Origin of the sequence: Spirosoma radiotolerans (genome assembly GCF_000974425.1) — a bacterium.
GTDB classification, from domain to species: domain Bacteria; phylum Bacteroidota; class Bacteroidia; order Cytophagales; family Spirosomataceae; genus Spirosoma; species Spirosoma radiotolerans.
This window is the reverse complement of record NZ_CP010429.1, coordinates 5,897,843-5,955,513: the sequence shown is the minus strand read 5'-3', so window position 1 is coordinate 5,955,513 and position 57,671 is coordinate 5,897,843. Positions and strand designations below refer to the sequence as shown.

The following is a 57,671-nucleotide window of genomic DNA, read 5'->3' as shown; positions in this document are numbered from 1 at the left end:
TGCCCTGGGCGTCACGCAAGGTTACGGTGCCTACCTGGTGGGTGTAGTTACCGCTAATCGTGAACCCGCGCCCTAATCCATATTCCGAGCCTATGCCCCAGCCGTCTACGAAAATCTCATTATAATTATTGAAGTTGATTTGCAGCGTCCGATAGGCATTCGTCGAAAAGTCAGCGATTTGGCCATTGGTAGGCTGGTAAAAGCTTTGTGCGGCAATAAAGTCGGTGTATTTGCTATGGAAGTAAAAGGCGTCGACATAAAACTTATTCTGAATCAGGGTCTTATAGCCAACTTCCCAGGTCTTTATTTTCTCTGTTGTGAAGTTGGCCGGGTTGTAGGCCCGGCTGCGGAGCTGTGCTTCGGTAATACGTCCGGCCGTGAAATCCTTCACGTCGCTATCTACATAAGCTGGGTTGGTAAATAGGCCGGCTGATTGAGCGGCAAGTTGTGAGCCACCCACATCGCCCCCCTTGCCAGCCGCCGGAACGGCAAACAATTGGCCCGGTGACGGGTTTCGGAAGGCTGATTGCCACGATCCCCGGAAGTTGTGCGGCCCAACAATGACAACCGCCGATGCGCGGGGAGTGACCCCACCTTTGAAGTACTGGTTCTTATCGTAGCGAACGGCTACGGTTGGTTTCACCGTTAGTCGTGTGCTTACTTTTACTTCTTTGGCGGCCTGAACATAGGCTCCATATTCATTGATGGTGTATTCCGAGCCATCGGCCTTCAGGGTAATGGCTGTACCGCCGGTATTGATACCATAATGGCGAAGGCTGCCCCCCGCCAGCAGCTCAACCGTATTGTTTAGCAGTTTTGTGAAGTTGTACATACCTTCGTAATGCCACAGGGATGAATTATCCCGGAAACGGGTTCCCTTGGCGGTAGTTAAGCCGGGAATAAAGTCAGTGTTGTATGTGTTCGCATAAGCATCCCGGACGGCATTGAACTGGTCGGAGCCGGGCAGGTAGCGGCCACGGTCGGCTGTGGCGCGGGATTCACTGATACCAAATTTATTATCGATGTAGACCTGCCCAAACTCGGCGGCCCACTGGTTCAACGATTTCCAGCTATTGTTGATCGCGGTAGCCGTTTGACCAATGTTCCAGCCTTCCGCCTGCTGCTGGGTAGTATAGGCCCGTAGAAAAAAATTATCGCCCCGCAGCTCGGCTTTAAACTGATGCCGTTTGTAGTCGGGGAAATATTCGCGGAAACCAGCAGTGCGGATAAAGTTGCCATTGCCGTAATACCAGCCAAGTGAGGCTTCTACATTGCCCGGTAATTTATAATGTAAGGAAACATTGGCCCGGTTGTTAAACACTTTACCCTGATTGCCCAATACATCCAACTCCGTATAGCCCGTACGGGTTACCAACTTACCCTGCAAGAGGACGTTTGCGTAATCCTTGGGGAAGGTGTAAGCGCCACCAGCGTTGATATCGTCGCCATAAATATTGACGCCATCATACTCGAAGTTTGTATTTGGATTGTTATTCGGCACATAGCCAATACCCGTCGCAATACCGCCCTGACTAGGGTCAATTGTGAAGAAATTAGTCCGCGCCCGCGTTGATCGGTCACTGTAATCATCGGCAATGAAATCAGTACCGCTAAGACGCTGGAAATTTACTTTGAAAGCAAACCGTGTTCCCAGTTGTTTGGCGTATCGAATGGCAATATCGCCATACCCTTTCGGGCCGAAATCGCCTTTCCCAACATTGTTGGCACCTACTTTTACCTGGGCACTCAGCCCCTGATAGGTAAAAGGATTCTTACTGGAGGTCAGCATGAGACCTTGTAGCGCATCCGGGCCGTAGAGGGCCGATGAAGCCCCCGGAATCAATTCAATACTTTCGACATCTAGATCTGAGATACCGGCAACATTGCCAAAACCAAACCCTAGGCCTGGTGAGCGGTTATCCATGCCATCGGTAAGTTGCAGAAAGCGGTTATTGTTGTTGGCTCCGAATCCGCGCAGGTTTACCGATTTGAAGGTCAGGCTCTGGGTCAGCATATCGACCCCTTTCACGTTCTGAAGCGCATCGAACGGGCTTGCCGCTGGTGACTGCTGAAACTGCCGGGCGCCAAGCTTTTCGACTGTTACAGCTGCTTTCTGAATATCTTCCGGCACACGACTAGCCGACACCACAACTTCATCGGTCATAATGGCTTCTTCACTCAGCTTGACCGTGACACTTCGAAAATTATTTCCCCGAACGGCAACATCTTCCCGTCTGTAGCCGATAAACGACACACTAAGAGTAAGGGGAAGTGATTCATTGGTTTGCAAAGAAAATTGCCCGTTGGCCTGCGTAATGGTTCCCGTATTGGTGCCTCGGATGATAACGGTCACGCCCGCCATGGGTTGATTACGTTCATCGGTGACAATTCCTGCAATATTGGTTTGCGCCCAGGCCTGCGTGCTGCCAGATAGCAAAAAAAGTAAAAGCAGAGAAAAGAGATGTTTCATAGGTTCGTTGTGCATAATAGTTGGATGTAAACAGGCCAAAACAGTAAAAGCTGTTTACGTTAAATGAAATTAACGTAAACAGCTTTTACTATGTCAATAACTTACAATCTGGTACTGATTCTAGTAGACCTTCCAGCAACAATTAAAATGTGTAGCGCATCGTCAGGCCGTACGTTCTGGGATCACCGACAATGCCGGCATAATGTCCTGCACTGCCTGGAGCTGCCAGTAACTGCTCGTAATAGTTTGTGTTGAAAAGATTTCGGCTCCAGATGAAAATCGTGATTCCTGTGGAAGATCTAAAGCCTAACCGGCTGTTTGCCAGCGAGTAGCCATCAATATTCAAATATTGGGATGGTGATGGACTCGACGAAAATGATGAGCGGTAGAAGGCATCCAAACCGAAGAAGTAATTGCCTTTCAAACTGATGAGATTTCCTCTGGCGGTTACTTCGCCCCCCACAGAACCTGACCATTTTGAGATGCCAGGCAAGACGCCACCCGAAATATCTTTGAATGCTTGTTCGCCACCCGTTTCTTCAAGCGGCACTGGCGCATTTTTAAAGGACACGTACTTGCCATCCGTATAGGCAACGGCTGCGTTGAGGGTTAGTCGATTGGCTACCCGCACATTTCCGTCTACTTCAACACCCATTACCCGCACCTTCTCGGCGTTGGCTAGATAACCTCTGTTAACGCCCGGCTCAGGCGTTTGTACTTGTGTCTGAAAGTCTCTGATTTCTGTATTATAAGCGACCACATTCAGGGTAGAGTTAGGCGATGGTTTTGTTTTCAAGCCAAATTCGATGTGGTTTACATGTTCGGGCTTCACCCTAGCCAGGTCAAGTAATGTCTGCCCATTGGCCGTTGGTAATCCACCAATATTAATCCCGACGGGTTTGTAGCTGATAGCATACGTACCGAAGGCATTGATTGCCCGCCCGGCTCTGTATTGCAGCGTAACCTGTCCTGAGAAATTACCCTCTGATACGTCCGTATCGAACGCCTGATTCGTATAAACTGTATTCTTTAACGCCAGCAAAGCTGGATCGGTCGTTTGCAGACCACCGTAGGTTTCCCGTTTGTAGTTGGCTACCTTCTTGTCGTAATTGTACCGGATACCTGGTAGCACGTGGAAATTGTTGGTTACGGCCCAGTCGAGTTGACCGAAGGCCGCTAAACCTGTACTTTGGATTCTGTTGGTGGTGCGAATACCAAAGTTATCAAACAGACCCGGTGTTTTCCAGAGGGGACTGGTGGAACTTTGCGCAAAACGCCATTGAGCAGAACCCGCTTCTTCGGTCTGAACAGGGTCGGATTTTAAATCTTGCCACAGCCCGAATAAGCCAACGACACCGCTCAATCGGGGTGAAATTTTACCGGAGTACCTTATTTCCTGCGACCACTGATCATGAACCGAGTTTCCTGACGAAATGGTAAAGACGGGCAAACCGATGTAATCACGGTCATTCAGGGGAGTCCACTGCCAGTGACGCCAGGCTGTTGTAGAGGTTAACGTACCATTGCCTATTTTGATGTCCGCATTCAACGACACGCCACCCAGGTTGTTATCCGCTTTGGAAGGCGTATCCAGATCAACGATCCGTTCAAACGCGCTTGAATACGGGAGTTTATAATTTAAATCGGCAATGATGGCGTTGAATTGACGATAGGCGGCTCGTTTGGTAGGAACAACACCGGCCACGGGCCAACCGTATCCATTTGGTTTCTGCTGGGAAACATCGCCAATCAAGGTAATTCTTACGTTGTCATTTGGCGTATACAGGAGTTGCACCCGCCCCCCAATGTTGTTGATGTCGTTGATCGGCAACTGGGTGTGTACGTTGAAAAAGGTACCGTTCCGTTGCGTACCGGTAAACGATACCCTGGCGGCAAGCTTTTTACTCAGTGGCCCTGTGAGTGATCCCTTGGCCTGGATATAGCCGTAATTACCATAGCTAAGTTCGAACGTTCCACTTGGGGTAAAACCGGCAGGACGCGTTGTAATATTAAACGCGCCAGCGGTTGTGTTTTTGCCATATAACGTTCCTTGAGGACCTCTTAATACTTCCACCTGTTCAATGTCGATGAAATCGAGCGCCGTAGCTGCCGGACGAGCGTAGTAAACGCCGTCTACATAAAATCCGACGCCTGGATCAATACCATCGTTCGTTAACCCGAAAGTAGAGCCTAAGCCACGGATATTGAGCGTTGTATTTCGGGCATTGGAGGCATATAACTGAACGGTTGGTACCAATTCTTTCAAGCGGTTCACGTTGAACGCGCCCGCATCTTCGGCACGGTTACCACTGACAACGGAGATTGGAATAGGAACGTCCTGTGCCGACTCTTGCCGACGCCGGGACGTAATCACGACATCGGCTAGTTGATTGGCTCCTTCTTCAAGCTGAATATCTATGTTGTTATCACTTATACTAATTTCTTTGGTCTGATAACCGACAAACGAAACGACAACAACGAAGGGGAGTTTCTGGCCAGTAAGCAGATTGAACTGGCCGTTTATATCGGTAACGCTACCGTTTGTTGTGCCTTTAATGGTGACGGTAGCACCAATCAGGAATTCTTTCGTGTGAGCGTCAATAACTTTTCCAGATACCGTTGAATTGATTACGGGCGGGTTTTGCGCTACTGCAAATAAGGGTAGAAGAAGTACGCCTATGAAAAAAGTTGAATTTAAAAATTGTCTCATGCTACTTGTAATCGTGGTCATTGTGGTTGGTGGCAACTGCTTAGTGCGTCAGGAAGTAAGGCTCTGTTCCGGCCTGTTCAAGCTGCGTTGCGATATACTAGGTATTGATTTTTGATATACTCCCTATTCTCCCGGTTGTAGGTAGACTATTAGTACTTATAGTCTATTGAACTAATAGGTTATGCAAAACAGTAAGTTATTGATGGGACTTCCAAATAATAAATTGTCAACTGGTCTTCTTCTGTTAATATTCTTTTTTTAGTAATAAACTATATAGCAATAAGATAAAATGAGCCTAAACTCATCCATGATGAAAGTAGCTTTTACTACTCTATAGAGACGATATGCTATAGGGATATTATACCTAAAAGGCTGATAAATAAGGGATTTATTAGAATAGGGCTGCTCTTAAGCTGGCTATGGACTGTGTTAGACAGGTGCCTATGAAAAAAGCCGGTTGGATACAAAAGTATCCAACCGGCCTGAAAGACAATGTTACTGTTAAGCGTTAAGCAGCTCGACTGCTTTGTGGACGGCGTAATACCGCTGAGCGTAGCGGTTGTGTAGCATTACGAGATTCTTCAATAACCTGTTCCGATACCATACCCAAATGATTAGCCCGTTTCAGGACATAATCGAAGGGAAGGTTGAAATAATTGGCTACTTCACTGCGGAAACTATCGGGAAAACGCGACAAACGCAGACCGAAAAACTTACGCACTTCGGCTTCGGGCAACATGGCGGCTAGCGCAACGCGTTCTGCTTCGGCCAGTAAGTCCTTCCGAACAGGGTAGAGGTATTCGAGTCCGATGGAAGCGGCCAGAATATTCAGGAACAGATTTTTGTACATGGCCGACAATTCAGCCGGTAAGATAATCCAGCCCTGCTCCCGAAACTTGGCGGAGAAACCTGTTAACCCTTTTTCGCCACGAATTTCACCCGCAATGAGCTCAGCTGGGAAGCGCAGGCGACTTTCTTCAGCCTCCAGGTCGGCTTTTTGCAGCCGGAAAACGATGGCTTCAATTGGGCTTTTGGTAAACAACAGGTCAGCGGGCATCGCGCGCGTATTTTCCCACTGGTCCGTCATCCGCATAAACAGACTTTCGTTGACGGGTAGGTTTTCTGAATTACCAAGACTGATCAGCATTTGGCGGAAAGCCGCCAGAAAATCAATTTGGAGTTGATTCGGATTTGAGCGTCCTTTTTTCATGCAGATTGAGTTGCCAGGCGGTGATTTTGATGCCAAAACCCAGCTCATTAGTACAGTTGTTGTTGTAAATTGGGGGAGTAAATATACACAATAACCCACTGACAACAAAGGACTAACGCGAACAAAATCAGAAGCCGACAACCAGTCTCAATCCGGGATACACTTTCTTGAAAAAACCAGTCATATAAATCTCTGGCTGTACTTTAAATAGACCATTATGATACGCCGTACCGCCCAAACGAAAGGTATTTTTCTCAAAATAAGAACCCCTGCGATGAACCGGCATGCCGACATAAAACGAACCTGCTTCTCGGCCAAAAGCTGTAGTTCGGTTGTCCTTTTTACGACCATAGATCGTGACACCTACGCTCAGAAAATCATTCCTGAATGCCTGGAAGCTCCCATCAGTCGTTGATTGGCTAAAAAAGAAAGTCGACGTGTACCCAATGCCATAGCCCAATCGATGAAATCGGCTGGGTATTAAGCTAAGGAATAAGTTGAACGACGGGACCCACTGGTTGCGAATCAGGCCCACACCAATGCTCGGCTGTATATTCAGGAACGGACTCCCGATCAGACCTGGCTGCACAATGCTACTTTTACCATCTTCTCCCTGGAGCAGGGTATAGGCCAGTCTGGGACTGGTCAGGTTGTGGCCTTTGTACGCTTGCACGGCTTCGATTGCTTTTTGTAGTTTTTGATTGATACCACCCTCACGAAGCAATCGCTCAACATCATGCAGATTGTTGATTAATAGATAAATACTAAAATCATTTGGGAGGGCTTGCGCAGTGGCTGACGTCCACACGATCTGGAGCGTATCCTGTTGGGTCTTTACTTCAACAGGCTTGTCGTCGTCCCGGAACCGGAAGTTCGTTGTTGGCTGGGGCGTGTAGCGTAACGCTAGAGCCCGATCGGTTTCGCCAAGCCGAAACAGCGCATGCGTTGCGCGGATAGGACTTTGGGTCGTATCCTCCACCGTCAGGTAATTGGCTACAAAAAGACGTAACACCGAGTCGATATTTTGCCGGTCCTGCACCTGTACGTACCGATTGAACCCCACAAGCAGTGTATTTCGCTGACCTAAGTCTATCTCGATATGGCTAAGGCCAATAAATTTCTGCTTGGCATCTGGTTCGGTTAAGTGAGGAGTGGTTGACTGAGACATAGCAATCCCGACTATGCTCAGCAGGAGCACAGTAATCAGACAAAATAGACGCATGATTATTGGTTTGGTTTATTCGTTAAAGGCATGAGTAAGGTCGGGCGGCTCGCTTCCGGGCTGGGTTCGTTCGTTTGGCCAGTTCCTAACCGGACAAAATGGTCGGGTCGGTAAAGTTTTGGCTGGGCTTCTTCCTCGGCTCGGAGTTCGTTTTCGTGAATAACCTGAAACCGCCGTTTAGGTCTGGCTCCGATTACTTTCTGCCGGGGCACGTCTGGGAGTTTGTCAACAACAGTGGGAGTTTCGACCAGGGTTAATGCGTCGTCGGGTATGGATGAGGGCAAGGCTGCTGAAGTGGCTATGGGGGCCGTGGTTACAGGCTTTGCCCTTACCTGCTGAAGGCTGTGCGTGTGCAGGGCAACACGTGGGCGTTCTGCTTCCAAAACAACACGTTTCGATCTGTTTAGCTCATCTGCCCGAGTTGAGTTGGAATGTTGCTGGGGCAGTAACTGAATGATAGCTGGATGCCTGTGGGCAACGGTGGGTTCGGGAGTCGATTGATAAATTGACCAGAACCAGCCGGAGACCAACGCTGCTACACAAGCTGCTGCCATCCACCACATTAATCTGGTCTGCGGACGAGAAGCAGGTTGAAGTTCAGGGCGTAGTGCCGCCCACAATTGATCCGGATTGAAAGACGAGCCTGGTGGGGGGGCATCGGGCAACTGGTTGAGTGTCTGCCGTATCCACTGGTCAGGAGATTCGTCGGGTTTCTGTTTCATAGCCATGTTTGGTTAGCCAGGTTTGTAACAACGCACGTGCTTTGCTCAATTGTGATTTTGAGGTGTTTTCGGAGATGCGTAACTGGTCGGCAATTTCGCGGTGGGTATAGCCTTCAAGGGCATAGAGGTTGAATACCGTACGATACCCCGTCGGTAGTTCCCGGATGAGGGCGTAGATTCGTTCAGCATCCAGTCCCGCATCGGGCAACGGGTCGGGGTCGGGCTGGTACTCGGTTTCTTCATCGGCCCGGAAAAGCGGCAGGTGTTTGTTGGCGCGCAGGAATTGCAGGGCTTCATTCACCACAATTCGCCGGAGCCACGCTTCCAGACCGTTATCGTCGCGATAGGAGAAATCACCGATGCCTCGAAAGGCTTTCAGAAACCCATTCATCAGCACCTCTTCGGCTTCGGGCTCATGCCGCACGTAGCGCAAACTGACACGAAACAGCCGGTTGGCATACTGATCGAACAGCCGTTTCTGGGCGAAGGCGTTACCCTGCTGGCATTGTTCGATGAGTTGCTTCGACATTGTTTCGACTGGTTTCAGTGACAGAAATGCTGGGTTTGGCAAAAGGGTTGCCCGAGGGTGAAAAAATAGATTAATTGACAGATTGGATAGCTATATACTATTATTCCGCTGGTTGTGATATTACCAATATAATTAATGCTTACTTGTCTGTGTGTATGCTTATTCCTATCAGGAAATACTAATTTTGCCATATAAGTACACTTCCTCATAACTACTATGCCATCACGTATTCGTTTTACGTTGAGCTTGTCTGTCTCAATTTTTTTATGGCTACTCCAGTTGGGCTGGTTATTCCCGGTACAGGCTCAGCCAAAAGCAAAAACGGGGCCTACGTCAAAATTTGAGTTAGTTGAAACGACGATAAGCGATATTCATAAGGCATTCCGAAATGGTTCGCTGACAAGTGAGCAACTGGTGAAAGCATATCTGGAGCGTATTCAAACCTATGACCAGCCAACAAAACTTAACTCAATTATTCTGGTAAACCCGGAAGCCATCGCTACGGCCCGCGCTCTGGATGCTGAGTTTAAGAAAACCGGTAAGCTGCGTCCCTTACACGGCATTCCGGTTATTGTGAAAGACAATTTTAATACAAAAGGCCTGCAAACAACGGGCGGCTCGATTGCGCTGAAAGGGTTTGTGCCAACCGAAGATGCTGATCAGGTTCGGAAGTTGCGGGAAGCAGGCGCAATCGTGCTGGCTAAAGCAAACATGGCCGAATGGGCGTTCACACCTATGCATTCGCAGAGTTCGATGGCAGGCGAAACCCTGAATCCTTACAACCTAGCCTATGTCCCCGCCGGATCGAGCGGGGGAACGGCCGCTGCGGTAGCCGCTAATTTAGGCACGGTGGGTCTGGGATCGGATACGGGCAATTCCATTCGGGGGCCGTCGTCGCACAATGCGCTGGTTGGCTTTCGGATGTCGCTGGGGCTGGTGAGCCGGTACGGTATTATTCCGCTCTATACCCGGAATGACGTGGGTGGACCGATGTGCCGGACGGTAGAAGATGCGGTGCGGCTCCTGGATGTGACGGCGGGGTATGACCCCAAAGATCCGATTACCAAAAATAGTCAGGGAAAGTGCCTAAAAACTACACGCAGTTTTTACGAAAAGATGGCTTGAAAGGCGCACGGATCGGTGTCATGCGTCAGCTTGTCGATAAGAATATTCACCCGGAAATCAAACAACTCTTCGATAAGGCGCTGGCGGACATGACGCGTGCTGGTGCTCAAATCGTAGACGTGACAATCCCCCATTTTGATTCTTTACGCGCCAACCAGTGGTGCTCGGAATTTAAAGCCGATGTAGAAACGTACCTTCGTACGTTTGTGAAGCGGGATACGCTGAAAACGCTGGACGATATTATTCGTGTTGGCGGTTATTCGGACCTTGTTCGGGACCGGCTGGTGAATCAGAATACGCATTCTGGTCGGGCCAATCATCCGGAAATTCCTTGTGGTGATGCGTTTACCGACCCGCTTCGAATTGCTTACCGGAATGCCATTGAAGCCGAAATGAACCGGCTCAACGTTGATGCGCTGGTTTACCCAAGCTGGAACTACCCGCCCGCGCTGGTTGGCGATGCCAAAGGATACAAAGGCGACAACAGCCAATTGATTGCTCCCAGTACGGGCCAGCCTGCGTTTACGATTCCCATGGGCTACACCACCGGCGATCTGCCCGCCGGGATTCAGTTTCTGGGTCGGATATTCGACGAACCAACGCTTATTCGATTAGTGTACGGCTATGAGCAGGAAACCCACCATCGGGCAGCCCCCAAACGGTTCGTTGCCCTTGGCCAGTAGAATTGATTCGTGAACATCGTGCCGGTTTCATTTTTGCCATGCTGACGCAGGAGGCATCCTGAAGGTTAAGCATTAAGATGCTTTCTGCGTCAGCATGACAAAAACACAAATTTAAAAATGAAGTACGCCCCCAATCTCAGACCTTATATTACCAACTTATGCGTCGTTCTGTAGTACTGCCAATTGGCTTTATGCTGAGTTTACTTGTCCTGTTGATTTGTCCCCTACTACAAGCCCAATCGGTCACGAAAGCCGAAATTGCCCGCTGGCAGCAACAGGCCAAACAGATAACGATTACCCGGGACACTTGGGGCGTTCCGCATATTTATGGTAAAACAGACGCTGATGTTGTTTTCGGGCTTCTGTTTACCCAATGCGAAGACGACTTTGAACGGGTGGAGGAAAACTACATTACGTCAATTGGCCGATCGGCTGAAGTGGAAGGCGAATCGGCGCTATACCAGGATTTACGGGCGCGTCTTTTTCTGGACTCGACGCAGGCCATTGCCATCTACAGGAAAAGTCCGCTCTGGATGAAGCAACTGCTGGATGCTTTTGCGGATGGCACCAATTATTATCTCTACACGCATCCGGACGTAAAACCGAAATTGCTTAAACGCTTTCAGCCCTGGATGCCGCTCATGTTCAGCGAAGGCAGTATTGGTGGTAATATCAGCGTCGTATCGACGGAACGGCTGAAAGCATTTTACGAACAGCGAAAATCAACTTCCTGGATCAATCATGTCGATCATTACGAGCGCGAATCTGTCGGGTCGAATGGGTTTGCTATTGCTCCTGCCAAAAGTGCCACGAAGAATGCGCTGCTTTTAATTAATCCGCATACATCGTTCTACTTCCGGTCGGAGGTACACATGATTAGTCAGGCGGGGCTGAACGCCTACGGGGCCGTTACATGGGGGCAGTTTTTCATTTATCAGGGATTCAATGAAAACTGTGGCTGGATGCATACCACCAGTTACGCCGACTCGATGGACGAGTATCTGGAAACGATTGAGAAAAAAGGAAACGCGCTCTTTTACAAACACGGCAGCGACCTGAAGCCAGTGCGTACGCAGAAGGTCAGGATTCCGTACAAGACAGCGTCGGGAATGCAGTACAAGGAGTTTACGATGTACTTCACGCAACACGGCCCCATTGCGGGCGAAAAAGATGGGAAATGGATTGCCATCGACATGATGAATACGCCGTTGAACGCTCTGTCGCAATCATATTTACGCACCAAAGCAACGGGCTACGATAGCTTTAAACAGGTGATGAAACTCAACGGCAATGCCTCTAACAACACCATTTTTGCCGACAAGAACGGGACCATCGCCTACTGGCATGGCAACTTCATGCCCAAACGCGACCCGAAGTTCGACTGGGAGCAGCCCGTCGATGGCAGCAACCCCGAAACCGATTGGAAAGGCCTACATTCGGTCGATGAGATCGTGCAGGTGCGGAACCCGGCTACTGGCTGGATTCAGAACTGCAATGCAACGCCCTTCACCGTGTCGGGCAGCAGCAGCCCCGATAAGGGCAAATACCCGACGTACATGGCGCCCGATGCGCAGAACTACCGGGGTATCAATGCCGCCCGGGTACTGAGCCAGAAGACGATTTTCACGCTCGACACGCTGATTGCAGCCGCTAATGATCCACACTTAACGGCTTTCGATGAGTTGCTTCCAGCTTTGTTGACCGCCTATCAGACGGTTTCGGGCGATGCCAAAAACCAGAGCAAAGATCTGACCGAAGCCATCCAGATGCTGCAAACGTGGGACAAAGCCTACGGAGCCACGTCGATTGGCCAGACGCTCGCGATTTACTGGGGCGAACGAATTCAGCGTCTGGCGCGTAGCCGGGCCGCTGGCGATCAGCGATTTGATAACCTAAGCCTGACGGCGTTCACCATCAGCAGTACCAGTGCGCAGGAAAAAGTAACGGCGTTGGCGGAGGTAATAACCGAACTTACGCGCGACTTCGGTACCTGGAAAACACCCTGGGGCGACATCAATCGGTACCAGCGCCTGACCGGCAAGATTCAGGAAACATACGACGATCAGAAGCCCAGCCTCCCGGTGGCCTTCACGTCCTCGGCCTGGGGTTCACTAGCCGCTTTTGCCGCAAAGACGTATCCCGGCACCAAAAAACGATATGGCAGCGTGGGAAACAGCTTTGTCGCCGTCGTTGAGTTCGGCAAGCGCGTAAAGGCCCGTTCGGTCGTGACAGGTGGGCAGAGCAGCAAACCCGGCATGAAGCACTTCACCGACCAAGCCCCGCTCTACACGGTGGGCAAGTTCAAAGACGTTCTGTTTTACCCCGAAGATGTGAAGCAGCACGTAGAGCGAACGTACCATCCGGGGGAGTAGTGAGTTAATTACAACTTAGTTGCTTCGTTGACGTATAAAGCTGCCGGTTCTAACGGGTAAACAGAACCGGCAGTGATGTAATCTAATTTTACAAAGAATATATACCGTTTAGTCAATTGGCAAAATGGGTGTTAGTAGGTCTCACGGCAAACGGGCTTCTTTGCAACTAGCGGGCATTGATTTGTTTCGTATAGAGACGGCTGCAGAACTATTTTTGGTTGATTATCAGCTAGTTTTAGTTCCGCGACTTTGCGTACAATACTATGTTGGGTGAACCGACCATAAAGTGAGTGCAAGGTGGGTTCCGGGCGACAGGTTGCCCGCCCCAGGGTCAGGTTTTTGGCTCGCTGGTCGGGCTTCGGCTGACACGAGGAACGCCGAGTGAGGAACTCTGACAGGATAGGTGAGCTTTGGTTGACACACAATACTTTTGCGTTTGTCAGGTCAATATGGAAAAGCACAAACCATACGAACAAATATTTGGTCACAAAGAGGACTTCAAAGTGAAGTATCGCTTTTACAGCCTCGAAGAGGGAGGGCGATACATCCTGCCAAATCAAGGAATTCGCTCCAACTTTTGGTATGAAGACCCAGACCATGAGCATAACTGGCTTTTCATGATCTATCCCGAATTTGAAGATGAAAATGGTGATTTAATAGAAGGAATGGTTAACCAAGAAGGTATAGCCCGAATGTGGATTTTGTCGCCTGACAACAGGCCTTACCACCAGCAACGTATCAAAGTTGGTACTATCGGCTATTTTAGAGAAGGCAGTAAATCTACTGGTATTTGTGAGGTTACTGAGTTAATTGGCTTGCATGAAAACCCGGCCGCTTAATTTGGCATCAGGCAAGCTACCGCTGACAAGAAGCACGTCCCGTGGGAGAGTTGGCAGCCCAACTTAATGAGTGTGTAAAGGTGCAGGTACATATATTCAGTCGAGTGACTCGCCCACCATCAACACTCATGGGTGTTGGGTGAAAATACAATAAGTGTTCGTGTGCCAGCGTCTCGGCGACAGGCCACACGTCCCGAAACAGGGCGGTTTTTTACTCGTTGGTCGGCTCCCGTTGACAGGGCAACCACCCCCAATTTGGGCTTTGACAGGTTGGGCAGCTACCTTGCGACAGCGGAAACGCGCTCGTTTTTTGGCTCGGCCAAAGCGGATTCGGTGCGTTTGTTGGGCTTCGCACTTGGTGTACAAGCGGTTGTGTGTGTTGCTCGCTCCGCGTGGGTAGGCTACTTGTGACAGGAAGCGCGTCCCGAAGGAGGCTTAGCAGCCCAACCAAACAGGGGTGTAAAGGTGCAAGTGGTTTGTGTTCAGTAAACTTCCGCCCTCACCATCAACCCCTGTGGGTGGCGGGAACATAATGGGCGTGTAAGGCGGGTTACCTGCGACAGGGGAGCCGCCCCGACAGACAGCTTTTGGGCTCGTTGGGTAGCTTCCGGTCGACAGGCCAGCCGCCCCAGTGGTTTACTTTGACCGGCGTGGTCGGGTTACGGTCGACAAGCCAACCGCCCACAAGGGTGGTTGGGCAAAGCGGATGAGGTGCGTTGATCAGCTTCGCCCGTCGGTATAGAAATCGGATTGTGCGTTGTTGTCCGCTCCGCGTGGGCGGGCTTCCGGCGACAAGATGCACGTCCCGCAGGAGGGTTTGCAACCCAACCAAACAGGGGTGTAAAGGTTCAAGTGGCTTTTGTTGAGGCAAGTCGTCTAATCCCCATCAACCCCTATGGTCGTTGGGTGGCGGGTCCAAGATGGGAGTCAAAGGCGGGTTACCTGCGACAGGTTTCACGTCTCGAGACAAGGCGGTTTTGGTTCGTTGGGCGGCTCCCGTTGACAAGCCAACCGCCCCGACAGTCGAGCTTGGACAGATTGGGCGTGTCGTCTGCGACAGAGGAAACGCCCCGGTTCTTGTAGCCTGACAGAAGCGGATTTCTTTCGTTGTGATGGCTTCGCGTTTCGGAGTAAACAACACGATTCACTTTAACTTTTCAAAAATGTATCGATATGCTTAATGCCGCAATGTCTTATTTTGTGACCTGTAATAGCAAAGAGAAGATATTTTTCAATATTGATATTTTGTATGATCCTAAAGTAACTGATACATCATTATTTTTAAATGAAAGGTTTATTTATATTAGATTAGATGGGTACTGGAGGTTCCAGGATAGGTTAAGAAATGAAATTGACTCTTCTAAAGTTATTTATCTAGATAATAGAAATTCTCGTGATATATCATCAGATAGATATTGGGAACCTGATCCAGATTTTAATACACAAGCGATAGCATTGTCATGGGTAAATTCACTATTCGACAATAAAATAGACGACAAATTCAAAACACTTGGAATTTCAATAAATAGAGAAGAAGCTGTTATACAGTATAATAACAGTCAATTTGGGCAATTATATTTTATTAAATCTATAAACTACGTCTTTCAATGGGAATATATGACGTTAGCTAGAGCTATATATAGCAATAAAACAAAACATAGATATAGGCCAGAACGTCCATTAATATTCGAAAACGAAGAGCGCTATCCAATTTTTCTTGATGAAGAAAGTACTTTAATTAATTACATTGAACGATTTATCAAAAAGAAATATTTCATTGATCTAGAACAAAAAGAAAGAGCTTCTAAGCACAAAAAAACTCGTTCCCGTTCTACAAACTATGATGATTCCGAAGAAGCAGTAATGAGATCATTTCTCAACGATACTTCTGAAAATTTTGGCTTTTAATGTTGAGGACCGAATTAGAGACTATTATGCAGAGCGACCCTGTGTTTGGCTCAAAGAAGGTATAGAATTATTTGCGTAATTAACGCTCCGCGTAGGCAACTATCTGGCGACAGCGAGCGCGTCTCGCAGGAAAGCGGGGCAGCCCAACCAAACGAGGATGTAAAGGTGCAGGTCGTGTGCGTTTAGTCAAGTGACTCGCTTACCATCAGCCCTCTTTGGCGTTGGGTGCATCGCCAAAAAGTAAAGCGTGTTTTCAAGGTTACTTGCGACAAAACATGCGTCTTAGTGGGTAGGCTCTGAGCTTCCATTTTTGGGCTCCGTGCGACACGAGAAACGCCCCGGTTATGCAGGTTTTGGGCTTCTATTTCGGGCCTTCGGCTGACAAAGGAAACGGCCCATTAACGAAAACTTTTTGCAAATGAATGTTGAACACGCCTTAAAAGCCTTTTACAAATTACACGGTTACGGTGAAGAAGGGGGGATTAATAAAAAATGGGACATGATTAAGTTTGGTCCTATTTCTCTTCCCCTGCCCAACTTAGAGTCAAGACGAAGAAACATCTATTTGCACGATATCAACCATCTTGTAACAGGGTACGACACGACTTGGAAAGGTGAAGCTTCAGTTACCAGTTGGGAGATAGCTACCGGCGGATGGGGCAATATCTATTTTGCGTGGTGGTTGACGCTTTGGGGCATGGCTGTAGGAGTAATGTTCTATCCCAAGCACAGTTATGACGCTTTTCAGGCTGGGTTAAGAATGAAGAGCGCCTTTACCAGTGGGTTGACAAAACAAGCAATGTATTCCTTATCGATAGATCAGTTAAGAAGCCGACTCTATCGGACTAAGACGGAAATTAATCACCGGAGTTATTATTTGTGGGCTGGTCTGAGTCTGCTAGTCTGGTTTGCCCCCTTCTTGCTGGGCTTTGTTGTTTTTCGTTTACTGTAGTTTCGCTCTGCGTAGGGTAGCTTTCCGTCGACAGGACGCTCGTCCCGAGGGTAAGCGGGGCAGCCCAACCAAACGAGGGTGTAAAGGTTGATGTTGTGGGTGTTCAGTGGAGTGACTCGCTCACCATCAGCCCTCGCGGGCGTTGGGCGGTTCGTCCATGCAAGTGGCGTGGGCGGGTTGCGGCTGACAGAGCAACGGCTTGACAGTGAGTGTTTTTTGTGGGTTTGCTACGTACCTGTTGACAACTTAGTCAGTGTTCGACAGCGCGTTTTGGTCGGTTTGCCACATACCCGACGACAGTCCCAAATCTGGTGAATAGCACATCGACAAATACGTTCCGGCCGATAACGAAATCAATCAGTGAAATTATGCACGATTCGAAAATACATACCACGTAATTGCTACTAGTAGCTTGAATCAAAAATAACACGTCTATCTTTTGTGAACTCTTCAAATGATTTAAAACCAACTAAAGGAAGTTTTTTAGGAAGAAACACTCTGTAAGGCTTTTTTTGAGATACTAAGAAGTTTTCTACCTTTTCTTTCTCTTCTAAAAAATGGTTTCTAATCTCAGCCATAGAAAATATATTAACCAAAAATATGCTTACTGTAAAATATTCTTTTTTGTTGATTGCTACGATTCTTAAGTTAGAGCCTATAAAATTTCCTTTGCCGGTTGATTGGTTATACGCTGTACATGTGAGCAAAAAATCACCTGATATCCCTTCTATACCTAACTCTTCGATAAGAATTTCAATTTTGAAAGGTCCAGCTTTAGGAGCTGACAGCCTACTTTTAACTATCTTACCTTCATTAAAGAGAAATATATTAGGAAGTGTTAAATAAGGTATTGGGATAAATAATTGTTTATCATTATCAGACCATTTTATAAAATTTTCCAAGATACTATTCATTTCTATCAACATCATTTTAACTAAAGCATCAGCCTTTACGCTTGAGTTAAATGCGAAAAGATTTATGTATTGTATTCCATGCTCTTCGTTTGGGTATGACCCAGTATTTGCTAATAAATTGTTTTGAATAAGCTTTTTAACATCACTTTTTTTTAGTGTCTTTTTTACTTCACAAACAGTAATAACTTCACTCGGCTCAATAATAACAAAATCACCCATTTTATAAATAGGCGCTTTGTTATTGCTTTCATATATAACTATATCTAATTGCTGACTGTGCTTCTGTTCAGCAATGTCGTACACAAACCCTGTACCTATGTTGTATTTCTCTGGTAGAAACTCTTTTAATTGAGCTTTTAAGATATATTCATAGAATTGACCCACAGACGGTTGATGCTTTATGATTCTCTCAAACCAGTCAGTTTCAGCTTTTAGTTTTTTTGCAAATCTATCTGCTTGAAAATAGTTTTCGTTATGTATCCATTCCTGACATACCCCATCTACTTCTGCTATCATCTTGTGAATTGATTTTTCACTTTTTTTATTCACTATTGATTTGTCCTGTTTCATTAATGTATTTTTTATATATTTTTAAAAGTAGTTTAAAAATGCGTGTTTTACTAGACTGATATTTGTGTTTAGATAAACTTAGTTGGTGGAAAATATCAATTGACTGTGGACAATACGTCGACATATGCGTTTTAGCTGAGAGGGAACGTACATGAACGTTCAAACTTGACAGCCTCGGCTAGTTAGTTTCGGCCTCTTGCGGCTTGTTTTGTAGTGTTCGTTGTTGGTTAGCGCTGCTTTGACGTGTTACCTCTGACAGGGGACTCACGGAGTAGGCCAGTGCGGCATCCCAGCGAAGACAAGGGTGCAAAGGTCAAGGCTGTGTATCTTGCGTTCAGTAGCGTTTCGGCCATCAGCCCTTGTTGGCGTTGGGTGAACCGACCAAAATGGGAGTCAAAGGCGGGTTAATTGCGACAGGCTGCACGTCTCGAAGTCAGGCTGTTTGGCGCGTTTGTCGGTTTCGGTCGACACCAGAAACGCCCCGATTGATCAACTTTTAGATTCGTCTGCCGGTTTCGGTCGACGTAAGAACCATCTCATTAAGGCCGATTTTTCAGAATTGGATGTTGATTGTCAAATACATGAGCAGAAAGCGTTTTTTGGTAGCAGGCCTTCTTATCACTGTTTTTTGGGGCTACTCAAAGTTGATGTTGTTGACTCCCGATTATACGGCTGCGATTGCTTTTGTGGGTTTTGTTATCCAATTGTTACTCATTCTGTATTATTACAAAACCGAGAGGTAGTTCTACCGATTTAACGCGTTTTGTTTACTTTCCCCGTCACCGTTCCGGCGACAGGGAGCACGTCCCTTAGGCAAGCGGGTCAGCCCAACCAAACAGGGGTGTAGAGGTTGGAAGTGGCTTGTGTTCAGGGCAGTTTTGCTATCATCCATCAACCCCTGTTGGCGTTGGGTGCATCCCTAAGCTGGAAAGCGTATTTGTGGGCTCCAGTCGACACAAGGCCCGGCTTGAACAGACAGTTTTAAGAGTCTATTTTCAGCTCGTGTGCGACATAATAAACGCCTTGGTTAGGCCACTTTAGGCTACCATTTCGGGCTTGTTTGCGACAGTGCAAACGCCCCGGTCAGGCAAGTCTGTATTGCCAATTCCGACTCTGTGCGAGAGCGCAAAGAAACGCACCAGCCAATGGCTGGGACGTTTCTGCTTTCAAATAAAATACACCAGATTAGGCGATGTAAGGAACAGCTTTAATCAGCCGGATATCGTTGAGTTCAGGCACCGAAATCACATTTTCCGCCGGAACGATGCCCCGGCGAATCCAGTTGGTGACCACGTTGGTACTTTTAACGCCGAAACGTTTAGTGTACTCGGCAATCGTGACCCATTCCCCTAAATCATAGCGAATGCCATTGATGTCCATGAATTTAACGGCCTTTACGATCAGCGCGTCGGTATCAGCCATTAATTCCTCAAAGGTCTGTTTCTTGGTTGTTGCTTGCATGACAGTTTATTGGTTAAGCCGGGGGCTCCTGCCCGGTTAGTAATTTACTCTTTTTCTAAGGCTTCAATGACCTTGCTAAGTAGATTAATTCGGTCAAGTACTCGGTTAATTTCGCTCTCCGTCATGTTATCCGAATTATCGCGTAGGTATTGGCGCAGGGCGGCTCGTTGCATACTGAGGTCAAAAATTTGCTGCTGTTTTTTATCCACCCCTCTTGTGTTTTGTTTTATCAAAGCTAATGCCTGTTCCTTTATGGAACAAATGCTTAGGCAATTGTTTCTCAAAATTTTCGGTTATTTTAGGCATAGAAACGCCCGGCCCAATGCCCCAATCAGTTAGGCAGTTTGTTCGGTGACAGGGAGCACGTCCCGAGGGTAATGTTTGAAGCCCAACCAAACGAGGGTGTAAAGGTTCAAACGGTTCGTGTTTAGGCACGTAGTTTGCCCACCATCAGCACATGGAGGTGTTGGGTGTACAGCAATAAGTCGTGCATGTTTGCCGTCGTCTCGGCGACAGACCGCACGTTCTGGAAGGTAGCGTTTTTATTTTTGTTTCGGGTTGCGGTCGACAAGGCAAACACCCTAATAAGGTACTTTCTCTTAACACTAACTTAGTCACATGAAAAGCCAGAAAATAGAAGAAATGAGCAATGAGGCTTTGCTCAAACACAAAAAAACAACAGAACTCGCAACGGGTATGTTGGCTGGGGCGCTTTCGATACTGCTAGTTATGACCGTGTTTTTGACAATCAAAAAAGGACTTCATGCAACGAGCATCTCTCTGGGCGTAATTCCTTTTGCATTCATGCCAATACTAATTATTAACTGGAACAATTTAAAAGCAATAAAGAAAGAACTCAACTCCAGACAAAACGTGGTTTGAGGAGTAACTTGGTGATTCTGGCCATGCGCTGCGTAAGCGGGTCGCTGAGTCATGTTTAGGCTTGCAGATCGGGCTTCGGTTGGCAATACGAATGTTTGAACAAGTCCATTTAGTATACTTAAGTATTGTTTATGATCGGTAGCTCTCGCCTTTGCCAGGTCGCCAAAATGATCTCAGCCATAGGCCACCCTCTTGTGGTTTTGCCGGTGATATTCAGCAGTTTGGCTTTTCGATATTTACCGGTTGCGAAAGCAGCGATAGCTTCAACAGTACTTATTGGCGCAGTCATTTTGCCCATTACGTGGCATAACTACAGTAAAGTTAAACGAGGACGATACGCAGATTTCGACCTCTCCAACCAAACACAACGGGCTGGCTTCTATCCCATTGTGCTTCTTTTTAGTGGGCTTTTCACCCTATTCCTGATTTCAACTAGCCCTTACCAGCCTTTCAACCGTGGAGCCGTTTGTTTCTTTCTGTTGCTCACGGGTTCGTATGCAATCAACATTTTTCTTAAAGTATCGCTGCACACGGCTGTCAGCTTTTTTCTGGCTTGTGCTTTGTTTGGTTTGGATGAGTATCTGGGTGTGTTAATGGGTCTTTTTTCCGTTCTGATAGCCGTTTCCAGGCTTGTGCTGAAAAGGCACAGTTTACCCGAGATTATAGCCGGTGTTTTGATTGGCCTGGTAGCGGGTGCTAGTTTATAGGGTGAGTTGATTCGTTCCGGATGAGTTAGTGCGCGACAGGTAGCGCGTCCCCGAGCCATCGGGCAGTCCGTTGGGGAACTTCGGCTTACACGCCGAACGCCTGAGTAAGTCAAGTTGGAGTGCTTTCATTTCCGACTCCGTTAGACAAAGGGTACGCCCCCTAATGGGCAGTTCAGGGTAGGCAGCGATTAGACCAAAGCCCATCGCATTTTATGGGGTACATTGTTTAATTATTGATCGACATTATTCTGTTCATAATTTCCATGACGACGAGCTATACATCCATGACGATAAGTAGGATAAACGTATCCGTTCAATCTGATTCAGATGTTGTATCCTGATATTGCACACGAGTTGATCGAACGTCGAGCGTATGACCTTCGCGTTAGGCAGCAACTTATCACAGAAGGAAAGCTGTTTGGTGGATATAACCCGGAAATGGAAACCGTGCATCTCGATAACGCCCGGCGACTTCGGGAAATAATGGCTCAGATTGGTTGGCCAGCTCAGGAACAAGTTGGAGAGGATGCCAGTCAGGCAGCCTGGTTAATTGTCCAACATGCCATCAGTTTACCATCGCTCATGAAAAGCGCTCTTGCGTTAATGAACGAGCAGAAAAAGACAAGGACGATCGACCCTGTTCGTTTGGCATTTCTGTCAGACCGAATTGCCATGTATGAGAATCGTCCCCAATCTTACGGTACTCAGTTTGTCCATGACGATCAGGGCCAACTTATACCTTATTCGATTGCCGATTCAATCGACCACGTGAATCAACGTCGTCGGAAGTTAGGCTTAAACACCATTGAGGAACGGTTAAGCGAATTGACAGCTCAATTGAGCGTTGAACAGAAAAAACAGCCAACGGCAGAGGAAAGGCAACTGGAGCGGGCGGAATATGATGCCTGGCGCAGAAAAGCAGGATGGATTTCCACTTAGCTAAAGACGTATCACGTCGACCGTTTGATAAGTGCAAACGTAGTTGAGCAAGCGAAAGCCCTATTTTAGAGCTAAGTAAGCCAACAGGAGAGACCGAAAGCTCTACCTGCAGATGTCTGGGAATATCCGGGAAGGGGCTGACAAGTAGTTTCACCAAACAGCCAGCGTCAGAAAGTTGGTCATCCGGACTGCTTAAGCTGGCTTGCGTACGTAGCACACAGATAGCCTTGTGCAAACAAGGCTTAAACGAGAATCAAATGGGGTACTTCATTACATGTCTACTTGGCATTGCCTGTCTTCTGGGCTCCCTGTATCTTTTTTCCACATCCATGGACCTGATTAAGACGGGAAACCGTACCATGGCCACCGTTGATGAACTGCAGAAGGAGAGAGGCAAAAAAGGAAGGTACACATACAGGCCCATTTTTAAATTCACTACCGTTACGGGTAAAGAAATCCATTACGAATACAGCATTGCCAGCTCTCCACCTGATTGGGCCGTGGGTGATAAAGCGACGATTATTTACCCGACCAACAATCCGGAAGATGCACTCGTCCTAACCTATTTTGGGGCCTTCCGATGGGCCATCATTTTGTTAGCCATTGCGGCTCCACTGCTTATTATTGGGGGTGGCTATTTTGTGTTTGGCCTTTACGCGAAGCAATATTTAGTATGAGTAGTTGATAGAATTGGCCTGAGGTGGGGTAATTTTCTGGCAATAGACTCTTTCTCTTCAGGATGATGTGTTCAGTTTGGCAGTCAGGAAAGAACAGCAGTTGAGCTTTGAGTAATTAAGCCAACTAGTTAATGACAACGCCATGACAAAATACATACTACCGAAGCCATTCACTTAACTCAAATTGACCAGGAAATAAACGATGAATTGTAAATCTTTACCCATTCTGATTGCCGTACTAGCTGTGTTATGTGGTTGCCAGTCAAAAGAAACGTCGAACCCAATCGTTGGCACCTGGGAACTGGTTTCGGCCACTTCCACAGAAAAAGATACGTCGTTTTCTACCTTCGATCCGACGCACAAAATGATCAAGATTATTAATGCAGATCATTTCTCATTCCTGAATCATAAACTCAGGCCGGGAAACGATTCGTCTTCCAATGAATTCAGCGGAGGGGGCGGCAAGTACACCTTAACGGATAGTGTATATACAGAACACCTGGATTATTTTACCAATAAGCAGTGGGAGGGCAACACCTTCAAATTCGTGGTTAAAGTTGCCAACGATACATTAACTCAAAAAGGCGTTGAAAAGCTTGACAAACTCGGTATCGACCGGGTTATTGTTGAAAAATACAAACGAGTCACTGAGTAATTTTGGTCAATAGAATGACAACGTATAAATCAAAGATAGGCCCTGAATTAGCTATCCCGCTATCCCTGCTTCTGGGCGGAGAAGGTGCCCTCATGATTTATAATAGAAGTTGGCCCGGCTTACTCATTATAATCGTCGTTTCGTTATTTATCGCTCATTTATTTTTGACGACTTATTATCAAATCGACGGAAGAACGCTAACAATACGTAGTGGATTTCTGCTAAATAAGTCGCTTGACATCAGTGCGATCAGGAAAATTGAAGAAACTCGTAATCCTCAAAGTTCACCCGCAATTTCGTTAGATAGACTTGAGATCTGGTACAATAAGTTCGACAGTGTGCTTGTTTCGCCGAAGGATAAAATAGGCTTTATTCGTGAACTGACCGCGCTAAATCCTGCTATTGACGTTCGGCTTAAAAGCCATAATTGGGAAGGTGTTTACCAAAGATAATCCAAGTTGCAAAATACCGGGGCAGTCCCTACAGGACTGTTTCGTAACTGGAATTAATTTCAGTTACGAAACAGTCAAATTTTACAAATTCACCGGCGGGTTTCTACAGTGATATAGGGACCGCTACAACGGTTGTGTCCCAACCCATGTACATCGTGGTCGTTTTGGCGTCTTTCTTTGCAAACTGGATCGAGAAGTTTTCAAGTGGGGTTTCCGCTTTCTGCACGGGCACCGTTACTCGCGCCACATCCAGGGCCGGGTTATAGCTGTAAGCACCCCACTGATCAACGTCGGAGCTGATGATGATCGTCCAGTCTTTTTCGGTTGGGATTGTCAACAGGGCGTAGCTGCCAGCCGGTATTTTTTTGCCCCCGATCGTCACATCCTGGTAAAATTTGATCTCAGGTGCTTCGTTTGCACCCGCCCGCCACACTTTGTCGTAAGGAACCAGTTTGCCAAAAATCTCCCGACCATTTTTTGCCGGCCGGTTGTAGATGATCCGAACCATGGCTTTATCGTTGCCAATTTTGGCGGGAGCAAATTTCCGGTCGTGGGCATAGTCGTCCGGGTAATAGGCCATGTCCATGGGCGTCTTGTCGAGACCTCTGAAGGTTTGGGCGTTCGTTGCGCCAATTGTCAGGCAAAATATGCCGAAAAGGAGAGCTACTTTCTTCACGATATGTTGAAATGAATAATGGATTTGTAAGCTTATTCAACCGTTACGGATTTTGCCAGGTTCCGGGGCTGGTCTACATTGCGTCCGCGCATCACGGCAATGTCGTAGGCCAGTAATTGCAGCGGAACGACCGATACCAGCGGCACAAGAATCTCATGGACTTTAGGGATTTCAATGGTGAAATCGACCATGCCGGGCAGCTGTGTATCGCCTTCAGTGGTGATGGCAATGACGCGGCCTTTGCGCGCTTTCACTTCCTGAATATTCGACACCACTTTTTCGTAGGAGCTGTCTTTCGTGGCAATCACCACCACGGGCATATCTTCGTCGATGAGGGCAATAGGGCCGTGTTTCATTTCGGCGGCTGGATAGCCTTCCGCATGGATGTAGCTGATCTCTTTCAGCTTCAGCGCCCCTTCCAGCGCGACGGGGAAATTCAGGCCCCGACCCAGGTAAATGAAGTTTCGGGCGTAGGTGAAAATATAGGCAATTTCCTTGATCTTATCGGCGGCCTGCAACACTCGCTCAACCTTCGCCGGAATGCTTTCCAGCTCCGCCAGCAACTGTCGGAACAGGGAGTCGGAAATCGTGCCTTTGCGTTTTGCTGCGGCCAGGGCCATGAGCGTGAGCACCGTTACCTGGGCCGTAAACGCCTTTGTACTGGCCACCCCAATCTCGGGTCCGGCATGGGTGAAGGCGCCGGCATGGGTAGCCCGCGCAATGGATGAACCTACGACATTACAAACCCCAAAAATCGTTGCTCCTTTCGACTTGGCCAGTTCAATGGCGGCCAGGGTATCGGCTGTTTCACCCGATTGCGAAATGGCGATCACAATGTCGCCCTCCTTGATGATAGGATTGCGGTACCGAAATTCCGACGCGTATTCCACTTCGACCGGAATGCGGGCCAATTCTTCAAAAATATATTCGGCTACCAGGCCCGCATGCCAGGACGTACCACAGCCAATAATAACGATCCGCTTGGATTTGGCCAGCTTATCCAGGTAATCACGCAAACCACCTAGTTGCAGCGTACCGTCGTCGGCTTTCACGCGACCACGCATGGAATCGGCAATGGAGCGGGGTTGCTCAAAGATTTCCTTGAGCATAAAATGGTCGAAGCCACCTTTTTCGATAGCCTCCAGTTCCAGCTCTACTTTGTGCACATAAGGCGTTGTGGTGGTGTTATCGAGCGTCACAACGGTCAATTCGCCATTTTTGATGACGGCTACTTCGTAATCGTTGAGGTAAATAACATCTTTCGTGTACTCAACGATGGGTGTGGCGTCGGATGCCAGAAAAAACTCGTTCTCGCCAACACCAATAACCAGCGGGGAGCCTTTGCGGGCTGCTATTAGCTGGGTTGGATCGGTTTCGTTCATGATCACGATGGCATAGGCCCCCACAACTTCCTGCAAGGCCAGCCGTACGGCTTCTTCGAGGGTGCCCCCATTGTTTTCCCAGATATCTTCAATAAACTGCCCCAGCACTTCTGTATCGGTTTCGCTACTAAAGGTGTGGCCTTTTTTGAGTAACGCCTGCTTGATGGCGGCATAATTCTCGATAATGCCATTATGGATAATGGCCAGTTTCCGATGGAAAGAAAAGTGCGGGTGGGCGTTCACATCGTTGGGTTCGCCGTGTGTAGCCCAGCGGGTGTGTCCCATGCCGATGCCGGAATGAACGTCTTTGCCCGCTAATTCCTGCTCCAGAGCAGCCACTTTCCCTTTTTTCTTGAACACAGTTAAGCCATGGTCATTCATCAACGCCACGCCTGCGCTGTCGTAGCCCCGATATTCGAGACGTTTGAGCCCTTTTATTACTAATGGACACGCTTCCCGGTATCCTACATAAGCCACAATGCCACACATACCTTGTTTGCCACCGGAACGCCGGTGCGTTTATCTGTTAAAATGGAAAGAAATGAAAAGACGCCAGCAGCTATCTTATTTCGAGGGTAAATTAAACGTAAAAAGCCGGAAATTTCCGGCTTTTTACTGAGTCGTTTGCAGGACTCCATTTTAATAAATTTTAATAAACAGATTCCTTATCAATGTTGGGCAACGGCCTTGTGTGTTAACCCGCTAACTGCGTGTACAGATTGTAATAGCGGTCGGTTACGTCCTCATCATCGACCGTATCGAATTTATGTTCCGGGAAATCCGTCAGGATCGCGTTAAGGCTTTCGCTGGTTTCTTCTTCTGCCCGAACAACGGCGTCGGCGTAGGTCGAACCAATACGAATAAAACCTTCAAAATCAGCCGTTTTTAATTCGGCCAACATCTCATCGTCAATGTCCATCATGCGGGCCTTTTCGATGATGTCGCCTTCAAAACGGTGCTCAAACGAGTTATTATACACGGTAAAAACAGACTTCGTGTCCTTGAACATCGGGTCGTTTTTGTAGGTGGTTTTAAGGTACAGCGGGATCAGGGCTGTCATCCAGTCATTGCAGTGAACAATATCGGGTGCCCATCCTAGTTTCTTAACCGTTTCCAGAACACCTTTGCAGAAGAAAATCGCCCGCTCGTCGTTATCGTCGTAGAATCGGTTTTCTTTGTCATGGAAAACATACTTTCGTTGAAAATAGTCTTCATTATCAATAAAGTACACTTGCAATTTAGCCGTTGGGATTGACGCAACCTTGATAATCAGCGGTTTTTCATCATCACCTACGGCAATGTTAATCCCCGACAACCGTACCACTTCGTGCAACCGGTTTTTACGCTCGTTGATGAGACCGAAGCGAGGCACCAGAATTCTAATCTCCATCCCACGCTCCTGCATGGCCTGCGGCAATTTGCGGACGAAATCAGCGACGTCAGACGTTTTCAGGAAAGGATTGATTTCGCTGGCGACATAGAGGATGCGAAGTTTGCTCATAAATAGGGAAAGCGTGTGTGTTGTCTGAGTGAACCAAAAAACTTGCAAAATTATACAAATTTTTCCCGTATTTCAATACATTTTGTGCAAAAAAGATACAGTTGCCGTATCATTGCAACCCCAAAAAAAACTCGTCAGTTATGCATCGTTTCGACACGGTTTCTGCGCTTCGCCACCACCTGAATTCCCTTCGTTCCGAAAAGACAATTGGCTTTGTGCCAACCATGGGGGCCTTGCATGAAGGGCATATTACGCTCATCGATGCGGCTCGTTCAGCGAACGATGTGGTGGTGAGCAGCATCTTCGTCAATCCGACCCAATTCAATAATCCCGACGATCTGGCTCGCTACCCGCGCACGCTGGAAGAGGATTGCCAGAAGCTGGCAGCCGCCGGTTGTGAGGTTGTTTTTGCCCCCTCGGTAGCCGAAATGTATCCCGAGCCAACTACGCTGCGGCTCAATTTTGGCGATCTGGAAACGGTCATGGAAGGGGCTTTCCGGCCGGGGCATTTTAATGGAGTAGGCACGGTGGTTGCCAAACTCTTCAACATTGTACAGCCCGACAAGGCATACTTCGGCCAGAAAGACCTGCAGCAAGTGGCTGTTATTCGGCGGCTTGTGCGCGATCTGAGTTTTTGCGTCGAGCTGGTTCGGTGCCCAACCGTTCGTGAGAGCGATGGGCTCGCCATGTCATCGCGCAATCGCAATCTTACCGACACGGAGCGGGAGCAGGCTACGGCCTTATTTAAAGCCCTTACGCTGGCCCACGATCTGCTGGTGGAAGGGCACAGCACCGCGCAGGCGAAAGCGGCTGTAACGGGCTTTTTTACGGGTAATTCCCATTTCCGGTTAGAGTACGTCGAAATCGTCAATGCCGATACGCTACAGCTAGCCAGCGAGGTGCTGGCGCCCGGCCAAACGGCCATCTGCCTGGCGGCCCATTTGGGAAAAGTCAGGCTGATCGACAACCTGGTGTTTTGAGCGGGAACCGGCAAACGCTAGGAAAGGTCTGTATGTAGGTCAATTATCCGGGTTTGCTACCCGCCAAGCTGTTTGAAAAACCAGCGTTGCCCGTTTCTGCAAGAGCTCATAGTTGATCTTGTCGGCGGTATAGGAGGGCTGGTGATAATCGGGATGTTCGCCATCTGTGAAAAACAGGACAGGTATACCTATCTTGGCGAAAGCTGGTCAGGGCGGTTTATGATAGACGGGTCGTATTGGTCAATCCACAATCCGAAACACCATCTTCGCTTTTTCTCTCGATAAGGCATTAAAGTGCCACCACTCGAATTCGATGGGACTGAATCCACCCTGTCGCATGGCCGTTCGGAGAATCTGCCGATTGTCGATTTGCTGCTGTGTTAGTTTGCCAGCTTTAAGCAGTTCGTTTTCGCGGGAAGGATACGCCAGTTCACCAAAAAAATCGTACTTGGTACCCATATCGAGCGGCTTGCCGTCCTGATTCGCTACGGTTAGGTCAACCGCGCAGCCGTAATTATGAATGGAGCCTTTTCGAGGGTCGGCTACGTATTTCTGGCGTTCGTTTTCGGGCAAATCGGGGAGAGCGTTCCAAAGCTTCCATTGCGCCGTACGGGGGCGTGCCGCATCGTACACCAGCAGACGGAGGGTGGGGTGGTGAGCCTGTAAGTACTTGCTGGCTTCGGCGAGTTTCTGGGCGGCCATCGGTTGCATGTATGCGCGCGTCAGATCGCCATACACGTCTTTACCAACGAAATTATCCGTTGTCGAATACTTTAAGTCAACCAGAATGGTCGGATCCACTTTCTGCACATCCACGAGGCCCTGTTTGGCCATAGTGGCTTCGAAGGATTGCGACCGGGCGACTAGGTGAACGAGTGAAAAAAGAGCGAATAAAATAGGATTGAGCCGCATTACTTTAGTCGTGCAAAATTGGTTTGAGCCAAATGTTCGTGTAAACTTACAGGATTTATAAACGGATTGGTGCGAACAACCATGTGGTATTTCACGACTTATTCTCATACGCTTTCGCCCGTTCCCTTTCCTGCTCGTTATAACCAATGGCCTTAAATTACATTTGGGTTGCCTTTTTTGTGATTGCTTTTCTGGTGGCGCTAGCCAAACTGATCTTTCTGGGCGATACGGAAATATTTAAACTTATTGTCGAAGGCCTGTTCGATTCCTCAAAGGTGGCGGTCATGGATATTGCTCTGCCCTTGGCGGGCGTAATGACGTTCTTTCTGGGATTACTGAACATTGGCGAGAAAGCAGGAGCCATTAACTTTATGGCCCGGATTATTGGCCCCTTCTTTCACAAGCTTTTTCCGGAAGTACCACGAGATCACCCGGCCAATGGGCAGATGATCATGAATTTTTCGGCCAACATGCTGGGGCTGGATAATGCCGCAACGCCCTTCGGCTTGCGAGCCATGGCCAGTTTGCAGGAACTAAATCCGACCAAAGAAACGGCTTCAAACGCCCAGATTATGTTTCTGGTGCTGCATACATCCGGGCTGACGATTATTCCGCTCAGCATCATGGCCCAACGGGCTATTTTGGGGGCCAAAGATCCGTCAGACATATTCATTCCCTGCCTGATCGCGACGTATGTGGCCACCGTGGTGAGTATGATTGCTGTAGCCGTAAAACAGCGTATCAATCTGATGAATAGTACGGTGTTAGGCTGGTTGGGCGGTATTACCAGCCTGATCGGTTTAGCGTTGTGGTTTCTGTCGACCAAAACAAAAGAAGAAATCGAAGTTATCTCGAAAGTGACGGGCAACCTGATTCTGATGCTTATCGTGGTGTCGTTTCTGCTCGGGGCCATGCGCAAGAAAGTAGACATTTTCGACGCCTTTATTGAAGGCGCTAAAGGGGGCTTCGAAACGTCGGTACGCATTATTCCTTATCTGGTCGGCATGCTGGTGGCCATTGGCGCCTTCCGAAATTCGGGCGCAATGGATTACGTGATCGACGGACTGAAATATGTCTTTAGCCTGACGGGGCTGAACACTGAATTTACCGATGCTTTACCGGTGGCGTTGATGCGCCCGCTGAGTGGTTCGGCATCACGAGCGCTGATGATCGACGCCATGAAACAATTTGGGCCCGATTCGTTTGTTGGCCGGTTGGCCTGTATGTTTCAGGGGGCCGCCGACACGACCTTTTACATTGTTGCCCTGTACTTTGGCTCGGTCGGCATCCGCCATTCGCGTTATGCTATTCCATTTGGGCTATTTGCTGATTTAATGGGCGTCATTGCCGGTATTGCCTTGGGATATTTCTTCTTTCATTGAGCAAAAAACAGGATAAACGTGTTCCTTATTCAGGTAACTAACTCAACAAACGAACCGCTCCGGCGGACTGACGAATGAACATTAACCAGGTACGGGAAAAACTCCATCTGCTGATCGATGAGGTTGACGACATCTATGTGCTGAATGGCTTATACCGCAACTTACTGTCGGATAAACAACAGCGCGAAGCCTACGAAAAAGACCAATTGGAAAAGACCAGAAAGCACGGTCGGTCATCAGGCCAACGCTAGCGTGTCAATCGCTTAAGCGAGGCCACCCACCGTCAGGGCAATAATGATGGCATTGAAACCAAAGGATAGCAACCCATGAGCCAGTGCCGTTCGGCGCATGGATTTTGAACTAATGGAAACGTCGGACACCTGACTGGTCATCCCAATCACAAACGAAAAATAGGCAAAGTCCAGATAGTCCGGTTCTGAATCGTCCGGAAAGTCCAGCCCACCGGGTTTGTTTTTTTGCTTTTTATCATTGCCATAGTATACATGGGCGTAACGGAGTGTAAAAACCGAATGCACCAAAAACCAGGCACTGGCAATAGCCGAAATAGCCAGTAATCGGTTTCGCGGCCATTCCGGACTGTTTTTGTCGGCCGAATCCAGCAGGACGATGACGGCATAGAGACTGGCTATGGCGGCCACGACCACGAAGGCCAGAATCAGGGTTCGGCTCGAATCTTCCAGTTGGGATAGCTTAGGCAAATCGCGCGGGTGAGCAACGCTGATGCTTATCCACATGAGTACTAAAATCGTCATCGCAAACGAGACCCAGGCAAGGGTAAAGTGGGCAGGTAAGGTGAAATTTCCCGGAACCACGAAGTAAGATATTGCCGACATGGCCAGGCCAATCAGTAAGCGATAATGGGAGTCGAGACGAGCAATTGAGTTTATTAGGTTTGTTCTCATTGGTTGGGAAAAGGCCGGGCGAAAAGCGAAGTACGTCCTTCGTAGCATACGCCCCAAATTTTCGGTTGCTGATGGTGCCGATTGTATCTTTACGACATCAACGAACGGAAGCCACTATGTCGTCTTCACCGGCGCAATACCATGTTGTTCGAATAGGTACCGGAACCGAGCCTCTTTCCAAATCGCAGAAAGAATTTAACCGGTTAACCCAAAAAATTGAACAGCTCACAACAGAACTACACGAACTGCGTGGCGTTTCGGACCATATTCAGCAGCGGGTTCAAACCGATTATCACCCGTTGATTGATCAATACAGTCGGCTACAAGCCGATTTGGTGCGGCTGTTCGATCGGGCCTATGCAAGTGAGGAGACGACAAAAACAGAGAGAAAGAAACTTGCCGAATTGATTCGAAGCATGGCCTCTGATCTGATATCAGTGCATGGTATAGACAGCCTCAAGCTCATTTATGACAAGTATAATCTGCCGGAATTCAGTAATGATCAGGAGTTGGCCAACACAGGAGAAGCCTATTCTGGTACGAATGACGACGTTGAGGAGTACATAACGCAGCAGGAGGCTGCCGAAGCCGAACGTCAGCGGCAACGGGCTAACAAACCAAAGTCGGCCAAACAACTGGAACGGGAGGCCAAAAAACGGGCCGATGAGCAGAAAACCACCAAAGCCGTTCGGACGCTATACATGGATCTGGTCAAAGCGTTCCACCCCGACCGCGAACCCGATGAAGCCGAAAAAGTGCGCAAAACCGAAATCATGCATCGTGTGATAGCCGCTTATGAGACGAGCGATTTACTGGCACTTTTCCGTTTGCAACTGGAATTTGAGCGGATCGACCAGGCGCATCTGGAAGCCCTCGCCGAAGATCAGCTAACGTACTATAACAAGATTCTGCGGCAGCAGGCGCACGAACTGGAAGCCGAGTGTCTGGCACTCCGGAAGGAACTGGCGGCCATGACGGGGAAGTCAACGTTTGCTGCCGGGTCACTGGTTGGGTTCGAGTTCAGTCTCAACAGCGACATTGCTCAACTGAAGCGGGACATCAAACAACTCAAACAGGATGTGAAAGCACTGGCCAGCCTGAGTGTTCTGAAACAATGGCTGAAAGGTTACCGGTAATGTGAAAGAGCGTTTAGGGCTAATTTTAACTCGGTTAGATAAGACGTGAATGCGTCAACTACTTTCTTTCGTGTTACTGAAGTGATAAACGGGCCTATAAAGACAGCCTCAATAGTAGCTAAATCCGAAGGTGTGAGTTCATAAGGGGTTAAGTAACCGTTTTTGGCAACAGTTATTATAAAGCTAGTTTCTGCAATATTCCCTGAAAAAGCTGTCTTCTCCAATGATTATACAGGGCAGGGCAATTTTTTCAAAATTTTCAACAATCTTGCTATATTATTTGGCCGTCTTGTAGCCTGAAGCCGCTTTTGTTGAGAATCATGAAAGAGTATATCCGACCCATTCACCGTTTGCTTGTCGCTAACCGGGGCGAAATAGCCATTCGCATTATGCGGGCTGCCACCGAGTTGGGCATCACGACCGTTGCCGTTTACACTTACGAAGATCGGTATTCGCTCCACCGCTATAAGGCCGATGAAGCGTACCAGATCGGGCGCGATGAGGACCCATTGAAACCGTATCTGGATGTTGAAGGCATTATTCTACTGGCTAAACGGCATAAAATCGATGCCATCCACCCTGGATATGGCTTTTTATCAGAAAATGTAAAACTGGCAACACGGTGTCGTGAAGAGGGAATAATTTTCATCGGTCCTTCACCCGAAGCCATGGACGCGCTGGGCGATAAAGTGCGGGCGAAAAATCTGGCAACCAAAGCAGGCGTACCGCTCATTCCGGATTCGCGCGAAGAAAACATGTCGCCCGAGTTCGCCCTGACGGAGGCTCAGCGAATTGGTTTTCCGATCATGGTTAAAGCGGCTGCCGGTGGTGGTGGTCGGGGTATGCGCGTGGTGCGGCAGGCCGAAGAGTTTGAAAAGGCTTTTGCCGAAGCCAAAAACGAAGCCCGAAATGCCTTTGGCGACGATACGATTTTCCTGGAAAAATTCATCGAAGAGCCTAAGCACATTGAAGTGCAGCTACTGGGCGATCAGCACGGAAATATCGTTCACCTCTATGAGCGCGACTGCTCGGTACAACGGCGGTTTCAGAAGGTTGTTGAAGTGGCGCCGTCGTTTGGACTCCGGCAGGACACTAAGGATAAACTCTACGCATATGCGCTGCAGCTAGGCCGGGCTGTTAATTACTCCAACGCCGGAACGGTAGAGTTTCTGGTCGATAAAGCCGAGAATATTTATTTCATCGAGGTGAATCCCCGGATTCAGGTCGAGCATACGATTACGGAGGAAATAACTGGTATCGACATCGTCAGAACGCAGATTCTGATTGCGATGGGGTATCAGCTTTCCGACAATGGAATTTACATCAATCATCAGGATGATGTGCCCCTCAATGGATACGCCATCCAGTGTCGGATTACAACCGAAGACCCTGCCAATGGGTTTAAGCCTGACTTTGGGACCATAACCGCGTACCGCAATGCAGCCGGATTTGGCATCCGGCTTGACGAAGGAAGTAGCTACGCGGGCATGAAAATCTCGCCCTACTTCGATTCGATGATCGTAAAGGTTTCGGCACGGGGGCGTACGCTGAAAGGGGCGACCCAACGGCTGACACGAGCACTGGTCGAGTTCCGGATTCGGGGCGTTAAAACCAACATCGGCTTCCTGCTGAACGTAATCAGCAACCCGGTTTTTCAACGGGGCGAAGCGCGGGTGTCGTTTATTGAAACCCACCCCGAACTGTTCGATTTTCGCAAGCCACAGGACCGCTCGACACGGGTACTCAACTACCTGGCCGACGTGATTGTAAATGGTAATCCAGAGGTTAAGAAAAAAGACGATAGCAAAGTATTCAGAACGCCCATTGTGCCGTCGTTCGATGTTTACGGCCAGTATCCGTCGGGCAATCGCGACCGGTTGAAGGAACTGGGGCGGGAGAACTTCACGAAGTGGGTAACCGACCAGAAGTCCGTTCTGTATACCGATACGACGTTCCGCGATGGTCACCAGTCGTTGCTGGCAACGCGCGTCCGGACGCAGGATTTACAGAAAGTGGCCGAAGGATTCGCTAAAAATCACCCGGAGCTTTTCTCGATGGAAGTCTGGGGCGGAGCAACCTTCGATGTGGCCATGCGCTTCCTATATGAAAGCCCCTGGAAACGTCTGGAGGCTCTGCGCGAAGCCATGCCGAACATGCTGCTGCAAATGCTGTTCCGTGGGTCCAATGCTGTGGGCTACTCGGCTTATCCGGATAACCTGATCGAGAAATTCGTTGAGAAGTCGTGGGAAACGGGCATCGACGTGTTCCGGATTTTTGACTCGCTCAACTGGGTTGAAGCCATGAAGGTGAGCATGCGGGCGGTGCGCGAACGGACGGATGCACTCTGCGAAGCCGCCATCTGCTACACGGGAGATATGCTGGCCCCAAATCAGAAAAAATACACGCTCCAGTATTACCTGGATATGGCCCGTCAGCTAGAAGACGAAGGCGCCCATCTGCTGGCCATTAAGGACATGGCTGGTTTGCTGAAGCCCCTGTCGGCCGAAGTGCTGGTGCGGGAGTTGAAGCAGGCGGTGAGCATTCCAATTCACTTGCACACGCACGACACACCAGGCATACAGGCCGCTAGCTATTTAAAAGCCATCGACGCTGGTGTCGATATTGTCGATTGTGCCCTCGGGGCCTTGTCGGGCCTGACATCGCAGCCGAATTTTAACTCAGTCGTTGCCATGATGCAGGGACACGAGCGGGAGTGCAAAACGAATTTAGCGTCGCTGAATGCTTATTCGAACTATTGGGAAGATGTTCGGGAATACTATTATCCTTTCGAGTCGGGTATGAAGGCGGGAAGTGCCGAAGTATACGATAATGAGATTCCGGGTGGTCAGTATTCGAACCTGAAACCGCAGGCCATCGCTACAGGATTGGGCGATAAGTTTGAAACCCTGAAAAAGAATTACTCAGTTGCCAATCAGCTCTTTGGCGACATTGTGAAAGTAACACCTTCGTCAAAAGTAGTGGGCGATATGGCTATTTTCATGACAGCCAATAACCTTACCGCCAATGATGTCCTGACGCGTGGTGAGTCGCTGTCCTTTCCTGAATCGGTAAAAGATTTGATGAAAGGTATCCTGGGCCAGCCGGTTGGTGGTTTTCCGGAAGACATTCAACACGTCGTTCTGAAAGGAGAACAGCCAATTACTGGCCGCCCGAATGAGCATCTGAAACCCATTGACTTTGATGCTGATTTTAAGGCCTTCCAGGAGAAATATCCGCAGTGCGATGGCTTCTTGGATTATCTGTCCTACCAGATGTATCCGAAAGTGTACGATGATTATTACAAAGCCAATGTGCAATATGGCAATGTCAGCATCATTCCAACGCCCGCCTTTTTCTATGGCCTGAAAGAAAATGAGGAGATTTTGATCAACATCGAGGAGGGGAAAAATATCCTTGTCCGGTTGTTATTCAAATCGGAACCAGATGAGTTTGGGATGCGAACGATTACCTTCGAACTGAACGGCCAGAGCCGGCAGGTACAGGTCCGGGACCGGGCTTCGAAGGTGGAAAAAGCCATGAACGCCAAGGTAAGCAAAGCCGGTGATGTGGGTGCACCTTTGCAGGGTCGGCTAACGCGGATACTGGTTAAAGAAGGGGATGTTGTGAAGAAAAACCAGCCGCTCTTCGTCATTGAAGCCATGAAAATGGAAAGCATCGTGGCCGCTTCCAAAGAAGGGAAAGTAGCAAAAGTTGTACTGAAGGAAGCAACAACTGTTGAGCAGGACGACTGCGTGATTGAGCTAGCTTAATTCTGTCAGTAATATCCTGGATCAATGTGTATAAAACAGCCTCCGGCTGTTTGTGGGTAGGCGACTATAATATGGCCCTTATCCACAAACAGCCGGAGGCTGTTTTATACAACAGGTGTTCTACATTTGCTTATTCCCGATGAACGTCTTTAAAGCGTAACATGTCGCCCAGCCGTAATTCCTTCTCTTCATCAAACCCGCAGGTTGAGCGGAATTCCGTCGCCCTGGCCACCCGATTTCAGGTAATAACCTCGTATTACGCCTTGCTCAATAAAATAAATTCGGTCAGAGATCTGGCCCGGCTGTAAGAGCCAGTGTCTGCGGGGCAGGGCTTCTCGATGAAGGATCTTTTGTAATGTAGTTTTTAGATCTGCTGACGCCGGCCAAAACGCGTCAATGACTGCTATAAGTTGTTCCATTTGTGTTGAATTCTTCTTGTAACGTTGTAACAATCATACTTTTATCGCAATTTACTGTTCTAACTAAACCGCCTTTTTAGTATAGAAAATCGGCCGCCAATACCACCCGTATCAGCTGCTCCTATACCCTTGAGTGAGTCGGATGCCCGCCTGTGGGCTATGCTTGCGCATCTGAGTGCCATACCCGGCTCTTTTGTGTTGATTGGTAGTGTGATTGCCCCGCTCGTTATCTGGCAGATTCAAAAAGAACGGTCGGCTTTTGTCGATTATCACGGTAAAGAAGCCGTTAATTTTCAAATTACGATGGCCATTGCTGCGGCTGTATCGTTTCTGCTTATGATTCTCGTGGTTGGGGTATTCCTGCTCTTTATTGTCGGTGTGGTCTGGCTCGTTTTCACTATTATTGCGGCTGTAAAAGCTAACAACGGCGAGTATTACCGGTATCCATTGACGTTCCGATTTATAGGGTAACTCCCGTTCCGGCGAATATCCGCTATTGATAACTCGTTTTCATATGACTCCTCCCCAACAAAACCCTGAAGGCGCAATTGATGTTGAACTGAGCGAAGAGATCGCCGAGGGTGTTTATGCCAACCTGGCCATGATTGCTCACTCGAACAGCGAATTTATTCTTGATTTTATTCGCCTGATGCCCGGCGTTCCCAAAGCTAAAGTAAAAGCCCGTATCATTCTGACGCCGGAACACGCCAAGCGTCTGCTGGAAGCGCTGCGCGAAAATATAAGCCGTTTCGAAGAAGCCTACGGCGGTATCAATGAGCCCAATGAGTTCCGGTTTCCAACGGGTGGCTTTGGTGGCCCGGTGGGGCAGGCGTAGTGGTTTGTCGTTTACGGTTAGCTGACGTATATCAACGCACATGGGTAGCCTGTGAGGACACAGTCTACGGATACAAAAACTACACACCACAAACTACTAGCCACAAACGAAAAACCCTTTGGCTTTCAAACAGTTTTCCGTATCTTTGCACCTCAAAATTCGGGAGGACTGTTTTTTCGTAAACTAAATTTAGAATGCCTACTATACAACAACTCGTGCGTAAGGGCCGCGAAAAGCTGATCGACAAGTCAAAGTCGCCTGCTTTGGACTCTTGCCCACAACGTCGGGGCGTGTGTACGCGTGTGTACACAACGACGCCGAAGAAGCCGAACTCGGCGCTTCGGAAAGTTGCCCGGGTTCGTTTGACGAACCAAAAAGAAGTTAACGCCTACATTCCGGGTGAAGGTCACAACTTGCAGGAGCACTCAATCGTATTGATTCGCGGTGGTCGTGTGAAAGATCTTCCAGGTGTTCGTTACCACATCGTTCGTGGTGCGCTGGACACGGCTGGCGTAAGCGGTCGCCTGCAAAGCCGGTCGAAATATGGTGCCAAACGGCCGAAACCAGGTCAGGCTCCAGTAAAAGGTGGCAAAGGTGCACCACCAGCAAAAAAGAAGAAGTAAGAGGGATGTATGATATAAGATATATGATGTATGTGCAAAGGCATATACTATACATCTGACATCATACATCATAATTGACTGGGCGTTGGAAGGACTGCGTCCAGAGTAAGATCAAAAATCTGAAGAAATCATGAGAAAGGCGAAACCGCCCAAGCGTTATGTGTTACCCGACCCAAAATACAAAGAGGTCCTTGTAACGAAATTTGTAAACAACCTGATGTACGAAGGCAAGAAGAGCCTGGCGTACTCCATCTTCTACGACGCCCTTGATGTGGTTGCCAAACGCACCAGCGAAAGTGGCTTAGATACATGGAAAAAGGCATTGAACAACGTCATGCCATCAGTTGAAGTAAAAAGCCGTCGTGTCGGTGGAGCTACCTTCCAGGTGCCAACCGAAGTACGGGCAGACCGAAAAGTCGCGGTAGGCATGAAATGGCTTATTAAGTATGCTCGTTCACGTGGTGAGAAAACAATGGTAGATCGGTTAGCCGCCGAAATCGTCGCAGCCGCTAAAGGTGAAGGCGCAGCGGTTAAAAAGAAGGACGATACGCACCGTATGGCAGAAGCCAACAAGGCGTTCTCGCACTTCCGGTTCTAAACCAGATACAACTATACTGGCCAAAATCCCGATGGCCATTAACTTTACAAAAGCTATCCAACATTGGATAGCTTTTGTTGTTTTTGAGCTATATGGCAACTCTAGAAAACGATTACCTGCGCGTCTCGATCCGGCCTGAAGGAGCCGAATTAACATCTATTTTTCATAAGCCAAGCGGTATTGAGCACCTCTGGCAAGCCGATCCAGCGGTTTGGCCTTGGCACGCGCCCAATCTGTTTCCGGTAGTAGGCGGTTGTTTGAACAACCAGTTGCTGATTGATGGGAAAACATACCCGATAGCGCGTCACGGATTTGCCCGGCAGTCTGTTTTTGAGATTACCGAATCCACAAAGACACATGCCATTTTTTCACTGCGGTCAAGTGATACTACACGGGAGCACTTTCCGTACGAATTTGATTTTCAGCTGATTTATGAATTGGATGGGGCTACTCTAACCGTTACGTATCGGCTCGCGAACGAAGACGAGCAACCCATCTATTTTTCGGTAGGCGCTCATCCGGCTTTTGCTGTACCCTTTACACCGGGCGAAGCTTACGAGGAATATTTTGTTGAATTTGAGCGCGAAGAGCCTTTAGAAACGCATATGCTCTCGTCGGTGGGATATTTTACCGGCGAAACAAAGTTAATTCCTACAACAGGTAATCAGCTTCCTTTAACGAAGCACCTGTTTGATGCCGATGCGCTGGTTTTTAAAAATCTTGCATCCCGGCGTGTTGCCATCCGGAGTAATAAGCACGATCATGCTATCCTGGTTTCTTATCCCAAATTTCCTTATTTAGGCCTGTGGGCTAAGCCTGGGGCATCATTTGTGTGCGTTGAACCGTGGCTGGGTTGTGCCGATAGCGAGGGCGCACCTAAGCCGATTCAACAGAAAGAAGCTATTCAGCACGTCGAGGTAAACAAGGTATTTGAAGCAGCTTTTACGATTGAGGTGAGGTAGGGGAGGTTTACAGTTTGTGGTTTGTCTATCCATGGCCTGTGAGAACACAGGCCATGCTCGCGTCAGCAATAGTTCTGACAAAAAAGCCTGTGAGGACACAGGCCATGGATGTCGGGTGCCGTTTATCGTTCGCACCAGCTAACGACAAATTATAAACCAACTACTGCGTCTCGTCCAGAGCCGTAAAGTCCTTAAACGTGCGTTTGAGGGCTTTATCTGTTGCTTCTTTTTTGCTTTGCCAGTTGGCATCCAGCTCCAGAGCGACCAGGCCGCTTAGGCTCATTGAAGTGCGAAAGTCATCTAGTTTCTTGATGAATTCGCCGTTCCGACGGGCCGATTTTAGCGCAAATTCCCGAGCAAATACGTCGCCTTTGTTTTGTAATTCACTGCGTTTGCCTAACACGTAATTATAGCGGTCGAGTAAATCTTTCATCGATTTACCAATAACTTCCGTGGCTTCCAGGGTGCCCATGGTCAAAACTGCGGTGCCACCCACAGCTGAAATAAGACGCCCATTATTCTGTGCCTGCTGGCTGGTACTAGAGCCGGTTACGGCCGGGGTAACACCCGTAACAGCGCCCAGCGAAGCATTTGCTACTGAGCGGTTGCGTTTGCCCCCTTTTGCTCTCTTGTAATCATGCTTTAACTGTTCCTCTTTGTCGCCCAACTGTTCAATCAATCCCCAGGCCTGTACCAGTACCTGACGGTATTGATTGTAGTAATAGCGGTCTTTTTCGGCTTCATTTACGGTATTTAATACGGTAAACGTAATACGCCGTTCTTCGCGGTTCTGAGCTTTGTCGAGTACGTAAAAGGTTATTTGTGTATTCAGAGAATCATACGGATCCCGGACGAAATCGTAGCCTGGTTGCCAGATAAATTCGTATTGGTTATCTGTATTTTTAACCAAAGCCGTTTTGGGAATCTGCTGGTTATCGGACAGGAAACCAAACGCGGAAACATCATCTTCACCATTCGGATCGGATAGGTAAAATTTGAGGTTTACCGTGGCATTTTCCTTTAATTTATAATGCGTATCTTTTGGGATAACGGCAATATCAGGCGGCAGATCCATTTGCGTAACTTCTAGCTTTAGCCTGCCCTTTGTGCGTGTCTTAGCGGGTTGGTCCTCCACCCAGAACTCCATGTATTGGGGCGCTTGTTTCAGTCGGTTGAACTGATTGAGCGACAGTGTCCAGCTTACCTCGCCCTGCGACGATAGCTTGCTCCCTTCGGGCATCTGATCTGCAATCGGAATAAATACCAGTGGATCTCCATCGTCATCGCGTACTGTCTGCGAATCCATCTTGTAAATATTCTGGGTTCGATAGCTGACGTAAAAGGGGCGCAGTTCGCCAATAACGGGCGGACGATTCACATGAACAATCTTGAACTCTGCATTTTGTGTAACCACCTGGCCGCGGCTATTACGCACTTCAAAGCTGACAGGGTAACTTTTTGTCGTTTGGATACGATCGGCCAGATCAAAGCCGGGTGTCCAGCTAAAATGACCCAGGGAATCAAGTTGCATGCCATCCTGCTTGTCATTCCCAAAAGAAAACCGCAGCGTATCGTTGGGAGAACCTGTGGCCTTTAGGTCAAACCGAATTGTGCTGCCCTCAGGCACAACGTTCCAATTGGTCTGCGTAGGTAGGAAGAGTTGGAGTGACTTGGAATCCTGCGCATGGAGGCTACTTATTGTACTAATAAGGAGCAACCACGCCAACATACCGGCAGTTCGGTTCATAGCGACGTTCAAAGGTGGTCTGTTTTGGAAAACGTAAAAATAAGCCTAAGATTTCGTCTCGGCCGGATTATAAACCAGTTTTGATACTTTTCTTAGTTAATTTCAACAGCCAGCCAATTATAATTATATTTTTCCGGGGAGGAGTAATGTGGATTTCTATAAATGTAAGAAACTAAGATCTAGTTGACCTATAAAAAAGGCTGCCTCTTTTCAGAAAAGAGGCAGCCTTTTTTATAGGTCAACTAGATCTTAGTTTTTCTTAGGTGTAGCGGCCGAGCCGGTTGCTGGAGCAGCAGGCTTAGTGGCTGTATTGCTACCACCCGTGGCGGCTGGCTTGGCAGCAGCGGCTGCTTTCGCAGGGTCAATGCCCATTTTTTTCAGAACCAGTTCTGTAATGTTGTTCTCTTCAGGAGCAACCAGCAGAATGGGAATGGTATTGGCGCCAGCGTCCAGATTGAACACATATTGATAGCCATTATCTTTCGCAACGGCATCGATGGCTTTCTGAATTTTCTGCACAACCGGATTGACCAATTGCTGATATTTCGTTTGCAACGATTGCTCAGCAGTACGGCCGAACTCCTGGATACGAGCCTGTAGGCCTTGTAATTCCGTTTCCCGATCTTTCTTGATAACATCTGACATCTGGGCGGCCCCTTTCTCGTAAGCGCCGTATTTGTCTTCCAGTTCTTTCTGCATCCGCTTCAGTTCATTTTCTGATTGCGTACGCTGAATGGTCAACTGGTTTTGAATATCTTTTGCTTCGGGTGTTTGCGACAGAACGTAGTCAATGTTCGTATAGCCTAACTTCAATGGACCAGCTGCAGCGGTCGTTGCTGGTGTTGTCGTTTGGGCTTGTGCCTGTGCGCTCAAGCCGCCCAACAATAGGGCTGCGGCAAACGCCATGACGAGGTTTTTCTTCATCTGGAATTAGTTGTTTGTATTACTTAGGTTTTGTGATTGTTTTATTGATTGGATTCGTGTTCGTCGCCGTTGGTTTAATATCTAAACCTAATTCTTCCATTACATAATCCGAATAGTCGTGCCTTGGGTTGGTGTACAGCATAACAAAATCAGACGCTTTATCGAACATGAAGTCTAACTTTTTCTGAATACACACTTTCTCAACGGCCCGATTAATTAACTCCATCGGGACTTTCATCAGTTCCTTTTTCTTCTCAAAAAGTAGTCCCTGATACCCGAACACTTTGTTATTGTACTCTCTTGCTTCCCGTTCTTTGTCACTAATGGCCCGTTGCCGATCGCGTTTCATATCTTCGGTTAGCAGGATCTCCTCCGCCTGATACGCTTTTTGAAGCTTGTCTATTTCAACATATTTGTCCTGAATATCTTTTGACCACTTATCGGCAAATTTGTCAATTTCGCTAAGGGCTTTTTGGTACTCAGGCATTTTGCCAAAAATAAACTCACTGTCCACGTACCCAAATTTCTGTGCCTGCGCTGGTGTAGCCAGCCAAACAGCGCACAAAAGTACGAAAAATAGGGATTTTTTCATTGGTTGCGCGTCAATATTTGCGGGAAGTAATTGATTTACAAGCCTGATGCGGCTAAACCGATAAAGCCGTAAAGACCTTATCGGTTTATTTTTACATCTTTATTAAAAACGTTTAATAGGCCCGAATCTTATCTGAACTGCTGCCCAATCGTGAAGTGAAACTGACCCGACGCTTTATCCTTAACCCCTGGAATCTTGTCGAAACCATACCCATAGTCAATACCGATCAAGCCGAAGGCAGGCATAAAGATACGGGCGCCGAAGCCTGCCGACCGTTTCAGATCAAATGGGTTGTACTGTTTGTAGCTGCCCCAGTTGTTACCCGCTTCAAGGAAGGTCAGCACGAAAATAGTTGCTGATGGGTTCAACGATACCGGATAACGAAGTTCAGCCACAAACTTGTTGTAAACTACACCACCCTGGCTACGAGAGTTCGCATCAACCGCCCGGTCATAATCGGCGGTATAGACACTCCGGTCATCATACCCGCGCAGACCGATAATGTCCTGAGCCAGTGCAAATTGGCCCTGGCCAGCCAGACCGGAACCACCCAGTACAAATCGCTCAAATGGCCCGATGGCCGTCCGTTTGTTGTAGCTGCCCAAGAAGCCTAAGTGAGCCCGGGTGTTTAATACTAACTTACCAAAGATTGTCTGGAACCAACTGGCATCGAACATCCATTTGTGGTATTCAACAAACTTGTATTTGTCTTTTGGAGCCTCCGTTGCGGTTGTCGTACGCCAGGCCGAATAAGGGGGCGTAAACGAACCACTCAGCGTAAAGGACGAACCGGCACGCGGGAATTGCGGGTTATCGATGCTGTTGCGCGAGAGCGTCGTGTTGAACGTAATATTGTTCGAAATCCCGTCTTTGTAGCCGATATAAAATAAATCGAGGTTGTTCAGGTCATAGCGCTGAAACGAGATCGAATTGCTTAAGCTAAAGTAATCATCGGGGACTTTTAACTGCCGTCCTAACCCAATCGTAATGGCTGTATTGGTATACGAACCCGTTGGTTTACGACCCTGTAAACTCTGGTAAATACTGGCCGGGTTCGATGGATCATAGAACGTTTTGTAGACCGTGTGGCTGGCGCTAACAGACAACGCGTTTGGTTTACGACCACCCAGCCAGGGCTCTGTAAAGGATAATGAATACACCTGGTATTGCGAGCCGTTTGCCTGGAAACGGAGCTGTACTTTCTGGCCGTCTCCGGCGGGTAATGGCCGCCAGGCTTTCAGGTTCGGAATGTTCCGGGCTGAGAAGTTATTGAAGGTCAGGCCGAGCGTACCCACAAAGCCCACGTAACCACCCCAGCCACCCGATAATTCGATCTGGTCAGAGGGCTTTTCTTCAACCGTATACTCAATATCAACGGTACCATCGCTCTGGGGAACGGGGTTAATCCCAATTTTTTCCGGGTCAAAGTAGCCCAGTGTCGATAATTCGCGCTGTGTACGGATCAGGTTTGTTTTGGAGAATTTCTGGCCTGGCAACGTCCGGATGGTCCGCATAACCACGTGGTCGCTGGTTTTGGTATTCCCATTCAGAATGACTTTATTGATCGTTGCCTGCTTGCCTTCAAAAATACGAATTTCGAGGTCGATCGAATCTCCTTCAATGGCTCGTTCAATGGGCTGGGCGTTGTAATACAAATAGCCCAGATCCATATACTGTGAACTCAAATCCTGGCCGGGATTACCATTCAGGCGTTTATCGAGGTCATCTGGATTGTAAACGTCTCCTTTAACGATACCCAATACCGAGCGAAGCTGATCGGACGTGTACAGGTAGTTGCCCGAGAAATCAATCTTCCGGTAGAAATATTGACGCCCTTCGTTCAACTTCAGGTTAATGGTAATGGCATTACTACCATTGTTCACGATTGTATCATCTTCAATAGCCGCATCGCGATAGCCGAGTTTGTTATAGTACTCGACAAGCTTTTGTTTGTCTTCCTCATATTTCTTGGGAACAAACTTCGATGGGGTGAACAACCGCCCGAAGCGTTGTTGCTTCGTGCTTTTCATTTTCATGCGCACCGTCGACTCATCCACTTCGTTCAGTCCTTCGAAGTTGATTTTTGCGATCTTTACCTTTTGGCCCTTGTCGACCAATACGCGCATGGTGGCGTTGTTACGAGTGCTATCCGGAATGGTGGTGATTTTAACCTTCGTATTTAAGTAACCCTTGTCAACGAAATACTTCCGGGTGGCCATCTGGGTGTTTTTCGTAATCGTGTTGGTCACGATTTTACCCAGATTCAGTTTCACTTTGTCCTTTAGGTTATCCTGCTCGCCTTTTTTGATGCCCATAAAGCTAACCCGATAAAGTCTGGGGCGCTCCTGTACTCTGAACATCAGCGATACTTTGTTGTCCGTAACGTTGGTGGCGAACATCTCCACATTGTCCAGCAGGCCGGATTCCATCAGTTTACGAACGGCTGAACCAACGGCTTCGCCGGGAATCCGGATTTTGTCACCCATTTTCAGGCCAGCCAGCGAAACCAGTGAATTGGGGTCCAGGTAACGAGTGCCCGTTACGGTCAGGCCAGCAATTTCATATTCTTTCGGGCTGGCATAATTAAGCAGATCATTCGTTTCGGCAGGAGGAGCGATAGCGCCACGGCCAGCACCAACGCCAACGCGTACCTGTGCCCGAACGTGCGCAGGCAACAGACCTATGAGCAGGCAAACGGCTCCCACTAGTACTTTTATACGGTGTTCCAAGTTATCTAATACCTATTATGTTGTTGATTACGAGGAGTCAATCGTCGATAAAAGGGTTGTAACACATACAACCTATTTCTTTTGCCTCAGGCCAACTCCGTCCGCTGTTTTATTTAACTAATTGTTCACTGGTTTTACCAAATCGACGTTCGCGTTGCTGATAGCTTAAAATAGCGTTGTATAGATGATCTTTACGGAAATCGGGCCAGAGTACATCAGGCATATATAGTTCAGAATAAGCTAGTTGCCAGAGCATAAAGTTGCTGATGCGCATTTCACCACTGGTTCGGATCATGAGCTCGGGATCGGGAATGCCCCCTGTGCTGAGGTGTTGCGCGAAGACCGTTTCGTCAATCTGATCCGGGGTAAGTTTACCATCGCGCACATCGGCCGCCAGTTGCCGGGCAGCTTCCAGAATTTCCCAGCGACCACTATAACTCAGGGCTAATATCAGTGTCAATCCAGTATTCTGGCTTGTTTCGCGGATTGCTTCGGCCAGTTCGCGCTGGCAATCGGCTGGCAGGCTACCGGTATGACCAATGGTCGCCAACTTTACGTTGTTGTCCATCAGTGTTTTGATCTCTCCCCGAATGGTATGAACCAGGAGCGTCATCAAGGCATCGACTTCATACTTCGGACGATTCCAGTTTTCGGTCGAGAACGCATAGAGTGTCAGGTATTTTATCCCTAATTCGGCGCATCCTTCCGTTGTTTCGCGTACGGCCTTAATCGCATTGCGGTGGCCAAATACCCTGGCAGCGCCCTGTCGTTTCGCCCAGCGTCCGTTTCCGTCCATGATAACGGCTATATGCTGGGGCAGATTGCTCGGGTCAATGTGTTCCTTCATCCCAATGGGGGAGTTTTAACAAAAGTTAACAAGACCGCGAAGATACGGAATTTTAGTCAGTTAATAAGTTAGTTAAACAACTGGCAAGTCGATAAGTAGTAAGTCATAAGTCGGTAAGTGGTCAGCAACTGACGCAGCCAGTCCCTATTCGTTACCAATGGATGACTTACTACCTGACCATTTATCAACTTACCTTCGACCGCTGTATCTTTGTGGTTGAAGACTAATAAGCTGAGGGCTGGCGTTTTTAGGTACAGACCCTCGTTAACCCCGTCTGTTGTGATGAACTCCGTTTTTTTGATAGGCACCCGCCGGATCCCTGTGATCGTTTTGCTGTTTATAGCCTTGTTTAGTTGCAAGAATGGTGATGATACCATAGCTACTCCTAAAACCATCACGGATCGTATTGTTGAAGATGATCAATTTAGCCTGCTACGGGCTGCTATGATTTATGCTGAAGTTGGCGATGCACTTAAGGGCAGTAATTTAACCCTGTTCGCGCCGAATGATGCGGCTTTCCAAGCGTCGGGACTGGCAACGCCGGGCGCTATTACGGCTTACTCAAAGGAGCAGATGCGGGCTATTTTGTTATACCATGTGTTGGGCGGACCTGTTTCAGCCTCCACGATACCATCGGGCCAGAATCCGGTAGCAACGGTTGGCAAAAGCATCACCTTTCTTAATAAAACGTCGGATGGCAAGATTTTCATAAACAATGCCCAAGTCATTCAGGCTGACATTGCGGTGGCGAATGGATATATGCACAGCGTAGACCGGGTACTGATTCCGTCATCGGGTAATCTGTTGACAACTATTCAGAACAATCCGAACCTGACATTTCTATCGGCGGCCATTCAACGGGTTGGGACTAGTAATCCGACCCTAATGACAACTTTGAATAATGAGTCGACGTCCAATATTGTCACGGTGTTTGCGCCGAATGATGCCGCATTTAAATCGGCTGGCTATAAAGATCTGGCTGCCGTTAGTTCGGCCAATGTACAAACGCTGACCAATATGTTACTCTATCATGTGGTATCGGGCGCTTTGTTTGCCAATCAGCTTCAGACAGGTAACCTGACTACGTTGCTTAATGGCAACCGACTAGCGGTTACGGCTACTGCCAATCAGCTTACGATCAAGGGTAACAAAAATTCAACGGCGGCTACCATCAAACAAGGCGATCAGCCTACGACCAACGGAGTCATTCATGTGATAGACCAGGTATTGCTACCCTGATTAACAAAAATTAACGGGTTTACAACGTCTTGCCACGTTTTGGGGTCATTGAGCGTAGTATTTACTGATTCTTAGTTACTCTTTTTTCATGCGTATCATTCCATTTGCCATTTTAGGCGCCCTCCTGATCGGCGGACTGGCTTCCTGCCAGCAACAAAGTATTGACGCTAGTAGCGATGCCGCTACTACGTACACGAATAACATGGCCGATATTAGTAGTTATACGATCAGTCAGGGTTTGTCGGGAACCACGTCCGCATCGGGGCTCTTTTTTCAGTCGACGAGCCCTGGCTCAACAACGATAGTACCTACTTACGGCCAGGAAATTGAGTTTACCTATAAACTGTCTGTGTTATACGGGCCCAGCAACGTAAGTAATGCGACAACGGTAACGAGTAAGGTGGTAGATTCGGCCTATGCCACAACCTCTACCTACTTTCCGTTTTTTGCTAAGTCACTGAAGCCTGGACTGGAGGAAGGTATTCTGAAGATGCACGAGGGTGAGTCTGCTATTCTGATTATGCCATCGATTTTAGCGTTTGGTAGTGTCGTAGATGGAAATATTCCCGCCAACTCACCCGTTCGGTTTGACGTGACATTGAAGCGCACGCGGACAGAGGCTCAACAAATAAACGATTATATTGCTGCTAACAAGCTGGTTGTTACAGATACAACACAATCAGGCGCGTTAGTTATCAAGACCAAAAGTAATCCTTCTGGGCTTCAACCTTCAGCCAATCAAACCATAACGCTAAATTATGCTGGCAAACTCCTACGAGCCACCACCGGCTTTACGGGCGGCACCGGAACCGATACCAAAACGGTTGGGATAACTAAGTTTGTACCCGGTTTTGAGGAAGGGCTAGCCAAGCTAAAAGTTGGCGAGAAGGCAACGGTTATCTTTCCATCGTCGCTGGGGTATGGGGCTACCGGCGCTGCCCAGAATAATACTTATGTTATTCCTCCTTACTCGCCCCTTAGCTTCGATCTGGAGGTCGTTTCGGCCAAGTAAAAATGAGCGCCAACTCGCTTGCTTTCCAGTTATTAATCAATAACTTACTAACTATGCACTGTTAGTGGTAGTGTAACTTGACTTTAGTTTATTTTCATGCGTAAACGTACAGTATCTATTTTCAGCCTTTTGGTGCTTGGCGGGTTGACCGCCTGCCAACAAAATGACGTTACTTCCTCTGACGACTCGATTTTGCAATCGAATCAAGCCGATATTCAGTCCTATGCTACCAGCAAAGGTCTGACTGGATCAATGACAAACACCGGCGTTTACGTTGCTTTAACCAAAACGGGTACATCGACGGTGACACCGGCCAACGGGCAGGAGGTAGAGTTTAATTACTCGATCTACGCACTGGTGCGCAATAGCAGCAATGTAGTCGTTGATAGTTTTGTCGATTCAACCTACACGACCAAGTCTAGCTATGCCTATCTGGTCGCCACGAATGCGGGCTTGACGGAGGGGCTACTTCGGATGCACGAGAATGACCAGGCTGTGGTTCTGTTGCCTTCTGCTTATGCCTTTGGCACAACCGGAAGCAGCGATGGCAAAGTGCCACCCAACGCACCCGTTCGCTTAAACGTAACGCTCAAACGAATCCGAACCGAGGATCAGCAGATCAATGAGTACATGACGGCCAACCAACTGACACCAACGGAGGTTACCTTAAGTGGTCTTCGGTTTATAAAGACGGTATCAAATCCAACGGGCATTGCCCCAACGGCTAACCAAACGTTGAATGTTCGTTATAGAGGCACCTTGCTACGGTCTCAGTCGGCTTTCGATAGCACAGGGACAGGAACTTATGGCTTTACATTGGGTCAGTCTGTACCAGGGTTTGATGAGGGGTTAGCCAAGCTGAAAGTTGGCGAAAAGGCTATACTCATTCTGCCGTCCAAAATAGGCTATGGCAGCGCGGGCCGATCTGTTATTCCACCTTATGCGCCCATGCGTTTTGATGTCGAATTAGTTTCGGCTCAGTAAAGTAAAAACAGGAAGGGGCGCAGTTTGTATAAACTGCGCCCCTTCCTGTTTTTATTAGTTAGATCTTTTCTGCAATTCGCAGCTTTGCGCTTCGGGCGCGGGGGTTCCGGGCTATTTCTTCAGGCGAGGCTTCGATGGGTTTGCGCGTTACCGATTGCAACGGCTTTAGATCATTGCCAAACAAGTCCTTCTCGACATCCCCCTGAAATTTTCCCTTGTTGATGAAATTCTTCACCAGCCTATCTTCCAGCGAATGATAGGACATAACGACCAGTCGGCCACCTGGCTTGAGAATCTCTGGCACCTGCTCCAGAAATTCTTCGAGCGCCTGCAACTCTTCGTTTACTTCAATCCGCAACGCCTGAAATACCTGAGCGAAGAACTTATTTTCTTTGCCACGGGGCGCATAGCGTTGCAAGGCTGCTTTCAAGTCATTGACCGTGTTGATTGGCCGGTTTGAGCGCGCGGATACAAGTGCACTGGCCGCTGTTCGGGCATTCGTGATTTCGCCGTACATGCCCAGAATCCGGTGCAAATCTGCTTCCGAATACTCGTTGACCACCTGGCGGGCCGTCCGGTCGGCTTGTTGATTCATGCGCATGTCGAGGTCGGCATCGAAACGCGTCGAAAATCCGCGCTCTGGCGTATCGATCTGATGCGACGAAATACCTAAATCGGCCAGGATGCCGTCTACCTGTTCAGCTTTGTAGAGCCGCAGGTAGCGCTTGATATTACGAAAGTTAGAGGCTACAAACGTAAGTCTGGAATCACCGATGGCCTGGGCATTGGCGCGGGCATCAGCATCCTGATCGAAGCCGAACAGTCGCCCTCCTTCCAACTGGTTGAGGATTTCCCGGCTGTGACCGCCCCCACCAAAAGTAATATCGACGTAGGTGCCGCCGGGCTGCAAATTCAGCCCATCAATACAGGCCTGCAATAAAACTGGTTCGTGGTAATTACTCATTCAGAAACTAACCGTATTTATTGGTCGTTATTTTGGACGTTGACGCTCAGCGAGTAAACAGCATATGTCCGCATTTGAACGTATACTTGCTACCAACTGCAACCTGCATCCTGAATTTATTGAAAACTATGAAACATCTTCTTCCTCTGGCAGCCCTTACGTTGCTGTGGCTACCCACTGCCTGCTCCGGTCAATCGGCCCCGGCAACGGTAAAACCCGGAACCTACCGGGCTGTTCTGAAAACCAAAGGTGGTGAACTACCGTTCGGACTGGACATTCAGCCAACTGCGGGTGACGCCCGGACCTATGCCGTCTTTGCCATCAATGGGAACGAACGCTTGCCCATGGACCCCGCCACTGTACAGGGCGACTCAATTCGGATACCTATGTCCCTCTTTGAGTCAGAATTAGTGGCAAAGATAGACGGTAATCTGTTGCGGGGCGAATGGCGCCGTCGCCGGACGGCACAACAGGTGCAAACGTTGCCTTTCGAAGCCCAGTATGGTGTGACGTACCGGTTTAAAACAGAAGGCAAACCGGCTGCTAAAGCTAACTTAACGGGCAAATGGGCGACTAACTTCGGCAGCAAAACGGGGAAGGTAGATACCGTCAACGCCGTTGGTGTGTTTGCTCAGAAAGGGAATGTACTGAGTGGTACTTTCCTTACACCGACTGGTGACTACCGCTATCTTGACGGAAATGTCATTGGCGATAGCTTGTTTCTCTCCTGTTTCGACGGATCTCACCTCTATCTGTTCAAAGCTGGTTATGATGTGGCCACGAAAACACTGACGGGTGGGCAATGGGCTGGCGTATCGGGCTATGAGTCGTGGGTGGCTCTCCTTGACCCAAAGGCCGACCTGCCCGATCCGGCCAAACTGACGTATTTGAAACCTGGTTCGAAAACACTCAACTTCTCGTTTCCCGAACCCGGTGGCAAAACGGTTTCCAATACCGATCCAAGGTTTAAAAATAAGGTAACCATCGTGCAAATTATGGGGTCTTGGTGTCCCAACTGCATGGACGAAACTAACTTTATGAGTCCCTGGTACAAGCGCAATAAACAACGCGGGGTAGAACTAGTTGGGCTTTCGTTTGAACGCTCACCCGACATGGCTGAATCGGGGCCGAAGATTGAACGCATGAAGCAACGGTTCAAGATTGATTATCCCGTAGCGCTGGCGGGCACGAATGATAAGGCGCAGGCATCCAAAGCATTACCCGACCTGAATGCCGTTGTGGCTTTCCCGACAACCATTTTTATTGACAAAAAAGGCCAGGTACGGCATATTCATACAGGCTTTTCGGGCCCAGGTACGGGCAAATATTACGACCAGTATGTAGAAGAGTTCAATCGACTGGTGGATAAATTGTTGGCTGAATAGGTCAGAAGCGGGATTTATGAGATTACCCTGATTTATATGATTAATCCTATCGAAATAGCAAAATCATATAAATCAGGGTAATCTCATAAATCCCGCTTCTGACTTATTGGTATGCATGCATACTATTTTCAAAAAAAATAGTAGATTTACATCCAGAAGGGGACAGGACGACACCAACCATGAAAAAAGAGAAGACCGTTGACTTTCATATAAAATGGGGTTGGCATGCTATTTCGCGCATGTATAACGCCAATGCGTCTCGCTTCGGTATTACCATGGCGATTGGCTACGTGCTGCTGAACATTGACCTCGACGAAGGCACGCCCGCTACTAAAATTGGGCCGCTGCTGGGAATGGAACCCCGGTCGTTGGTCAGAATGCTTAAGAGCCTGGAGGAACGTGGTCTGATTCGGCGGGAAGTAGATGGGAATGACAAACGATTCGTTCGAATCTATCTGACCGACGAAGGAAAAGCAAAACGGGAGATGGCCCGCGATGGGGTTATTCTGTTCAATAATATGATTCGGGAGAAAATTCCCCTCGATAAACTGGTTATCTTTTTCGAGGTGATGAAAGAAATCAATAAGTTGGTCGAAGAAGAAAATATCAAGATCAAAGCGGGCGAGCCAGAAGAACTGCCGCTGGATTGAGCCTACAAGATACTAATTAGAACCAAAAGATAGAACGCGGATAAAACGAGTGAACAGAGCTTTTTTCGCTATTTAGATTCGCTTAATCTGTTTCGTTCGCATTCCTGACCGAGTAAAATAAAACGCATGGAAGCTACCTTAGAAAAACCCAGAACCCAAACCAGGAATCGTACAATCCGGCGCGTAGCCATTTTAGGGTCAGGTATTATGGGATCACGCATTGCCGCCCATTTTGCCAATATTGGCGCTGATGTTTTACTACTGGACATCGTTCCGAACGAACCAAATCCCGCCGAGCTGGCTAAGGGGTTAACGACTGATAGCCCGGCTGTACGGAATCGGATTGTTACCGATGCGTTCCAGACGATGTTGAAAGCCAGCCCAGCCTCCTTGTATAGCCCTAAGTTTGCCGAGCGCGTCAAGTTGGGTAATTTCGACGATAACCTGAAAGACATTGCTGCCTACGACTGGGTCATTGAAGTCGTTGTCGAGCGGTTAGACATCAAGCGGTCGGTTTATGAGCGCGTTGAGCAGTTCCGTAAGCCCGGAACGCTCATTACGTCCAATACATCCGGTATTCCGATGCATCTGCTGGCAGAGGGACGCAGTGAAGATTTTCGCCGTAATTTTTGCGGTACGCACTTCTTCAACCCTCCTCGGTATTTGCGGTTGCTAGAGATCATTCCTGGCCCCGATACTGATCCAGCCGTTATTGATTTCCTGATGAACTACGGGGATTTGTACCTCGGTAAAACCACTGTATTGTGCAAAGATACCCCCGGTTTCATTGCCAACCGGCTTGGGATTCAGTCTCTGATTCAAACAATTCGCGTGGCTGAGGAATTGGGTCTGACTGTTGAGGAGGTGGATAAACTCACGGGTCCGGTGGTCGGGCGGCCTAAGTCGGGCACGTTCCGCTTATCGGATGTTGTGGGACTCGACACAACCGTCAATGTAGCGGGTAACCTGGTCAAGATGCAGCACGACGAGTCACGGGCGAGCTTTGAACTGCCCGCTTCCGTACAGAAACTGATGGAAAATAAATGGCTCGGTGACAAAACCGGCCAGGGTTATTATAAGAAAACGAAAGACGCAACCGGGCAGACTCAGATCCTGGCTCTGGATCTGAAAACGTTTGAGTACAAACCGTCGCAGAAGGTAAAATTTGCAACATTAGAGAGTACAAAGGCGATTGATACCCTCAAAAAGCGTTTCCCGGTATTGATTGCCGGGAAAGATAAGGCCGGTGAGTTCTACCGCAAAACCTTTGCGGATGGCTTCACGTATGCTACTCACCGCATTCCCGAAATCTCGGATGAGCTTTACCGAATCGATGCGGCTATAACGGCTGGATTTGGCTGGCAGTTGGGTTTATTTGAAACCTGGGACGCCATCGGGGTTAAAGCCGGCCTGGAAATGATCGAAGCGCAGGGACAGAAACCCGCTCAGTGGGTATACGATATGCTCGACGCGGGCTTCGATTCTTTCTATAAAGTAGACGGTGGCAAGCGTAAATATTACGACATACCAACCAAAAGCTACAAAGCCATTCCGGGTGTGGAGCAATTCACGATTCTGGAAAACTTAAGTAACAGCGTTGTCTGGAAAAATGCGGATGCTTCGATCTATGATCTTGGCGATGGCATTTTGAACGTCGAATTCCGGAGTAAAATGAACACTTTCGGGCAGGGTGTATCCGAAGCGCTGCTAAAAGGGGTGACGCTGGCCGAAAAGGACTTTCGTGGTCTGGTTGTGGGCAACGACTCGAACGAAGCGTTCTCCGCTGGTGCGAATCTGGCTACACTCTTTATGTTTGCCGTTGAGCAGGAGTTCGATGAGGTAAACCTCATGATTGCCCAATTTCAGAAACTCATTGCCCGTTTGCGTTACTCATCAGTACCAGTCATTGTCGCGCCCCATACGCTCACGCTCGGGGGCGGCTGCGAAGCCGTACTGCATGCCGACCGCGTGGTGGCTCATGCCGAAAGCTATATTGGGCTGGTTGAAGTTGGTGTCGGTCTGATTCCGGCTGGTGGTGGCACTAAAGAAATGGCCGCCCGCGCATCGGATCTTTACCAAACCGGCGACCCCGAGCTAAACATTCTGCAAAATGTGTTTATGAACATTGCCACCGCCAAGGTGTCTACGTCGGCGCAGGAAGCTCGGGAGATGAACTACCTTCGCTCGGCCGATCAGATTGTGCTTAACCGAAGCCGCTTACTGGCGGAGGCCAAGCAGGCCGCCATTGAGCTGGCCGATAATGGATATACCCAGCCCAAGCCACGCACGGATATTAAAGTACAGGGCAAAACGGGTATTGCGTTATTTAAAGCAGGTTTGACGGCCATGCGAATGGGTCGGTACATTTCGGACCATGATATGAAAATTGCTGACAAACTAGCGTACGTTATTTGTGGTGGTGATTTGAGTGCACCGCAGGTCGTTTCGGAGCAGTACTTACTTGATCTTGAGCGCGAGGCCTTCCTCTCACTCACAGGCGAGAAGAAAACCTTGGAGCGAATTCAGAGTTTGTTGACGGGTGGTAAGCCACTGCGTAATTAAGAGTGGTTCAATAACAACCGTTATAAGTAAATAAAGAGTCGTCAGGCTCGTAGAAACGTGTTTGTTCTACGAGCCTGACGACTCTTTTGGTTTCTAAAAAGCTGTAGAAGTTTAAATTAAAATAAACAAGTATCATTCGTGCCGATATATGTAAGTAATATTTCTAAAGTGTGACCAAGCATTGATTGATGAATGGTCGCTTTTTATGATCCGAATAAGTTTAGGGGCGCTGAGCGCATACAGATTGACTGACCCTATAGCGGGTTAACCGATTAAAATGGGTAAAAAGAGCTGTATAGTAGCCCTATAAAAATTTGCCATAAATCAGGATTAGTAAAGCTATAGTTAATTGCTGTTGTTAAATTGGACTTTTCGGTAACAATGTCAAAAAATTACACTATTATAGGTAAAATCAATTGTATTAATTTAAGATTTATCAGTAAAATAAGTTGCAGCTTATCAATTTTTATGCCACTTAATATATTTACGTTAATTAAATGAAACCGAATATATAAGCTCTTGCTTAACTTGTAAACAGAAATTTACCTAGCCTGTAAATAACTAACCCATAAACTATAATGATCAATCAACCATTAAGCGACGAGGAGATGATTCGCCAGTATCTCACCAGTCAGCCTTCGCATTGCTTTGAGGCTCTTTACAATCGTTATGTCAACAAAGTCTATAGACGTTGTTTGTCAATGACGAAAGATCCCTTGAAAGCTGAAGACTTCACGCACGACATTTTTCTGAAGGTTTTTCATAAACTGGATGCCTTTCAGGAACGGTCAAGTTTTTCTACCTGGCTTTACTCCATTGCCTTTAACTACTGTTCCGACCAGATTCGGTTGGCCAGACGCCTTCAGGTGACCGGTATGGACGATGATTTTAAGCACGATATACCCGAATCGAAAGAAGAGCAAGTACACGAAGAAACACTCTTTTTGGTTAATCGAGCTATGGAGTCGCTTTCTGTGAGTGAGCAGGACTTACTAAAACTTAAATACGAAGATGGTATGAGTATTGCAGCCATTAGCGAACTATGCAATCTGAAAGAAAGTACCGTTAAAATGCGGCTGAAACGGAGCCGTGATAAGATTTATCATTTATATGAAAAAATGTATACTGTTTAGATTACCACTTACTTTAGCCTTAAAAGCAGATTCGCCAATAACCCGGGTTATTGGCGAATCTGCTTTTAAGGCTTACGGAAAACCTACCTGTCAGCAAAAAGTCATTTCGTAAAACGCATAAACTGTTCCAATGAGGCTGGATTCCGGACCGTGTCTTTACTGGTGGCCAGCGAGGTATCCATGCCAGACAGGATTTTCTTAACCGGTGTTTCAAGTTTCTTGCCGCTGATGGTATAGGGCACATCGGTGATGGCATAGATTGCATCGGGTACATGCCGCGGGCTGAATTGATTCCGTAACGATTGCTTTATATGGGCAATCAAGTCGTCAGTCAATGAAAAGCCGTCACGCAGAACCACAAACAAGGGCATAAAGTATTTCCCGCCGGGCTGCTCCAATCCCACAATTAAACTATCGGCTACTTCGGGTAGGCTTTCGACTGCGCTATAAATCTCGCTGGTGCCAATTCGAATACCATCGCGGTTGAGTGTGGCATCGGAGCGGCCGTAAATAATGACGCCGTTGCGTTCCGTGATGCGGATATAGTCGCCGTGTCGCCAAATGCCTGGATACACATCGAAATAGCTTTTTCGGTATTGCTCATTGTGGCGGTCATTCCAGAAGTAAATAGGCATGGAGGGCATTGGCTCCAGAATAACCATTTCGCCCAACGCACCCCGAACCGGTTGGGCATTCTCATCAAAGGCCTCTACTTTGCACCCTAACAGCCGCGACTGAATCTCGCCTTCATAGACGGGCAGAAGCGGGTTGCCGCCCACAAAACCGCTGCATACATCGGTGCCGC

The 57,671-nt window shown here is 48.1% G+C and carries 52 protein-coding genes and 1 pseudogene (2 of these 53 running past the window's edge); 28 read left to right on the top strand and 25 right to left on the bottom strand.

The genetic code is table 11. The features are described from left to right. From SD10_RS24170 to SD10_RS24145, 6 genes are all read right to left on the bottom strand, one after another. Window positions 1-2,470 carry the 5' portion of a TonB-dependent receptor gene (locus tag SD10_RS24170; protein WP_046580071.1) on the bottom strand. Its footprint begins 395 nt before the window's first position, so only the first 2,470 of its 2,865 coding nucleotides appear in the window; its start codon is at window positions 2,468-2,470; its stop codon lies off the left edge, out of view. A 142-nt stretch (window positions 2,471-2,612) separates the two neighbouring features. Continuing rightward, on the bottom strand, window positions 2,613-5,180 hold the full coding sequence (locus tag SD10_RS24165) for a TonB-dependent receptor (RefSeq protein ID WP_046580067.1): 2,568 nt from the start codon (window positions 5,178-5,180) through the stop codon (window positions 2,613-2,615). Window positions 5,181-5,688: 508 nt separating this feature from the next. Further along, entirely contained in the window at window positions 5,689-6,390 is a 702-nt protein-coding gene (locus SD10_RS24160; protein WP_148562502.1) for a hypothetical protein, read from the bottom strand. 127 nt (window positions 6,391-6,517) lie between these two features. Further along, window positions 6,518-7,612: a hypothetical protein gene (locus SD10_RS24155; RefSeq protein ID WP_046577449.1), complete on the bottom strand. Its 1,095-nt coding sequence runs from the start codon at window positions 7,610-7,612 to the stop codon at window positions 6,518-6,520. Between the two features lie 2 nt (window positions 7,613-7,614). Beyond that, the gene (locus SD10_RS24150) at window positions 7,615-8,334 is read right to left on the bottom strand and encodes a hypothetical protein (RefSeq protein WP_046577447.1); all 720 of its coding nucleotides are present in this window, start codon (window positions 8,332-8,334) and stop codon (window positions 7,615-7,617) included. Continuing rightward, the gene (locus SD10_RS24145; protein ID WP_046577445.1) at window positions 8,306-8,863 is read right to left on the bottom strand and encodes an RNA polymerase sigma factor; all 558 of its coding nucleotides are present in this window, start codon (window positions 8,861-8,863) and stop codon (window positions 8,306-8,308) included. Before SD10_RS24145 ends, SD10_RS24150 begins: the two co-directional genes overlap by 29 nt. A gap of 216 nt (window positions 8,864-9,079) precedes the next feature. Here SD10_RS24145 and SD10_RS30565 point away from each other — a divergent pair. The 3 genes and pseudogenes from SD10_RS30565 (at window position 9,080) to SD10_RS24130 (ending at window position 13,882) form a co-directional block, all read left to right on the top strand. Beyond that, window positions 9,080-10,671, top strand: a pseudogene (locus tag SD10_RS30565) (amidase). Between the two features lie 158 nt (window positions 10,672-10,829). After that, window positions 10,830-13,043, top strand: coding sequence for a penicillin acylase family protein (locus SD10_RS24135; RefSeq protein ID WP_046577443.1), 2,214 nt, complete (start codon window positions 10,830-10,832; stop codon window positions 13,041-13,043). Window positions 13,044-13,492: 449 nt separating this feature from the next. Beyond that, window positions 13,493-13,882, top strand: a complete 390-nt coding sequence (locus SD10_RS24130; protein ID WP_046577440.1) for a hypothetical protein — start codon at window positions 13,493-13,495, stop codon at window positions 13,880-13,882. Window positions 13,883-14,432: 550 nt separating this feature from the next. On the opposite strand, the gene SD10_RS29550 is transcribed toward SD10_RS24130, so the two are convergent. Next, window positions 14,433-14,705, bottom strand: a complete 273-nt coding sequence (locus SD10_RS29550; RefSeq protein ID WP_148562404.1) for a hypothetical protein — start codon at window positions 14,703-14,705, stop codon at window positions 14,433-14,435. Window positions 14,706-15,055: 350 nt separating this feature from the next. Between SD10_RS29550 and SD10_RS24125 the strand changes: the two genes are divergently transcribed. Continuing rightward, window positions 15,056-15,790 carry a hypothetical protein gene (locus tag SD10_RS24125; RefSeq protein ID WP_046577438.1) on the top strand — a complete coding sequence of 245 codons (735 nt, stop codon included), beginning with the start codon at window positions 15,056-15,058 and terminating at the stop codon, window positions 15,788-15,790. Between the two features lie 418 nt (window positions 15,791-16,208). Next, complete coding sequence (locus SD10_RS24120) at window positions 16,209-16,742, top strand: hypothetical protein (RefSeq protein ID WP_046577435.1); 534 nt, start codon at window positions 16,209-16,211, stop codon at window positions 16,740-16,742. Between the two features lie 404 nt (window positions 16,743-17,146). Here the strand turns inward: SD10_RS24120 and SD10_RS24115 are convergent, their stop codons facing one another. From SD10_RS24115 to SD10_RS29745, 4 genes are all read right to left on the bottom strand, one after another. Further along, a complete protein-coding gene (locus SD10_RS24115; protein ID WP_046577433.1) occupies window positions 17,147-18,226 on the bottom strand; it encodes a DUF6602 domain-containing protein in 1,080 nt (359 codons plus the stop codon). Between the two features lie 1,185 nt (window positions 18,227-19,411). Further along, the gene (locus SD10_RS24105; RefSeq protein ID WP_052731282.1) at window positions 19,412-19,687 is read right to left on the bottom strand and encodes a hypothetical protein; all 276 of its coding nucleotides are present in this window, start codon (window positions 19,685-19,687) and stop codon (window positions 19,412-19,414) included. Window positions 19,688-19,731: 44 nt separating this feature from the next. Further along, on the bottom strand, window positions 19,732-19,971 hold the full coding sequence (locus SD10_RS29545) for a hypothetical protein (protein WP_148562501.1): 240 nt from the start codon (window positions 19,969-19,971) through the stop codon (window positions 19,732-19,734). A 143-nt stretch (window positions 19,972-20,114) separates the two neighbouring features. Further along, entirely contained in the window at window positions 20,115-20,258 is a 144-nt protein-coding gene (locus SD10_RS29745; protein WP_158500594.1) for a hypothetical protein, read from the bottom strand. A gap of 47 nt (window positions 20,259-20,305) precedes the next feature. Here SD10_RS29745 and SD10_RS24100 point away from each other — a divergent pair, with 47 nt between their 5' ends. Together SD10_RS24100 and SD10_RS24095 are read left to right on the top strand one after the other, a co-directional pair. Continuing rightward, window positions 20,306-20,569 (top strand): hypothetical protein, encoded by a 264-nt coding sequence (locus SD10_RS24100; protein ID WP_046577429.1) that lies wholly within the window; start codon window positions 20,306-20,308, stop codon window positions 20,567-20,569. Window positions 20,570-20,859: 290 nt separating this feature from the next. Continuing rightward, on the top strand, window positions 20,860-21,276 hold the full coding sequence (locus SD10_RS24095) for a phosphatase PAP2 family protein (protein WP_148562500.1): 417 nt from the start codon (window positions 20,860-20,862) through the stop codon (window positions 21,274-21,276). Here SD10_RS24095 and SD10_RS30315 read toward each other — a convergent pair. Next, on the bottom strand, window positions 21,271-21,405 hold the full coding sequence (locus SD10_RS30315) for a hypothetical protein (RefSeq protein ID WP_262507331.1): 135 nt from the start codon (window positions 21,403-21,405) through the stop codon (window positions 21,271-21,273). The genes SD10_RS24095 and SD10_RS30315 overlap by 6 nt on opposite strands. Window positions 21,406-21,603: 198 nt before the next feature. Here SD10_RS30315 and SD10_RS24085 point away from each other — a divergent pair, with 198 nt between their 5' ends. The 4 genes from SD10_RS24085 (at window position 21,604) to SD10_RS24070 (ending at window position 23,999) form a co-directional block, all read left to right on the top strand. Next, window positions 21,604-22,215, top strand: a complete 612-nt coding sequence (locus SD10_RS24085) for a DUF6624 domain-containing protein (protein WP_046577423.1) — start codon at window positions 21,604-21,606, stop codon at window positions 22,213-22,215. A 329-nt stretch (window positions 22,216-22,544) separates the two neighbouring features. Beyond that, the gene (locus SD10_RS24080) at window positions 22,545-22,892 is read left to right on the top strand and encodes a DUF3592 domain-containing protein (RefSeq protein ID WP_262507330.1); all 348 of its coding nucleotides are present in this window, start codon (window positions 22,545-22,547) and stop codon (window positions 22,890-22,892) included. A gap of 202 nt (window positions 22,893-23,094) precedes the next feature. Further along, window positions 23,095-23,547 (top strand): lipocalin-like domain-containing protein, encoded by a 453-nt coding sequence (locus SD10_RS24075; RefSeq protein ID WP_046577418.1) that lies wholly within the window; start codon window positions 23,095-23,097, stop codon window positions 23,545-23,547. A gap of 14 nt (window positions 23,548-23,561) precedes the next feature. Then, entirely contained in the window at window positions 23,562-23,999 is a 438-nt protein-coding gene (locus SD10_RS24070) for a PH domain-containing protein (protein WP_052731280.1), read from the top strand. A gap of 103 nt (window positions 24,000-24,102) precedes the next feature. Here SD10_RS24070 and SD10_RS24065 read toward each other — a convergent pair whose 3' ends face one another. The 3 genes from SD10_RS24065 to SD10_RS24055 all read right to left on the bottom strand — a co-directional run bounded on the left by SD10_RS24065 (window position 24,103) and on the right by SD10_RS24055 (window position 27,558). After that, window positions 24,103-24,675 carry a DUF2911 domain-containing protein gene (locus SD10_RS24065; RefSeq protein ID WP_046577416.1) on the bottom strand — a complete coding sequence of 191 codons (573 nt, stop codon included), beginning with the start codon at window positions 24,673-24,675 and terminating at the stop codon, window positions 24,103-24,105. A gap of 32 nt (window positions 24,676-24,707) precedes the next feature. Further along, window positions 24,708-26,546: a glutamine--fructose-6-phosphate transaminase (isomerizing) gene (gene glmS / locus SD10_RS24060; RefSeq protein WP_046577413.1), complete on the bottom strand. Its 1,839-nt coding sequence runs from the start codon at window positions 26,544-26,546 to the stop codon at window positions 24,708-24,710. A 205-nt stretch (window positions 26,547-26,751) separates the two neighbouring features. Beyond that, window positions 26,752-27,558 (bottom strand): glycogen/starch synthase, encoded by an 807-nt coding sequence (locus SD10_RS24055; protein ID WP_046577411.1) that lies wholly within the window; start codon window positions 27,556-27,558, stop codon window positions 26,752-26,754. A gap of 140 nt (window positions 27,559-27,698) precedes the next feature. Between SD10_RS24055 and panC the strand changes: the two genes are divergently transcribed. Next, a complete protein-coding gene (gene panC / locus SD10_RS24050; protein WP_046577409.1) occupies window positions 27,699-28,538 on the top strand; it encodes a pantoate--beta-alanine ligase in 840 nt (279 codons plus the stop codon). 39 nt (window positions 28,539-28,577) lie between these two features. On the opposite strand, the gene SD10_RS29540 is transcribed toward panC, so the two are convergent. After that, entirely contained in the window at window positions 28,578-28,715 is a 138-nt protein-coding gene (locus tag SD10_RS29540) for a hypothetical protein (protein ID WP_262507434.1), read from the bottom strand. Window positions 28,716-28,778: 63 nt separating this feature from the next. After that, a complete protein-coding gene (locus SD10_RS24045) occupies window positions 28,779-29,450 on the bottom strand; it encodes a M15 family metallopeptidase (RefSeq protein ID WP_046577406.1) in 672 nt (223 codons plus the stop codon). A gap of 146 nt (window positions 29,451-29,596) precedes the next feature. On the opposite strand from SD10_RS24045, the gene SD10_RS24040 reads away from it, so the two are divergent. Together SD10_RS24040 and SD10_RS29845 are read left to right on the top strand one after the other, a co-directional pair. Then, entirely contained in the window at window positions 29,597-30,832 is a 1,236-nt protein-coding gene (locus tag SD10_RS24040; RefSeq protein WP_046577404.1) for a nucleoside recognition domain-containing protein, read from the top strand. A 74-nt stretch (window positions 30,833-30,906) separates the two neighbouring features. Beyond that, window positions 30,907-31,083 carry a hypothetical protein gene (locus SD10_RS29845; RefSeq protein WP_169750814.1) on the top strand — a complete coding sequence of 59 codons (177 nt, stop codon included), beginning with the start codon at window positions 30,907-30,909 and terminating at the stop codon, window positions 31,081-31,083. Between the two features lie 12 nt (window positions 31,084-31,095). Here the strand turns inward: SD10_RS29845 and SD10_RS24035 are convergent, their stop codons facing one another. Beyond that, window positions 31,096-31,755, bottom strand: a complete 660-nt coding sequence (locus SD10_RS24035; protein ID WP_046577402.1) for a DUF1345 domain-containing protein — start codon at window positions 31,753-31,755, stop codon at window positions 31,096-31,098. 116 nt (window positions 31,756-31,871) lie between these two features. Here SD10_RS24035 and SD10_RS24030 point away from each other — a divergent pair, with 116 nt between their 5' ends. The 7 genes from SD10_RS24030 (at window position 31,872) to SD10_RS23995 (ending at window position 40,098) form a co-directional block, all read left to right on the top strand. Next, the gene (locus tag SD10_RS24030) at window positions 31,872-32,891 is read left to right on the top strand and encodes a hypothetical protein (RefSeq protein WP_046577398.1); all 1,020 of its coding nucleotides are present in this window, start codon (window positions 31,872-31,874) and stop codon (window positions 32,889-32,891) included. Window positions 32,892-33,211: 320 nt separating this feature from the next. After that, window positions 33,212-36,661 carry a pyruvate carboxylase gene (locus SD10_RS24025; protein WP_046577397.1) on the top strand — a complete coding sequence of 1,150 codons (3,450 nt, stop codon included), beginning with the start codon at window positions 33,212-33,214 and terminating at the stop codon, window positions 36,659-36,661. A 548-nt stretch (window positions 36,662-37,209) separates the two neighbouring features. After that, window positions 37,210-37,551 (top strand): DUF4870 domain-containing protein, encoded by a 342-nt coding sequence (locus tag SD10_RS24015; protein ID WP_227699057.1) that lies wholly within the window; start codon window positions 37,210-37,212, stop codon window positions 37,549-37,551. Window positions 37,552-37,594: 43 nt separating this feature from the next. Continuing rightward, window positions 37,595-37,915 (top strand): DUF3467 domain-containing protein, encoded by a 321-nt coding sequence (locus tag SD10_RS24010; protein ID WP_046577395.1) that lies wholly within the window; start codon window positions 37,595-37,597, stop codon window positions 37,913-37,915. 194 nt (window positions 37,916-38,109) lie between these two features. Then, window positions 38,110-38,538 carry a 30S ribosomal protein S12 gene (gene rpsL / locus SD10_RS24005; RefSeq protein ID WP_046577394.1) on the top strand — a complete coding sequence of 143 codons (429 nt, stop codon included), beginning with the start codon at window positions 38,110-38,112 and terminating at the stop codon, window positions 38,536-38,538. 130 nt (window positions 38,539-38,668) lie between these two features. After that, window positions 38,669-39,136, top strand: coding sequence for a 30S ribosomal protein S7 (gene rpsG, locus SD10_RS24000; protein WP_012928933.1), 468 nt, complete (start codon window positions 38,669-38,671; stop codon window positions 39,134-39,136). Window positions 39,137-39,228: 92 nt separating this feature from the next. Further along, the gene (locus SD10_RS23995; protein ID WP_046577393.1) at window positions 39,229-40,098 is read left to right on the top strand and encodes an aldose 1-epimerase family protein; all 870 of its coding nucleotides are present in this window, start codon (window positions 39,229-39,231) and stop codon (window positions 40,096-40,098) included. Window positions 40,099-40,258: 160 nt separating this feature from the next. Here the strand turns inward: SD10_RS23995 and SD10_RS23990 are convergent, their stop codons facing one another. The 5 genes from SD10_RS23990 to SD10_RS23970 form a co-directional block, all read right to left on the bottom strand. Continuing rightward, on the bottom strand, window positions 40,259-41,845 hold the full coding sequence (locus SD10_RS23990) for a hypothetical protein (protein WP_046577392.1): 1,587 nt from the start codon (window positions 41,843-41,845) through the stop codon (window positions 40,259-40,261). A 249-nt stretch (window positions 41,846-42,094) separates the two neighbouring features. Beyond that, window positions 42,095-42,769 carry an OmpH family outer membrane protein gene (locus tag SD10_RS23985; protein ID WP_082111682.1) on the bottom strand — a complete coding sequence of 225 codons (675 nt, stop codon included), beginning with the start codon at window positions 42,767-42,769 and terminating at the stop codon, window positions 42,095-42,097. A 19-nt stretch (window positions 42,770-42,788) separates the two neighbouring features. After that, window positions 42,789-43,361: an OmpH family outer membrane protein gene (locus SD10_RS23980; protein ID WP_046577391.1), complete on the bottom strand. Its 573-nt coding sequence runs from the start codon at window positions 43,359-43,361 to the stop codon at window positions 42,789-42,791. A 128-nt stretch (window positions 43,362-43,489) separates the two neighbouring features. Continuing rightward, window positions 43,490-46,090 (bottom strand): outer membrane protein assembly factor BamA, encoded by a 2,601-nt coding sequence (bamA, locus tag SD10_RS23975; protein ID WP_046577389.1) that lies wholly within the window; start codon window positions 46,088-46,090, stop codon window positions 43,490-43,492. A gap of 109 nt (window positions 46,091-46,199) precedes the next feature. Beyond that, window positions 46,200-46,937 (bottom strand): isoprenyl transferase, encoded by a 738-nt coding sequence (locus SD10_RS23970; protein ID WP_046577387.1) that lies wholly within the window; start codon window positions 46,935-46,937, stop codon window positions 46,200-46,202. A 282-nt stretch (window positions 46,938-47,219) separates the two neighbouring features. On the opposite strand from SD10_RS23970, the gene SD10_RS23965 reads away from it, so the two are divergent. The 3 genes from SD10_RS23965 to SD10_RS23955 all read left to right on the top strand — a co-directional run bounded on the left by SD10_RS23965 (window position 47,220) and on the right by SD10_RS23955 (window position 50,172). Continuing rightward, a complete protein-coding gene (locus tag SD10_RS23965) occupies window positions 47,220-48,176 on the top strand; it encodes a fasciclin domain-containing protein (protein ID WP_046577386.1) in 957 nt (318 codons plus the stop codon). Window positions 48,177-48,264: 88 nt separating this feature from the next. Then, window positions 48,265-49,188, top strand: coding sequence for an FKBP-type peptidyl-prolyl cis-trans isomerase (locus tag SD10_RS23960; protein ID WP_046577385.1), 924 nt, complete (start codon window positions 48,265-48,267; stop codon window positions 49,186-49,188). 96 nt (window positions 49,189-49,284) lie between these two features. Continuing rightward, window positions 49,285-50,172 (top strand): FKBP-type peptidyl-prolyl cis-trans isomerase, encoded by an 888-nt coding sequence (locus tag SD10_RS23955; RefSeq protein ID WP_046577380.1) that lies wholly within the window; start codon window positions 49,285-49,287, stop codon window positions 50,170-50,172. Between the two features lie 58 nt (window positions 50,173-50,230). Here the strand turns inward: SD10_RS23955 and rsmH are convergent, their stop codons facing one another. Next, complete coding sequence (gene rsmH / locus SD10_RS23950) at window positions 50,231-51,136, bottom strand: 16S rRNA (cytosine(1402)-N(4))-methyltransferase RsmH (protein WP_046577378.1); 906 nt, start codon at window positions 51,134-51,136, stop codon at window positions 50,231-50,233. A gap of 128 nt (window positions 51,137-51,264) precedes the next feature. Here rsmH and SD10_RS23945 point away from each other — a divergent pair, with 128 nt between their 5' ends. From SD10_RS23945 to SD10_RS23930, 4 genes are all read left to right on the top strand, one after another. Further along, complete coding sequence (locus SD10_RS23945) at window positions 51,265-52,521, top strand: TlpA family protein disulfide reductase (RefSeq protein ID WP_046577377.1); 1,257 nt, start codon at window positions 51,265-51,267, stop codon at window positions 52,519-52,521. A 179-nt stretch (window positions 52,522-52,700) separates the two neighbouring features. After that, on the top strand, window positions 52,701-53,171 hold the full coding sequence (locus SD10_RS23940) for a MarR family winged helix-turn-helix transcriptional regulator (protein ID WP_046577373.1): 471 nt from the start codon (window positions 52,701-52,703) through the stop codon (window positions 53,169-53,171). 126 nt (window positions 53,172-53,297) lie between these two features. Then, window positions 53,298-55,733 (top strand): 3-hydroxyacyl-CoA dehydrogenase/enoyl-CoA hydratase family protein, encoded by a 2,436-nt coding sequence (locus SD10_RS23935; protein ID WP_046577372.1) that lies wholly within the window; start codon window positions 53,298-53,300, stop codon window positions 55,731-55,733. Window positions 55,734-56,314: 581 nt separating this feature from the next. Then, window positions 56,315-56,866: an RNA polymerase sigma factor gene (locus SD10_RS23930; RefSeq protein ID WP_082111756.1), complete on the top strand. Its 552-nt coding sequence runs from the start codon at window positions 56,315-56,317 to the stop codon at window positions 56,864-56,866. A gap of 101 nt (window positions 56,867-56,967) precedes the next feature. Here the strand turns inward: SD10_RS23930 and SD10_RS23925 are convergent, their stop codons facing one another. Next, window positions 56,968-57,671: the 3' end of an acetoacetate--CoA ligase gene (locus SD10_RS23925; protein ID WP_082111681.1), read on the bottom strand. 1,267 nt of this gene lie beyond the right edge of the window; only the last 704 of its 1,971 coding nucleotides appear in the window; its start codon lies beyond the right edge, outside the window; it ends in the stop codon at window positions 56,968-56,970.

Coding starts and splice junctions, on each gene's coding strand:
- SD10_RS24165 (WP_046580067.1), bottom strand. CDS start 5,180: ATGAGACAATTTTTAAATTCAACTTTTTTCATAGGCGTACTTCTTCTA.
- SD10_RS24160 (WP_148562502.1), bottom strand. CDS start 6,390: ATGAAAAAAGGACGCTCAAATCCGAATCAACTCCAAATTGATTTTCTG.
- SD10_RS24155 (WP_046577449.1), bottom strand. CDS start 7,612: ATGCGTCTATTTTGTCTGATTACTGTGCTCCTGCTGAGCATAGTCGGG.
- SD10_RS24150 (WP_046577447.1), bottom strand. CDS start 8,334: ATGAAACAGAAACCCGACGAATCTCCTGACCAGTGGATACGGCAGACA.
- SD10_RS24145 (WP_046577445.1), bottom strand. CDS start 8,863: ATGTCGAAGCAACTCATCGAACAATGCCAGCAGGGTAACGCCTTCGCC.
- SD10_RS24135 (WP_046577443.1), top strand. CDS start 10,830: ATGCGTCGTTCTGTAGTACTGCCAATTGGCTTTATGCTGAGTTTACTT.
- SD10_RS24130 (WP_046577440.1), top strand. CDS start 13,493: ATGGAAAAGCACAAACCATACGAACAAATATTTGGTCACAAAGAGGAC.
- SD10_RS24125 (WP_046577438.1), top strand. CDS start 15,056: ATGCTTAATGCCGCAATGTCTTATTTTGTGACCTGTAATAGCAAAGAG.
- SD10_RS24120 (WP_046577435.1), top strand. CDS start 16,209: ATGAATGTTGAACACGCCTTAAAAGCCTTTTACAAATTACACGGTTAC.
- SD10_RS24115 (WP_046577433.1), bottom strand. CDS start 18,226: ATGAAACAGGACAAATCAATAGTGAATAAAAAAAGTGAAAAATCAATT.
- SD10_RS24105 (WP_052731282.1), bottom strand. CDS start 19,687: ATGCAAGCAACAACCAAGAAACAGACCTTTGAGGAATTAATGGCTGAT.
- SD10_RS24100 (WP_046577429.1), top strand. CDS start 20,306: ATGAAAAGCCAGAAAATAGAAGAAATGAGCAATGAGGCTTTGCTCAAA.
- SD10_RS30315 (WP_262507331.1), bottom strand. CDS start 21,405: ATGAAAGCACTCCAACTTGACTTACTCAGGCGTTCGGCGTGTAAGCCG.
- SD10_RS24085 (WP_046577423.1), top strand. CDS start 21,604: ATGTTGTATCCTGATATTGCACACGAGTTGATCGAACGTCGAGCGTAT.
- SD10_RS24080 (WP_262507330.1), top strand. CDS start 22,545: ATGGACCTGATTAAGACGGGAAACCGTACCATGGCCACCGTTGATGAA.
- SD10_RS24075 (WP_046577418.1), top strand. CDS start 23,095: ATGAATTGTAAATCTTTACCCATTCTGATTGCCGTACTAGCTGTGTTA.
- SD10_RS24070 (WP_052731280.1), top strand. CDS start 23,562: ATGACAACGTATAAATCAAAGATAGGCCCTGAATTAGCTATCCCGCTA.
- glmS (WP_046577413.1), bottom strand. CDS start 26,546: ATGTGTGGCATTGTGGCTTATGTAGGATACCGGGAAGCGTGTCCATTA.
- SD10_RS24055 (WP_046577411.1), bottom strand. CDS start 27,558: ATGAGCAAACTTCGCATCCTCTATGTCGCCAGCGAAATCAATCCTTTC.
- panC (WP_046577409.1), top strand. CDS start 27,699: ATGCATCGTTTCGACACGGTTTCTGCGCTTCGCCACCACCTGAATTCC.
- SD10_RS24045 (WP_046577406.1), bottom strand. CDS start 29,450: ATGCGGCTCAATCCTATTTTATTCGCTCTTTTTTCACTCGTTCACCTA.
- SD10_RS24040 (WP_046577404.1), top strand. CDS start 29,597: ATGGCCTTAAATTACATTTGGGTTGCCTTTTTTGTGATTGCTTTTCTG.
- SD10_RS29845 (WP_169750814.1), top strand. CDS start 30,907: ATGAACATTAACCAGGTACGGGAAAAACTCCATCTGCTGATCGATGAG.
- SD10_RS24035 (WP_046577402.1), bottom strand. CDS start 31,755: ATGAGAACAAACCTAATAAACTCAATTGCTCGTCTCGACTCCCATTAT.
- SD10_RS24030 (WP_046577398.1), top strand. CDS start 31,872: ATGTCGTCTTCACCGGCGCAATACCATGTTGTTCGAATAGGTACCGGA.
- SD10_RS24025 (WP_046577397.1), top strand. CDS start 33,212: ATGAAAGAGTATATCCGACCCATTCACCGTTTGCTTGTCGCTAACCGG.
- SD10_RS24010 (WP_046577395.1), top strand. CDS start 37,595: ATGACTCCTCCCCAACAAAACCCTGAAGGCGCAATTGATGTTGAACTG.
- rpsL (WP_046577394.1), top strand. CDS start 38,110: ATGCCTACTATACAACAACTCGTGCGTAAGGGCCGCGAAAAGCTGATC.
- rpsG (WP_012928933.1), top strand. CDS start 38,669: ATGAGAAAGGCGAAACCGCCCAAGCGTTATGTGTTACCCGACCCAAAA.
- SD10_RS23995 (WP_046577393.1), top strand. CDS start 39,229: ATGGCAACTCTAGAAAACGATTACCTGCGCGTCTCGATCCGGCCTGAA.
- SD10_RS23990 (WP_046577392.1), bottom strand. CDS start 41,845: ATGAACCGAACTGCCGGTATGTTGGCGTGGTTGCTCCTTATTAGTACA.
- SD10_RS23985 (WP_082111682.1), bottom strand. CDS start 42,769: ATGAAGAAAAACCTCGTCATGGCGTTTGCCGCAGCCCTATTGTTGGGC.
- SD10_RS23980 (WP_046577391.1), bottom strand. CDS start 43,361: ATGAAAAAATCCCTATTTTTCGTACTTTTGTGCGCTGTTTGGCTGGCT.
- SD10_RS23970 (WP_046577387.1), bottom strand. CDS start 46,937: ATGAAGGAACACATTGACCCGAGCAATCTGCCCCAGCATATAGCCGTT.
- SD10_RS23965 (WP_046577386.1), top strand. CDS start 47,220: ATGAACTCCGTTTTTTTGATAGGCACCCGCCGGATCCCTGTGATCGTT.
- SD10_RS23960 (WP_046577385.1), top strand. CDS start 48,265: ATGCGTATCATTCCATTTGCCATTTTAGGCGCCCTCCTGATCGGCGGA.
- SD10_RS23955 (WP_046577380.1), top strand. CDS start 49,285: ATGCGTAAACGTACAGTATCTATTTTCAGCCTTTTGGTGCTTGGCGGG.
- rsmH (WP_046577378.1), bottom strand. CDS start 51,136: ATGAGTAATTACCACGAACCAGTTTTATTGCAGGCCTGTATTGATGGG.
- SD10_RS23945 (WP_046577377.1), top strand. CDS start 51,265: ATGAAACATCTTCTTCCTCTGGCAGCCCTTACGTTGCTGTGGCTACCC.
- SD10_RS23940 (WP_046577373.1), top strand. CDS start 52,701: ATGAAAAAAGAGAAGACCGTTGACTTTCATATAAAATGGGGTTGGCAT.
- SD10_RS23935 (WP_046577372.1), top strand. CDS start 53,298: ATGGAAGCTACCTTAGAAAAACCCAGAACCCAAACCAGGAATCGTACA.